The following is a 57,671-nucleotide window of genomic DNA, read 5'->3' as shown; positions in this document are numbered from 1 at the left end:
GGGCCATACGGGGCGGTAACTTCCCAACCGGCCCTGCTCGAAAAGCAAACCCCGTTCAGATGGAGCCGTGATGCCCGAAGCCGTCATCGTCTCGACCGCCCGCTCCCCCATCGGCCGCGCCGTCAAGGGCTCCCTGAAGGACCTGCGCCCCGACGACCTGACCGCCACGATCATCCAGGCCGCGCTCGCCAAGGTCCCCGAGCTGGACCCCAGGGACATCGACGACCTGATGCTCGGCTGCGGTCTGCCCGGCGGCGAGCAGGGCCACAACCTCGGCCGGATCGTCGCCGTACAGATGGGCATGGACCACCTGCCGGGCTGCACGATCACCCGCTACTGCTCCTCGTCCCTGCAGACCTCCCGCATGGCCCTGCACGCCATCAAGGCCGGCGAGGGCGACGTCTTCATCTCGGCCGGTGTCGAGACGGTCTCCCGCTACGCCCACGGCAGCTCCGACATGCCCGGCACGCACAACCCGCTGTTCGCCGAGGCCGAGGCCCGCACCGTGGCCACCGCCCAGTCGACCGGCTCCACCTGGCACGACCCGCGCGAGGACGGCCTGCTGCCCGACCCCTACATCGCGATGGGCCAGACCGCCGAGAACCTGGCCCGCTCCAGGGGCATCACCCGCGAGGAGCTGGACGAGTTCGGCGTCCGCTCGCAGAACCTCGCCGAGCAGGCGATCAAGAACGGCTTCTGGGAGCGCGAGATCACCCCGGTCACGCTGCCCGACGGCACGGTCGTCAGCAAGGACGACGGCCCCCGCGCCGGTGTCACCCTGGAGGGCGTCGCCGGACTGAAGCCGGTCTTCCGCCCGGACGGGCTCGTCACCGCCGGCAACTGCTGCCCGCTCAACGACGGCGCCGCGGCCGTCGTCATCATGTCCGACACCAAGGCCCGCGAGCTGGGCCTGACGCCGCTGGCCCGGATCGTGTCCACCGGCGTCTCCGGCCTCTCCCCGGAGATCATGGGCCTCGGCCCGGTCGAGGCGAGCAAGCAGGCGCTGCGGCGGGCCGGCCTCACCATCGACGACATCGACCTGGTCGAGATCAACGAGGCCTTCGCCGCCCAGGTGATCCCCTCCTACCGGGACCTCGGCATCGACATCGACAAGCTGAACGTCAACGGCGGCGCCATCGCCGTCGGCCACCCCTTCGGCATGACCGGCGCCCGCATCACCGGCACGCTCATCAACTCCCTGCAGTGGCACGACAAGCAGTTCGGGCTGGAGACGATGTGCGTCGGCGGCGGCCAGGGCATGGCGATGGTCATCGAGCGCCTCAGCTGACCCACCGTCCGTAGCGGACCAAGTACGTCACGTCAGGAATCGGCCCGGAACCGAGGAAGCCCCAAGGTTCTGGGCCTTTCCGTGATCCAATCTCACCCAGGATGTGACCTATCTCGCTCGCCGGACACATCGGTGCAGGTCAGCGCAGGTCAGTGCGGTACGCAACCCCGACACGAAGCCAAAGTCCTGTCCGTTTCGTGACGTTACGCACTGACAGCTGCTTAGTCCGCCCTTCAAGCTGATGTAGGAAGTCGGGGGTCGACTTTGAACCGGGAGTACGTCAGTGAGCGCCATGCCCATCGCCCTGCTGCTCACCACGGCCGCCACCGGCGCCGTGGGCGTCGCCGTCCTGCGCACCGTCCTGAAGCTGCGCCGCCAGCTCGGTGAGCTGCAGGCCCAGCTCGCGCAGAACGAGTCAGCCGCCATGCGCGCGCTGCTGCCGCACGCCCGCAGCAACTCCGACGCCGAGGAGATACGCGCCGCCGTGGCCGAGGCGCTCGCCGAGGAGCGGGAGCGGGAGCTGGCCGAGGCGCGTGCCTTCTGGGCCGCCCAGGAGACCCGTGACGCCTCCGAGACGCCCACGCTGCTCGGCCTGCCCGAGGCCGACCTGTTCCTGCCCCGGCAGAGCGACTTCGTCGGACTGGAGCCCGTGTCCGAGCCGACCGTCGACAGCGACGAGTTCGCCGGGGAGTCCCCGGAGCTGGCCGCGGCCCGCCGCCGCCACCCCTCGCACCCCGACTTCGTCCCGGTGCAGTCGCCGGCGGTGAACGACCACGAGCGCACGGTGACCACGCTGGAGCAGCTGGCCGCCGAACACGTCGAGCTCTCCGACGTCCGCCCGGGCCCGCTCGGCACCCTCGACGTCTACGTCTTCGCCGACGGCACCACGCTGTGCATGACCCCGGGCCATCGCGAGACCGCCGAACGCCTGGCGAACGCCGTGGCGGCGGGCGAGGCCCCGTACCTGCTGGGCGGCTCCGGCATCTCCGGCGCCTACACCCTCACCTTCGCCTGCGGCGAGGACATGGTCTACATCCTGGCCGACCGGGTCATCGCGTCCCTGTAACGGCTGCTCAGACCCCCGCCCTCCCCCGCGCCTCCTCGACCACCCGCACCGCTTCGGCGACTTCGTCGTCGCTGCGCAGCACCAGCGCCAAGTCGTGCGCGGCGACGAGGATTTGATCGGCGGCGGCGAACATCCCCGCGTCCGGCATCTCCCGAGGATCGCTCCCCGGCTCCTCGACGGCCTGCGCCCGGCGGGCGAGTTCCCTGGCCAGCGCCAGGGCCTCGGCCGCGGCGCCCCGCTGAAGCCGGCTCTGCGGCGCCGCGCGCAGGCGGTCGGCGAAGTGATCCACTGCTTGGGTCAAGGGCGTCGTATCAACCACGCGCCGAGCGTAACGTGCCGCACTGTTGCCAATACGCGAACGCTCAGGCACGGTGACGTGAAGGACCGGCTTACATCCCCTTTGCGTTCGGAGGCGCCGATGTCCCAGCTCTTCTCGGAGGAGACCCACCGTAATCTGCTCGCCCGCATCCCCCATTGCACCGGCCGTGAAGTCTCCGACTGGCTGCGCACCGTAGAAGAAGGCCCCGCCCTGTTCCGCTTCGAGGAGAAGGTCAGCTGGCTCCGGCACGAGTACGACCTCGCGTACGGCCACGCGAAGGCGATCATCCACGAGTACGACCTGAGGAGGGCGGCGCGCAAGCTGCTCTAGACGGCGAAGGGCCCCGGAGCGGAACTCCGGGGCCCTCTCACGACCGGTACGTGCGCTAGTCGTTGTTGGTGAAGATCGCCACCAGCCGCAGCATCTCCAGGTAGATCCAGACCAGGGTCACCGTGAGACCGAACGCGGCCAGCCAGGACTCGTTGCGCGGAGCGCCGTAGGCGATGCCGTCCTCGATCTGCTTGAAGTCGAGCGTCAGGAAGAACGCGCCGAGCAGGATCGCGACGATGCCGACGAGCGCGCCGAGCGGGCCGAAGCTGCGCAGCCCGCCGTCCTCGGCGACGCCGAACGCGACCAGCAGCAGGTTGACCGCCATGACCACCAGGAACGCCATGGCGATGGCGATACCGATGCGGGCGTAGCGGGCGGTGACGCGGATCCAGCCGGCCTTGTAGACCAGCAGGGTCGCGGCCGAGACCGCCATGGTGCCGAGCACCGCCTGGAACGGGGCGCCGCTCCAGCGGCTGTTGTACATCTCGCTGATGACCCCGAGGAAGACGCCCTCGAAGGCGGCGTACCCGAGGATCAGCGCGGGGGACGGGGTGCGCCTGAAGTTCTGGACCATCGCCAGGACGAACGCGACGATCGCGGACCCGACGGCCAGGCCGTAGCTGGTCGTCGTGACCGGCAGCAGCGCCCAGGCGAGGACGGCGCCGACGACGACGGTGCCGAGCGTGATGGCCGAGCGGACGACGACGTCGTCCATGGTCATCCGGTCGGTGGTGGCCGGGGCCTGCGGCGGGGCGCCGTAGGGGGCACCCGACTGGGTGTACGGGTTCTGCGCGTACGGGTTCTGCGCGTACGGGTTGCCCTGTGCGTACCCGGCCTGCGGTGCGGTGTTGAAGCCGGCGTAGCCGTTGTCGCGGCTGAACCCCCGTCGCGAGAAGACCGGGTTACTGCTCCTCATTTCACTCCTCCATGGCTACCTTGCGCAGCCTTGGCTCAAGAGTAACGGATTGGCAAAGGACCGATCGTGATACCTGAGGAGGATCTTTCCCCTGCCGTGCTGCGCAACACGGTACGTCGGCCGGTGATTCCCGGCCACGGCTGATCGCATTCCCTGACGAAGCTGCGACCTAACCGAGAGGAAACCCGGTGTACGCCTCGGCCAGGTCGGTCTCGGCCGCGCGGGAGGAGGCGATCCGCTCCAGCCGGGCCCGCTGGAGGCGGGCGTCCAAGGGGGTGCCGTCCGGGGCCGGGTGGAGCATCGTCGTCATGTCGCAGGAGAACCGCTCGGCCTGCCAGACGCGGCGCAGACAGGCCGCGGAGTAGGTGTCGAGGAGGTCCGGGGAGCCGGTCCGCCTCTCGTGGACGAGGGCGCGGGCGAGGGTGACGACGTCACCGACGGCGAGGTTCAGCCCCTTGGCGCCGGTCGGCGGGACGATGTGCGCGGCGTCCCCGGCGAGGAAGAGCCGGCCGTGGCGCATCGGCTCGTGGACGAAGGAGCGCATGGGGGTGACCGACTTCTGGGTGATGGGGCCCCGCTCCAGCCGCCAGTCGTCGTCGGTCTCCAGGCGCCGCCGGAGCTCCGTCCAGATCACGTCGTCGGGCCACTCGGCGGCGTCCGTGCCGGCGGGCACCTGGAGGTAGAGGCGGGAGACCGACGGGGAGCGCATGGAGAGCAGGGCGAAGCCGCGCTCGTGGCGGGCGTAGACGAGTTCGCCGTGCGAGGGCGGGACGTCGGCGAGGACGCCGAGCCAGGCGTAGGGGTACGTCCGCTCGAACACGCGGGACAGCGCGGGCGGGAAGGCGCGCCGCGCCACGCCCCAGAAGCCGTCGCAGCCGACGGCGTAGTCGCACTCCAGCACGTCCTCGCGGCCCCGGTGCCGGAACGGGATGCGCGGTCGGTCGCCGGCCGCGCCCTCCACCGCCAACGCCTCCGCCTCGAACAGCAGCGGCCCGCCCTCCTTCAGCTGCAGGGCGATCAGGTCCTTGCAGACCTCCGTCTGGGCGTACACCATCACCGAGCGGCCGCCGGTCAGGGCGGGAAAGTCGACGCGGTGGCGGCGGCGGTCGAAGCGCAGTTCGATGCCGTCGTGCCGCAGGCCCTCCCGGTCCATCCGCTCCCCGGCGCCGGCGGCCCGCAGCACGTCGACCGTGCCCTGCTCCAGGATCCCGGCGCGCTGCCGCCGCTCGACGTGGGCGCGGTCGCGGCTCTCCAGGACCACGGAGTCGATGCCGGCTCGGTGCAGCAGCCGCGCGAGCAGCAGTCCGGCCGGTCCCGCGCCGATGATCCCGACGGTGGTACGCATCCGGTTCGCCCCTTCGGGTCGACTCCACGGTGTCCGAGCATGTCCCACCGCACCGGTGTTCGCCTGGTGAAGTTTCTTTCACCGGCGCCGCCGGGCACCGAGTCTCCGCCGGAGGCATTCCGATGTCAACGGGGCGCGGCGCGACCCCGCAGGAGTGCGCCGCGCCCGTGCGGGGTGCGCGACGGTCAGTGGCCCGGCCAGCCGTCCAGGTGCCGGTGCAGGGTGACGGTGGGCTCCGCGTCCGTCTTCGGCGCATGGGCGACGGCGTCCCGCAGGACCGTGCTCACCTCCCCCGCCAGGCCGTCCACCCGCGCCTTCAGCTCGGCCGCGGGCAGCGTGGAGCGGGTGAGCGCGTCCAGCCGGTGGTGGATGTCGTCGAGCTGCCGCCGGGTGGCGGCGTCGAGGCCGAAGGCGGTGGGCGTGGAGACGACGAACTGGTAGGCGCCGGCCAGGGTCTGGCAGCCGGTGCACTCCTTGTTCGCGGCATCGCTGTAGTTGGAGGCGTTCAGATGCGTGTGCTCGCCCGCGACCGTGACGATCTGGAAGGACAGCGCGACCGACCGGCAGTGGTCGTCGGCCGAGCAGCCGGCGGAGACGGCGTTGGCCTGGTTGCGCACGCCCGTCGCGTCGACGGTGCCGAACTGGCGGACGGTGAAGGAGTCCTGGGTGCGGGTGTGGTGGGCCCGGTCGGCGTGGGTGAAGACGTGGTCGGACGCGTAGGCCGCGTGCGCCGCGCCGGTCGCGGCCTGGGCCGGCACGGCGGTGGCCACACCGGCGAAGCCGACGGCGAGAAGGCCGACGCGCAGGGCCTGCCGGGTCAGGGGGTGGTTGCTGGAGCGTGCCTTGCGGTGGCTGCTCATGGAGTCTCCTGTGAGGTCACGAGTGTCATGGGGCTCCCTCCGGGGAGCGGACGGGCCGTCAGGACGACGCCGGCGCGGGCGAGTCGCCGGACGGCGGGGGCGACGGGCTGGTGGTCGGAGAGGCGGGCACGCTCTCCGACGGGGTCGGCGAGGCGGGCGGGGTCGGGTCCGCGCTGGTGGGCGGCGGGGCCGGGTCCCCGGTGGAGCCACCGGACGAGGAGTCCGGGGACCGGGTGCCGGTCGGCTCGGCCGGCGTCGGGCCCGACACCGTGGACACCGGCGCGGCGGCGGACGCGCTTGCCGGGGACGCCGGTGAGGCGCCGCGCCCCGGTACCGACGCGGAGGCCCCCGGCACCGCCGACGGCGAGGCGGAGCTGCCGCCGCCGGTGCCGTACGTGCCGTGGCCGCCGGGGGACGGGGTCGAGGCCTGCCGGGGCGGGGGCTCCTCGGTCGGCACGCCGGGCTGCAGGATCGGTGCGATCGGGGGCTTCTTCGGCAGCGGCTTCGGCGTCGCACCGGACACCCAGGCGTAGGAGAGCCCGGTCAGCCCGGCGAGGACGAGCACGCACAGCGCGAGGCGCAGCCCGGGGCGCTCGGCGGTGGAGCGTTTCGCGGCCCGGAACAGCCGGCCGCCGATCTTCACGGAGAGGTAGACGACACCGGCCATCGGGCACAGCAGCATCACGCTGCCGATCACTCCGACGAACCCGGCGACGAGCTGACCGTGCGCGAACGCGCCGGCGGTGCCGAGGAGTTGCTCGGTCAGCGAGCGGACCATCGTGGTGAGGATCCGCGGCAGGTTCCACAGCGCGTAGCTCATCTCGCCGACGATCAGCGGCACCATGGTGAGCACCCAGGCGGCCACGATGGTGCGCGCGGACCTCTTCAGCCCGGCGACCTCGGTCCGCGCCGCCCGGCCCTTCGCGCCCGGCACCAGGGACAGCAGGATCGGCTTGATCTTGCCGTAGAGGTCCGGCACTCCGGCGAGGTCGCCGAGGATGTAGTAGCCGTCCAGGCGGACGGCCGGCATCAGCTGCTCCAGGATCTCGAAGTGCCCGAGGTAGACGGCGGCCAGGAAGAACTGCGCCCCGGTGGCGAAGTACGCCCCGGCCATGGCCAGCATGAAGACGACGTTGAAGTAGACGCCGCCGAGGTCGGTGCGGAGCCGGCCGGCACGGGAGATCCGGTAGACGTCGGTGACGTCGGTGTACATCGACGGCCAGATGAGGAACAGCCCGCAGCCGATGCAGCCGGGCCGGGCGCCGCCGTAGCGACAGGCGGAGGCGTGGCCGAACTCGTGGAAGACGAGCGAGGCCACGGTGAGGACGAAGACGACGAGGATCAGCACCGGCTGGTCCAGCACCTCCAGCACCGGCTCGATCGCCCCGAAGAAGCCGAACAGCCAGACGTCCAGGACGACCGCCGAGAACAGCACGGCGGTGACCACGGCCGGCCGGTGCAGCCACCCCAGGGCCCCGGCGATCCGTGCCGTACGGCGCTCGTCGAAGATCACCCGGTGGCCCTTGAGGGCGAGCAGCAGGTCGGAGCGCGGGGCGTCGACCTCGTCGTCCTCCTGGCCCTCGGGCACCGTCACGCCGAGCGGCTGGAGCTTGTTCTCCAGCAGGTAGCGGATGTTCTCGCCGCTGACCTCGCGGCCGTAGCGGGCACTGACCCGGTGGGCGATCGTGTCGGCGTCGCGCAAGCCGTCGACGGACGACGCCACCAGGTACAGCAGCCGTGTCAGCTGGACGACCTGCCCGTCCCCCCGACGGGCGATGTACTTGGGTTCGGTGAAGCCCGAGCCCTGGTACTCGCCGTGCAGCCGCAGCCCCGCGCTGAGCCGCGGGGCCGGTCGTGCCGGTGTGGCGACGGTCGGCAGGCTGCCCGTCGTCACCTGCTCGTACGTCACCGGCCAGCCCCCGGGCCCGGGTACCGGGCCGGTGTCGTAGAGCGCGGGCCCGTCCCCGAGCACCGTCATATGTGGTCTCCCCCCACGTGCTGCCGTTTCCCCCCGGCAATCCCGCGGGGGCGGACCGCCCCGCACGCCCGTAAGCGGTCCGCCCCCGCAGTCGTCGTCGCTACTGCGTGACGCTGATCGTCTGCTGGGCGGCCGACTCGGCGTCCGACCACGAGGAGTGGCTGTTCAGGGCGGCCGACTCGTTGTGGGCGTTGATGTTCGCGACGTGCTTGGTGACGTTGACCGTCTTGCCGAAGCTGAACTTCAGCCGTCCGAGCGCCTCACGGCCCGGCAGCAGCTCCGCGGCCTCCGCGTCCAGCTCGCGCATGTCCATGCTCATGGTGGTGTTCCTTTCGTGGTGTGTCGGTCGGGGTGGTGCGCGGGCGTTACTGGGTGACGCTGATGCTCTGGGAGGCGCCGGAGTCGGCCACGGACCACGAGGAGTGGTCGTTCAGGGCGGCCGACTCGTTGTGGGCGCTGATGTTCGCGACGTGCTTGGTGACGTTGACCGTCTTGCCGAAGCTGAACTTCAGCCGTCCGAGTGCCTCACGGCCGGGCAGCAGTTCCGCGGACTCGGCTTCGAGCTCATGAGCGTTCAACATGGGTCGATTCCCCCTCGGGAAACAGGCGGTTCCGGTCGGAGAGAGTCAGGTTCCCCCCGGACTCTGTCCAACTTGGTCGGACGGACCGTCCAACGAGATTGGACACTAGGCCCTCGCGGTGCCGCTCCGCAACCCGTTCGGTGAATCACCCTTTCGGCGGCCCGGCTACCCGACCGTAGAATCGGCGCCGACAGGGACGGTCCGGTCGAGCGGCGAGCAGGAAGTGGACTTCGGTGGCCAACGCACTGCAGCAGTTGATCCGTGAGCGTCTCGACCGCCAGGGCTGGTCCTACGGCGACGTGGCGCGGCGCGGCGGCGTACCCCGCTCCACCGTCCACCACCTGGCCACCACCGACCGGGTCGTCCGCATGCCCCAGGCGACCACACTGGAAGGCCTGGCGAAGGGGCTCCAGCTGCCGCTCGACACCGTGCGCCGCGCCGCGGCCGAGGCCTGCGGCATCCACGTCTACGGCGCCCCGGCCGGCCAGGAGGGCGACGGCACCGCCGCCCGGGCCGCCGACCCCGAGGTGGACCTGCTCATCGCCAGCGTGCAGCAGTTGTCGGCGGAGGACCGCCGGCACGTCGCCGCCCTCGTCGAGTCCCTGCTGGGCCGCTCCGCCGGGCCGGCACCGGAGAAGTGACCCGGCCGGCCGCGGCAGAGTCCGCGCCGGAAAAATTGCAACTGCGCCCGAATGGACCGAGATCCCCCGCTAGTCTCTCGTCCTGCCCGAGGAGCGACAGCCGCACGATCCCGGGCTCCTTGGGGGGAACGTGTTGTTCGTGCATGGCGGGCCGGCCACCGCGGTGGTACGGGGCCCCGCCGGTGAATCGGTCGTCCTGCTCTCCGGCGAGCTGCCGCAGGTGCTCACCGAGGACGCGGTGAGCGCACTGCTGGACCTCGCCGCCGCGATCCTGGACGCGGACGAGCTGAAGCTGTTCCACACCTGTCTGCGCACCCTGCGCACCGACGGCCTCCGGGCGGGCCGGCGCATCGAGGTGGACGGCGCGGTACTGACCGTGTACGAGGGGTGATCAGCCCGGTACGTACGCGCCGCGAACACCCCCGGCCCACGCGCCGCACGGCGCCGCATGCGTAGCCCTCGATCGCCCCCGGTACGTATCGGAAAGCCGTATCCGCGCACCGGATTTCAGTATGTACCGCCGATTCCCGCGCATGATTCAATGGCCGCATTGCCGTATTTTCCCAATCCTTCGGTATTCGGCGAACAGAAAGAGGAATTCGCGGTGGACACCGGCGCAGCGGACGCAACGGAATACTTCCTCTCCTGCTATCTGACGCCGCCCGGACCCGGCGCGGTGTTCTCCGTACGGCACGACCAGAATGTCGCGCTGTGGGAGCGGCGCGGCGACTCGGTCTCGCTGCGGCGGGTGTGGGAGCTGGAGCGCGTCAGCGGCCAGAAGCACCATTTCTGGCCGCTCTACACGCCGGAGCGCGCCGAGGCGTTCCTCGGCGGGCTGCTCGCCGACGAGGGCATCGGCCTGTCGGACCTCAGCGCCACCTGGGGGACGCCCGGTCTGCCGGGCACCCGGCAGGTGCCCGTGCCCGCGGGGGCCGGGGACTTCCCGCTGCACAGCCTCGCCCACCTGTTCAGCGGGATACTGCGGGACACCCGGGTCTTCCGTGAGGAGCAGATCGTCGGGCTCGCCATGGACGCGCTGCCGGACTACGTCCAGGAGCAGCGGCCCAACCCGTACTGGTACGCGGGCTGCGTCTCCCGTGCCGGAGACCTCCGGTTCGCGCCGGTGGAGTCTCCCGGACCGCTCTACACGGCGGCCGAGACGCTCTTCGGGCTGGAGCCGGGCTCGCTGATGGCGCTGGCCTCCGCCTCCCGTACCACCATCGACTTCGACGCCGAACGCGCCGTCAAGGAGCTCAGCCTCTACGGCGGTTCCGCCACCCAGCCGTGGAAGGGCGCCTTCGCGCTGGTCCGCGAGATCGTCGCCGAGGCGGAGCGTCAGCTGGCGGCCGTGCCGGACAGCGCGCTGGACAGCGCGCTCAGCCGTGAGGACAACCTGCGCAGCGCCGCGATGAAGGTGGTGCAGCGCTGCTCCGAGCTGGTCGCGGTGCGCAACGTCGAGCGGCTGCTGGAGCTCGGCGGGGTGCGTGCGCAGGAGAGCTATCTGGCCACCAGCGGCGGCTACGCGCTCAACTGCCCCACCAACACCCTGCTGATGGACCACTTCGGCTTCCGCGGCCTGCTCACCCCGCCCTGCGCCAACGACTCGGGGCAGGGCATCGGCCTCGGCCTGCTCGGCCTGTACGGAACAGGGGTGCTGGACCGCGCCGAACTGCGGATCGACACCGCGTACCACGGCCGCGACATCACCGACCTCGACGCGGCGCTGGAGGAGTTCGAGCCGTGGATCGCGTCGGTGTCGGAGTTCTCCCCCGAGCAGTTCGCCGTGGACGTCAGCGGCTCCGTGGTCGCCTGGGCGGACGGGCCGGCCGAGCTCGGGCCGCGTGCCCTCGGGCACCGCAGCCTGCTCGGTGACCCGCGTTCCCTGGCCGTCAAGGACCTGCTGAACACGTACAAGCAGCGCCAGTGGTGGCGTCCCGTCGCGCCCGTGGTGCTGGCCGAGGAGGCCGGCGCCTGGTTCGCCTGCGACCGGGAATCGCCGTACATGCTGGAGGCGGTCCAGGTGCGGCCCGAGGTCCGCGACCGGGTGCCCGCCGTGGTCCACCTGGACGGGTCGGCGCGGCACCAGACCCTCACCCGGGACGCCAACCCACTGCTGCACCGGGCGCTGACCGCCTTCCACGCGGCGAGCGGTGTGCCCGTGCTCTGCAACACCTCGCTCAACGACAAGGGCGAGGCCGTCGTGGACACCGCCGCCGAAGCGCTCACCTTCTGTGTCCGCAAGGGCGTGGCGGTGGCCTACATCAGCGGCCGGCGGATCGAGCTGCGGCCCGAACCGGTGCCGCCGACGGCCGCCCCCACCCGGCCGCGGCCCCGGGAGCTGGCCTGGTTCACCGGCCAGGAGGCGGACCGGGACGCGCTGTGGCAGAGCTGGCTGGACGACGGCTACACGGTCGAGGGCATGTTCCTGCTGGCCCGCAGCCACGGGTTGCGGGCCGAGCAGGAGCTGTCGACCGTGGAGCGGGTCAATCTGCTGGCGGCCTACCGCGCGAAGGCCGACCCGTCCTTCGCGGGATTGGTCGACAGCTTCCGCCGCACCCACGGCCCCGGCGCCTCGTTCGACTCGCCGTCCACCCTGACCGGGGCCTTCGGCGTGATCAATCCGCTGCGGGCCGGCCGCTGAGGCGACGGGCACAGCGGGTCGACGGGCACAGCGGGCCAGGGGACAACGGCGGAACAGGGGAACACATCGGTTCGGGCGGCGGCCCGGCGGGGTCATGGACGACCGCCGGGCCGCCGCCGTGTGCGCGGGCGCCGTACGAGCGGCTGCCGTACGGACGGGTGCCGTACACGCGCGTGCGCGGGCGGCCGGCGCTCATGGCCGGCCGCCCGCGCACGGGGTGGGGATCAGTAGCGCGGCTTGCGGGTCAGCGCCAGGCCGCCGAGCAGGAAGGCCACGCCTATCACGCCGGCGATGATCGCGGCCGTGGTCTGCGCGGGCTTGTGGGCGGCGTCCGTCACCGCGGTGACCAGTCCGGCCACCCCGCTGATGTAGCAGAAGATGGTGATGAAGATCTTGAGGTTGGGGTTCAACTCGGGGCTCCTTCTGTGCGGTGGTTCTTGCGGGGACCGCGGCCGGCCGGAGCGGTCGCGGCGACTGTGAAGCCGAGCAGCATCACCCAGGCCAGCGGGTCCGTCCGGAACCGCTTCCAGCGGTCCGCGGCCAGCGCCAGTTCGCGCAGTCCCAGGACCCCGGAGGCGACCAGCGGTTCCAGCCGCTGGGGCCCGAGATGGGGGGCGAACGCCTCGGTGGGGTGGTCGGCGTTGGTGGTGGCGAAGGGCCGCAGCACCGGCCGGTCGAAGCCGGCCGAGGCGAGCAGCGCGGGCAGGCGCCGCACGATCGAGCGGTCCCCGCCGGCCGCCGCCTGGGCCGCGGCCATACGGGCGTGCACCCCGGCCAGTTCGGGATACGAGGGGTGGGCCGTCCCCCAGCACCCGTCGTCGACGTCGGTGACCGCGACGACTCCGCCGGGGCGCAGCACGCGCAGGACCTCCGTGAGCACCTGCTCGGGCCGTGCCACGTGCTGCAGGACGTACCGCAGCAGGACGAAGTCCACGCTGTGGTCGGGCAGCGGCAGGGCGGCCGCGTCGGCGACGATCAGCCGGTCGGCGGCGCCCTCGGCGTGGGCGAGCAGCCCCGGGTCGATGTCCACGGCGATCAGCTCGGCCTCCGGCAGGGCGGACCGGAGCCTGCGGGTGACCGCTCCCGGGCCCGCGCCCAGCTCCAGTACCGTCGCCGCGGTGTCGATGCCGAGGCCGCGCAGGACGTGCAGTTCCTCGGCGAAGGAGAGCTCGGCCTGTGCCTCCAGCCGGGCCAGTTCGCCGGACAGTCCGCCGCCGGTCGTGTGCGCCGGGTCGTAGGAGCCGCCGATCGCGGCGCCCCGGCTGGGGGCCGTCACCGGGGACTCGCGATCATCTGCATGCCGTGCCGGGGGCGCAGGGTCACCAGCGCCTCCGGCTCGACCGGGAAGCCGGGGACCAGGCTCAGCCGCACCGACTGCGTCAGCATCGCCAGCACCAGCACCGCCTCCAGCATCGCCAGGTGCTGCCCGACGCAGATCCGGTCGCCGCCGCCGAAGGGCAGATAGAGGTGGCTGGGCAGGTCGGCGCCGTCGAAGCGGTCGGGCCGGAACGCCTCGGGGGCCTCCCAGTGGTCGGGGTGGCGGTGCAGCACCCACTGGCTGACGCAGACCAGCGTGCCGGGGTCCACGCGGTAGCCGCCTATCTCGTCGGCACCGACCGCGCGCCGGGAGATCAGCCACACCGGCGGGTAGAGCCGCATCGCCTCCATCACCGCGCGCCGGCAGACCGGCAGCCGGTGCAGGTCGGCGGCGGTGGGCGGACGGCCGCCGAGCACCCGGTCGGCCTCCTCGCGGACCCGGGCGGCTTCCTCGGGATGACGGTCCAACAGGTACAGGGTCCAGGTCAGGGCCTTCGCCGTGGTCTCGTGCCCGGCCATGACGATGGTCAGCACCTGGTCCCGCAGATCGGTGTCGGAGACCAGGTGGCTGCTGGACATCATCCGGTCCAGCAGCGTCGCCTCGTTCTCCGGCCCTGCGGGACCGCCCGCGCGGCGCGCCGCGATCAGGGTGCGGGTCACCGAGTCGAGGAAGAACCTGGCCTGCTGGAAGCCGCGTTGCCGCTGCGCGGTGTCCGCCGGGTCGGGATCGGGATCGGGTACGTAGTGCCCGATGCAGCGGTTGACGGCGTCGACCGCGCTGCCGAAGCCCTCGCCGATGCCGTCGATGTCGGAGCCCAGGATGGCCCGGGTGAGGATGGTCAGGGTCAGCGCGGTCAGGTGGTGGTCGACCGCGAGCGGCGTGCCCGAGGCCATGGCGCCCTGCCAGCGCGCCAGCATCCGTTCGGTGGCTTCGGTGACGATGCCGTCGAAGGTCTTCACGGAGCTCGGGCGGAAGGCCGGCGCGGTGAGCCGGCGCTGCCGGGCCCAGTCCTCACCGTTGCTGGTGAGCAGACCGTTGCCGAGCAGCGGACGGAGCATCCGGTCGTCCGGCGTCTCCTCCTTGGTGTAGTTGGCGCCGTTGTCCTTCAGGACGTGCCGGGCCAGCTCGGGCTGGTTGAGCAGGTAGACGGTGTCGCCGTCGGCGTGGTGCCGGGTGACGTCCCCGTACTCGCGGGCCAGCCCCTCGATGAAGGCCAGCGGCGAACGCCGCATCAGTTCCAGGTCCACCTCCCCCGGCCCCGGCGGCAGTACGCCGGGCTGTGCATACGGACTCATGTCGAGGACCGTCCCCCTCTGCGGTCTGGCTCCGGCCGAATACGTACGCCGGATACGCAATCGAAACGGAGAATACGTACTCCGGGCCGCGCTATACGCATTCACCTACGTAATTGAATGCGTATTCACGGCTGCTTTCCGATGAAAATCTATCGCACCAGGCTGACCTGCTCAATACTTACTCCCGGAGGCCGGAACTGAGGTCTTGGCATGCCTTTCCGCAGCATGCGAATCTCTCATTCGTCGGCAGGCGGAAACAACTGCCGGCCTAAGAATCCGGAATCCATCAAGGAGTTCGTATGGCTATGGACCAGAGGAAGCGGGCCGAGTTCGTCAACGGCTACACCCGCGCGCTCATCAGCGCCTGGTCGAGCGAGGAGTACGCGGCCCGGCTGCGTACCGACGCTCGTGCGGCGCTGGCCGAGGCCGGCCTGGAGCTGCCCGCCGAGGCGGAGATCGTCATCGTCACGACGGTCCCCGAGGGCGAGCACGAGGGCAACCTCGAGAAGCAGGTGGACCTCTACGAGGCGGGCCTGGAGAGCGGCCGCTTCGAGTTCCACATCCCGGAGACCCCGCAGATCGACACCGCTGAGCTCAGCGAGGGCGACCTGTCGGACATCGCGGCCGGTGGCACGTCCTGCTGCTGCCCGTGCTCCTGCTGCACCTGATCGACCTGATCCGCCACACCAGTTACTGAGGAGTCGTGGTGACAACCGCCGTCGGGGACAACCCCATCACCGTGCGCGGCCTTCGCAAGAGTTATGGCGACTGGCATGCCGTGCGCGGGCTGGATCTGGATGTCGAGCCGGGAGAGGTCTTCGCACTGCTGGGGCCGAACGGCGCCGGCAAGACGACGACCGTCGAGATCCTGGAGGGCATCCGCCGGCGCACCGACGGCGACGTGCGGGTCCTCGGCTGCGACCCGGCCGAGGACCGGCGCGAGTGGCGCGCCAGGATCGGGGTGGTCCCGCAGACCACCGGCGCCTACACCGATCTGACCGTACGTGAGGTGGTGGCCCACTTCGCGGCGTTCTACCCCCACCCGCTGCCGGTCGGCCAGGTCCTGGACATGGTGGGCCTCGCCAAGCACGCGAAGAAGCAGAGCACCGACCTCTCCGGCGGCCAGGCCCGCCGGCTCGATGTGGCCGTCGGTATCGTCGGCGACCCGGACCTGATCTTCCTCGACGAGCCCACCACCGGTCTCGACCCGGTGGCCCGGCGCGAGGCGTGGGACCTGGTCCGCTACTTCGCCGACCGCGGCCGCACCACGGTGCTCACCACGCACTACCTGGACGAGGCGGAGGCACTGGCACGCCGGGCGGCGGTGATCGTCGCCGGACAGGTGGTGCAGTGCGGGCCGATCGCCGAGCTGGGCGGGAGCACCCGTCCGCCCGCCACCGTCTCCTTCCGCATCCCGCCGGAACTGGCCGGACGGGGGCTGCCCCCGCTGCCGGACGGCGCCGAGGCCGAGGCGCCCACCGCCGACGGGCTGCAGCGCATCCACACCCACACCCCGACCGCCCTGCTCTCGGTGCTGCTGCCGTGGGCCCGCGAGGCGCGCGTCGGCGAGCTGCCGGAGCTGCGGGTGCACCGGCCCACCCTCGAAGAGATCTACCTCAACCTGATCGACTCGTCCGCGGCGACCGAAGCGGAGGCCACCCGATGACTTTGACCGCTTCCTCCGGCACCGCGTCCTCCGGCACCAGGTCCCCCGGCCACGAGACCGGGCACGCCCGGCGCACGGCGCGGATGCCGGGCATGCTCAGGGCCGGTGCCGCACGCTCGTCCGTCGAGCTCAAGGCCTTCTTCCGCAACAAGCAGTCGCTGGTCTTCACCCTGATGTTCCCGGTGCTGCTGCTGCTGGTGTTCGGCTCGATCTTCAGCGGCAAGGTGGCCGGCACCGACACCGACCTCAAGCAGGTCTTCATGGCCGGGATCATCGCGGCCGGCGTCATGAGCACCGCGTTCTCCGGGCTGGCCATCAACGTCGCCATCGAACGCGACACCGGCACGGTCCGGCGGCTGGCGATGACGCCGATGCCCAAGTCCGCCTACTTCATCGGCAAGCTGTCGCGTGTCGTGGTGACCACCGTGCTGGAGACGGCACTGCTGCTGGGCATCGCCTGGGGCCTGTTCGGGCTGCCGATGCCGAGCAGCCCCGAGCGCTGGGCCACCCTGGGCTGGGACCTGGCGCTGGGCACCGTCGCCTGCGCGCTGATCGGCTGCGCGTACGCCGCGGCCATCCCGAACAGCCGCTCAGCGTCGGCGATCGTCACCCCGGTCTTCATGGTGCTGCAATTCATCTCCGGGGTGTTCTTCCCCTTCAACCAGCTGCCGCACTGGATCCAGACGGTGGCCGCGTTCTTCCCGGTGAAGTGGATGGCGCAGGGATTCCGCTCGGTGTTCCTGCCGGACTCCTTCACCGCCGTGGAACCCGCCCATTCCTGGGAGCTTTCCCGGATCGCCCTGGTGCTCGGGCTCTGGGCCCTGGCAGGCCTGGTGCTGACCGCCATGACCTTCCGCTGGCGCGGCCCCAGGGTCCGCTGACCGATCGCAACACCCGCCGGGTCCGGCCGCATCCCCCGAGGCGGCCGGACCCGGCGTTCTCCGAGGGGAGCCCGCTGATGACCACCGCCGTGGACCTGCCCGACCCGCTGGTCCATCCGTTCGCCCCCGCGGGGCGGCGCGACCCCTACCCGGCCTACCGCTGGCTGCAGACCCACGCCCCGGTCCACCACGACCGGTTCTCCGGGATGTGGCTGGTCACCGGGCACGCCGCCTGCGCCGCGCTGCTGCGCGACGCGCGTTTCTCCGCCGCGCTCGGCCAGCGGGAGCGGGCCAGGGACGACCGGCTTCCGGTGTCCATGCTCACCACCGACCCGCCCGACCACCACCGGCTGCGCGCCCCGGGCGGGCTGCTGCTCGGTCCGGCCGCCCTGCGTTCCGTCGCGGGCGGGCTGCGGCAGGACGTGGACACCGTGCTGTCCGGCCTCGCCGCGCGGGGCGGGGAGCCCGACGCGATCGAAGACCTCGGTACGCCCCTGGCCACGGCCGTCTTCGGCCGGCTCTTCGGGCTGCCGCCGGCGGAACACGCCGTGTTCACCGACCTGGCCCGCGCCGCCTCGGTCAACCTGGACCCGATGGCGCCTCCGGCGCAGGCCGCTCGTGGCCGGCTGGCCGCGAGCGCCCTCACCCACTACCTCGACGCCCACGCCCGCGCGCTGAACAAGCGCGGTGACCGCACCTCACCGCTCGCCGCACTCGCCGCCGACGGACGGCTGGAGCGGCACGAGATGCTGGGCATCCTCTCGCTGGCCGTGATCGGGGGCTGGCAGCCGCTCGCCGAGACCGTCGGCAACGGGCTGTTGTGGCTCCTGCCCGAGGGGCGGGCGGTGCGCCGGCGGATCACCGGGGACCCGGAGTTCGCCCGGACCTGTGCCGACGAGCTGCTGCGGCTGGAGGCACCGATCCCGTTCGCCGCCCGCGTCGCCACCGAGTCCGTGGAACTCCCGGGGGGCCGGGTCCCCGCCGGGGCCCGGGTACTGGCGGTGATCGCCGCGGCCAACCGCGACCCCGCGGTCTTCGAGGACCCCGACCGGCTGGTCCCCGACCGCAACCCCAACCCGCACCTGGCGTTCGGCGCCGGCCCGCACTTCTGCCTGGCCGCCGCCCTGGTACGGCAGGTCCTGCCGACGCTGCTGGCCCGGCTGCTGACGCGCTTCCCCGACCTGCGCGGCCCGGACCTGCCGCCCTCCTTCGAACCGACCCTGGTACCGCGGCGCCTGACGGCCTTTCCGCTGCACCTCGGGCCGGGCGACGCACCCGAACCGACCGAAGGCCCCTGATGGAAACCGACATCCTGGTGATCGGCGCCGGCGCGGCCGGCCTCGCCTGCGCCCGGCGACTGCACGACGCGGGGCTGGCCGTGGTCGTCCAGGAGGCGCGGCGGCGGCTCGGCGGCCGTGTCCGCACCCATCACCCCGACGACGGCGGACCGCCGCTGGAACTCGGCGCCCAGGTGGTGCACGGGGACCGCAACCCGGTGCACGCCCTGGCCGGCGCCGGCCGGACCAGGCCGCTGCCCCGCGACACCGCCGCCCAGGTCGTCCTCGACGGCGAGTGCCGGGACATGGCCGTGCTGAGCCGTGGCCGCCGGGCGCCGTGGCTGGTCGAGGCGCAGCTGCACGCCGCCCCGGGACCCGCAGGGCTGTCCGTCGGCGGCTGGCTGCGCGGCCGGGGCCTGACCGGACCCGAACACGCCGCGGCCACCGAGTGGTTCCGGCAGAACTGGGCCGCCGAGCCGGACCGGCTCAGCGCCCCCGGCCTGGCCGCCGCCCAGCGGGGAGACCTCTGCGGCTCCGGTGAGTACACCGTCGACGGTGGGCTCGGCACGGTGCCCGCGCTGCTCGCCCACGGGCTCGACGTGCGGCTCGGCAGCCCGGTGCGCGAGGTGCGCCACCGGCCCGGACGCATCAGCGCGCACACCGGCGAGGGCACGCTGACGGCGGTCGCCGCGGTGGTGACGGTACCGCCGGCGGTGGTCACCGCGGGCGGCCTGGGGCTGCCCGACCTGCCCGCGGCCAAGCACGCCGCTGCCGCCCGGCTGCCGCTCGGCGACGCCTGCTGCGCGATCGTCACCCTGGACCGTCCCGCGCCCGCGAGCGCCGTCACGCTCGACGTGGACGGCCGCATGGGCTTCCTCCGGGTCACCGAGGGGCGGCCCGAGGTCGTGGTCGTCGCCAAGGCCGCGGCGGCGGGCACGGTCCGCGCCGCGCTCGCCGACCAAGGCACGCTGCTGCGGATGCTGCGCACCGCGCTGCCGTGGGCCGTGGACGCCCGGATCGCCCGGGTGGTCCCGGCCGACTGGGGCGCCGATCCGCTCAGCGGCGGCGGCTTCTGCGCGCCGCTGGTCGGCGCCGAATCGGCCGCCTCGGCCTGGGCGGAACCCGTCGCCGGTACCGTCTTCTTCGCCGGCGAGGCCACCCGCTGCGGCAGCGGACTGCCCTGGCTGGGCAGTGCCCTGCTGAGCGGTGAACTCGCCGCCGCCCAGGTCCTGGAGGCGGTGCGCCGATGACGTCGTACGCCGCCACCCCGCGTCCGGCCGTGCACAGCGGCTGGTACCTGCTGGCCTTCCGCTCCGAACTGCCGGCCGAACCGACCCCGCTGGCGATCGGCGACCGCGCGCTGGTCGCGCTGCGCGAGGACGACCGGGTCCGTGTCTTCGACGCGGCCTGCCCGCACCGCGGTGCCCATCTCGGCCACGGCGGCCGGCGGGAGAAGGACTGCCTCGTCTGCCCGTTCCACGGCCGCCGCATCGCGCTGGGCGATCCGGCGCGGCCCTGGTCGGTGGCCGAGTATCCGGTGCTGCTGTGGGGGGACGCCGTCTTCGCGCGGCTCACCGGCGATCCGGCGGGCGACCGGGGATTCGAACAGGCGGTCAAGAGGTACGCGGCCGACTACCCGCTGGTGCCCGCGGTCACCCTGCCCGTCGCGGTGGACAGCACCTACGTGGTGGAGAACGCCTTCGACGCGGACCACTTCAAGGCGGTGCACATGGTGCCCGGCGTCCGCGGCTGGACGGCGGCTCCGGGACCGAGCGGGGAGCTGGTCGTCGAGGGCGAGTTCCTCATGCAGACCTCGCCCTGGCGGGACGAGCGGCACAAGGAGGAGGTGCGCTGGCAGGCCATCCGCACCAACACGGTCCGCTGGGAGTACCGTCCGCGCTTCCTGGCCCGCGCCTACAGTCCCGGTGTGGTGGTCACCGAGTTCGGCCCCGAGGGCGAGGTGCACATCATCGTCACCGGCGCCGTGCCCACACCCCAGGGCTGCACCGCCCGCGTCGCCATCGGCGTCCGGGACGACCAGCGCGGCACCCTGCCCGCACTGATCGCGGGCAGCCGCAAGGCGCTGGCCGAGGACCAGGTGATCTGGGAGCATCTGGTCCCCGGTGCGCCTGAGCGCCTGGACGGCCGGGACGCTCCGGTGGTCGCCTTCCGCGGGTTCTGCGCGGACTTCCCCGCCGCACCGTCCGCCTTCGGAGGGACACGATGACCGGGCACGGACTGCACCTGACCGAGTCGGGCAGCGGCCCCGCGGTGCTGTGGCTGCACGGCTACACCATGGACTCCACGCTGTGGCGGCCGCTGTGGGAGCTGCTGCCCGGCTGGCGGCACATCGGGGTGGACCTGCCCGGCCACGGGCGGTCCGGCCCCTGCCCGCCCGGCCTGACGCTGCCCCGGCTGGCGGACCGGCTGGCCCAGGTCGCCGAGACGACCGGCGCCCGCCGGGTGGCCGGCCTGTCCTTCGGCTCGACCAGCGCCCTGCAACTGGCCATGCAGTACCCCGAGTTGGTGCACCGTCTGGTCGTCGCCGCGCCCACGCTCGCCGGGACCGCCAACGAGCCCGCCGCCGAGCAGCGCTACAAGCAGCTGATGCTGCTGTACCGGATGACCGGTCCGGGCGAGCAGCTGACCGATCTGTGGATGGCCTCGCCCCCGGACATCTTCCGCGGCACCGAGTCCCACCCCGAGCTGCGCGCGTCGGTGCGGCGTACGGTGCTCCGGCACCGCTGGGCCGAGCTCGCGGACGGCTCCATGGACACGCTCACCGCACACCGGCACACCCGCGCCGACCTGCGTACGATCACCGCCGCGACGCTGGCCGTGGTGGGCACCGAGGACATGCCGGCGTTCACGGCCAACGCGGAGCTGCTGCGCGGCGAGGTGCCCGGGTGCCGGGTGCTGACGGTTCCGGACAGCGGTCATCTCCCCTTGCTGGAGAGGCCGGAGGCGGTGGCGGAGGCTCTTGCCGCGCACCTTCGCTGAAGGGCGGCACGAGGCTCAGCCACTCCCGTCCGCGCGCGGGCGGTCGCAGCGGCGTATCTCGACACGGTTCCCGCCGAACAGCGGCACCCGTTCGGCCCAGGCACGGGCCTCGTCGTCGGAGCCGACGTCGATCAGCCACATCCCGCCGACCTCCGGCAGGCCCTCGCCGGCCCGCTCGCCCGCTCCCGCGAAGTCCGGCCGGGCCAGGCGGGCGCCGAAGACGACCCGCACCCCGGCCTCGTACAGGGACCGGCCGAAGGCGCGGTTGGCGGCGAACCGCTCCTCGCGTTCCTCCTCGGCCATCCGGTCCCAGGCCACTTCGGGACCGTAGATGAGCAGCGCGTATTCCATGGGCCCTCCCTGTCTCACATCTGACGGCTGGCCAGCCGGGCGAACAACCCCTCCGTGTCGGCCAGCAGTTCCTCGTACGTGCCCTGCTGCACGACCCGCCCCTGGTCCAGTACGACGATCCGGTCCGCCTCCGCGACGGTGGACAGCCGGTGGGCGATGACGATCCGGGTCGCCTTGAGCCGGCGGGTGCTCTCCGTCACCAGTCGCTGGGTCGGGTTGTCCAGGGCGCTGGTGGCCTCGTCGAAGAAGACGATGCGAGGGCGGGAGACCAGCGCCCGGGCGATCATCAGGCGCTGCCGCTGACCGCCGGAGAGGGTGCTGGTGCCCTCGGAGAGCACGGTGTTCATGCCCATCGGCATGGCCGCGATGTCCTCGGAGATCCCGGCCATCTCGGCCGCCGCCCACGCGTCGTCCACGGTGTGCTGGGTGCTTCCGACGATGTTGGCCTTGATGTCGCCGGCCAGCAGCGCACCGTGCTGCAGCACCACCCCGCACTGCCGGCGCACCGCGGACAGCTCCAGTTCGGCCAGGTCCTGGCCGTCGTACAGCACGGTTCCCGACTCGGGGCGCTCGAAGCCGAGCAGCAGCCGCAGCACCGTCGACTTGCCGCTGCCCGACGGCCCGACCAGCGCCACGAACTCGCCCGGTTCCACCTGGAGGGTGACGTCCTGCAGCACCAGCGGCCCGTCGTGGCCGTAGCGGAACGAGACGTGGCTGAGCGCCACCCGGCCCGACAGGTCGCCCGGTTCGGCCTTGGTCTCGTCGGTCTCCGGTGCCTCCTGGAGGATCGGCCGCAGCCGCTCCAGCATGGGTACCACTCCCATCGCGGTGACGGCGGCGGAGGTGAACTGCAGGCTGGAGGCGATCAGCAGGTTGAAGGCGGTGAAGAAGGACAGGAAGACCGGGATCGACACCTGCCCGCGCAGCGGTCCGCCGACCACGGCGAAGACGATGGTCGAACAGACCAGCGGGAAGCCGGCGTTGAAGGTGGTGACCAGGTTCTGCACGCGCCGCGAGGACGCGGCCAGGCTGCGGCCCCGGGCGACGTGTCCGGCCCAGGACCCGAAGACCCGGTCCTCGACCGCGGTCACCCGCAGCTTGGGTACCGCCGTGAGCAGCTGGAAGACCCGGGAGGACATGGCCTGTTCGTGTGCGTACAGACGCCGCTGCCAGCGGACCTCGAACCGTCCGGCGACGGCCGCGAAGATCCCGCCGAACAGCACCAGCGCGGTGGCCAGGAGGGCGAGCCGCAGGTCGTAGAAGTAGACCAGGACCAGGTTGGCCAGGCCCGTGAGCAGACCCAGGGTGGCCGTGGTCATCATGCCGGAGAGCGTCTCCTGGGCGGCGCTGACGCCGAGCACCGTGGTGCCGAGCTCACCGGTTGACCAGCCGGAGAAGAAGGAGGCGGGCAGCGACAGCAGCCTGGTCCAGACACCGACCTGCATGGCCGCCGACGAGCGGCTCTCGATCCTGAGCACGGCGATGTTCTGCACCACCGAGAGCGCGGCCACCGCGAGCGCGGAGCCGATCACCACCAGCGAGCCCTCGACGATCAGGTTCCGCTGGGCGTGCTCCACGAAGGTGCCGAGGATCTTTCCGGTCATCACCGGGACCAGCAGGCCGATCAGCGCGACCAGCGCGCCCATGCCGGCGAACATGGACAGATCGCGCCGGTTGTTGCGCGCTCCGAAGCGGAGCAGCCCGGCGACGCTGCGGACGGTGCTCGGCAGCGGCCGGTACAGGACCGTGGCCCGGTTCTCCAGCCCGTCCGCCACCTTCGCGTCGAGCGGGGTCACCGTCCCGGCCTCGGCCAGCACATAGCGCCCGCCGACCGGCAGCAGCGCCACCGCGTCGCCGCCCTTGCGGTAGCCGACCATCGGGCCTAGGTCGCCCCGCCACCAGCGGCCCTCCAGCCGGATCGTCCTGGTGCGCACCCCGGAGACCAGCGCGATCGCCTGGAGCTGGTCCAGGTGCCGGTCGTGGCCGGATCCGGCGACCGGGGCCTTGACGGTGAAGCCGAGCTGGGAGGCGACCAGCCGGGCGGCGGCCAGGGCCGGCGGGTCGGCCGCGGCGTCGGCGATCCGGACCCGGGAGGCGGTGTCGCGCAGCACGGTGTCGAAGCCGCGTGCGGACTCCTCCAGGGTGCCCGCGTCGCGTTCGCTGCGCGCCGTGAACAGCCGCTGCTCCTGGGCACGCTGGCGTTCCACGCGGCGGTCCACGGTGAACAGCAGCCGCCCGCTGTGCCGGGCGAGCTGCTCCCAGAGCCGGCCCTGGGCCAGCAGCTCGCGCGGCGAACAGGCGCTGACCCGGGCCGGGCCACGGGCCACCAGCCAGTCGTGGTCGGTCAGGAAGAGCTGCTCGCCCGCGGTCAGCTCGCCGGCGATCCCGTCCGGCATCTCGACGGCGCCCGACTCGATCCGCACCCAGCGCACCCCGTCGACCGAGCGCAGCGCCTGGTTCTTGGCCAGTTCGGTGGTGTCGTCGGGGTTCAGCGGGAGGAACTCGCGCGGCGGCAGACCGTCGCGCAGTGATCCGGCCAGGGCGCGGATGCCGCGCTCCAGGCCCACGACGCACTGCTCGACCACTTCCTGCCGGGTCCGGGGGCCGAGGCCGCGGTCCGCCTCGCCGCCGCTGCCGCTGTCGCCGTCGCCGTCGCCGGAGAGGCTCTCCAGGTGCCCGGTGGGCAGCAGGGCGACCCGGGCGCCCTGGACCGGACGCGCCACGATGCCGTGCCGGGGGCCGGTGGGGGAGCCCGGCAGCAGGGTGCCCGCGTCGATCCGGCAGAGGAAGGTCCACCTGCCGACCGGCGTGCCCGCCTCCAGCCGGACCGCGAAGAGGTCCACGGCGCCCTGCGCCACGAGCAGCACCCGACGGGGGTCGTCCAGGACCAGGTGCCGGTCGGTGCGGGGCGTGGCGGCGTCGGTGAAGAAGGGGTGCAGCGCCGAGGCGGTCTCGGTCACGGGAGTGCTCACAGTTCGTCCTCCTCCTCGCGCCGGGCCGATTCGATCAGCGCGGCGTAGCGGCCTCCCATGGCCAGCAGTTCGTCGTGGGTGCCGCGTTCGGCGATCTCGCCCTGGTGCAGCACGATGATCTCGTCGGCGTCACGGACGGTGGAGAGCCGGTGCGCGATGATCAGGCAGGCGCAGCCGCGGCGGCGCAGGTTGTCCATGATCACGCGCTCGGTCTCCGGGTCCAGTGCGCTGGTCGCCTCGTCCAGCACCAGCAGGGTGGGCTGGGCGGCCAGCGCGCGGGCCAGCTCCAGCCGTTGCCGCTGGCCGCCGCTGAAGTTGCGCCCGCCCTCCTGCACCAGGCTGTGGATACCGCCCGGCCGGGTCATCACGGTCTCGAAGACCGCGGCGTCGTTCAGCGCCGCGGAGACCTCCTCGTCCGTCACGTCGTCGTTCCAGAGCGTCAGGTTGTCCCTGACGGTGCCCTCGAACAGGGAGACCTCCTGGTCGACATAGGCGAGTGAGGAGGCCAGTACGGTCCGGGAGATCTCCTCGCGCGGCTTGCCGTCCAGCAGGATCCGGCCCGACCAGGGGGTGTACAGGCCGGTCAGCAGCCGCCCCAGGGTGGACTTGCCGCTGCCGGAGCCGCCGACCACGGCCACCCGGCTGCCGGGTGCCACGGTCAGGGTCAGGTCCTTGATGACGGGTTCGCCCAGCGGGCTGTAGCCGAACCGGACCTGCTCGAAGTCGAGCCGCCCGTCGAGCCGGGGCTGGGCCGGCGGGTCGGGGCGGGAGAAGCAGTCGGCGACCGGGTAGCGCTCCACGTCGTAGAGGCGCTTGACGTCCGCGGTGATGTCCTGGAGCCGGCCGCCCAGGTTGGTGAGCTGGGTGACCGGGCGGCTGAGCGCCACCAGCAGGGTCTGGAAGGAGACCAGCAGGCCCACGCTCATCGCGCCGTCCACCACGCGTCCGCCGCCGACGAGCAGGATCAGCCCGCTGTTGAGGCCGGCCAGCATCGGCGGGATGACGGTGAGCACCGCCGTCGGCACGCCCAGCTTCTGCTTGACGGTGACGACCTTGGCCATGAACCCGGCCCAGCGGCTGAAGGCATCCGGTTCGGCACCGGTCGCCTTGACCGTCTCGATCAGGCTCAGCGTGGTGAAGGTGGTGGCGGTGAGGTTGCCGCGGTCGGTGCGCAGCGCCGCGACCGCGTCGGTGCGGGAGCGGGAGACCGCGTGCAGCACGACGACGTTGAGGAACGCCATGCCGACCCCGATGATCCCGAGCAGCACGTCGTCGCGGATCAGCAGCACCGCGTAGAACAGCACCAGGACCAGGTTCACCACGGTCAGCACGAAGTCCCGGGAGAGGATCTCGGCGACCGTGTCGTTGCCGGAGACGCGTTTGGCGACCTCCGCCGGGCGGCGCTGCAGATAGAAGTCGACCGGCAGGCGCAGCAGATGGCGGAAGAAGCGGGCGGAGCTGACCAGCCCCATCCGGATCTCCAGCCGCAGCAGGTAGTGCCGCTGGACCGAGGTGAGGACGAACACCGCCAGCGCGGTGAAGGCCATCGCCACCAGCAGGGGCACCAGGTAGCCGGGGCTGTTCCCGGAGAGCACCTGGTCGATGTAGACGCGGGTGAACGCGGGCGCGGCGATGCCGGGAAGCACCAGCAGCACGCTGGCCATGAGCACCAGGGGCATGGCACGGCCGCTGGGCAGCCGCCGCTCCAGCAGGGCCCGGCCGATGCCCGGCCTGCTGCCCCCGGGTTGGAAGTCGGGGCCGGGTTCGAAGGACAGGACGATGCCGGTGAACCCGGAGTCGAACTCCTCCCAGTCCATCAGCCGGGGGCCGCTGGCGGGGTCGTTGACGGCGACGACGGTACGGCCGTACCGGCTGCGTATGCCCTCGACGACCATGAAGTGCTGGAACGCCCAGAAGATGATGACCGGTCCGGTCAGGTCCTTGAGCTGGTCCGCCTCGGTCTGGTAGCCGCGGGCCACCAGGCCGTAGCTGCGGGCGGCCTGCAGCACGCTGGAGGCGCGGGCTCCGTCGCGGGAGACCCCGCAGGCGCTGCGCAGGTCCTCCAGCGGCACATGGCGGCCGTAGTGGCCGAGGATCATGGCGAGGCTCGCGGCGCCGCACTCCACCGACTCCATCTGCAGCACCGTCGGCACGGAGTGGCGCCAGCCGCGCTGTGCCGGTGCGCGCCGCCGGCGCCGGCGGCGACCGGGCGGCGCGGCGGCCGGCCCGTTCTTCTCCGGGGTGGGCTGCGCCGTACCGTTCCGGGCAAGGGTGTCCGTCATGCTGGTGCCCCCTTCAGCGGCCGAGGAAGAGGTCGAAGGGTGTCTGGTGGCCCAGGTTGATGGTCGCGGTGACCGACACCTGGGTGCTCAGCCGGCCGGGCGGTCCGCTCGCCGAGGTCCAGGCGAAGCCCGTCGGTGTGCCCTCGGCGCGCAGCAGGCGCACCACCACCAGGTGCGGTGGGGAACTGCCCGCGTAGGCGTGGGCCGCGAGGTCGCCGCCGACCAGTCCGGCGACCGCCTCGCGGGTCAGCGCGTAGGGGCTGACCGACTCGATCCGGCCGCGCAGCAGACCGAACGTCCCGGCCGGGGCGGTGGACACGGACAGGTCGACCGACTCGCCGGGCGCCAGCCCCGCCGCGCGGGAGGAGGGCACGAAGACCATCGCCACCATGGCGTCGGGGTCGGATCCGCCGCCGGTGGCCGTGTCACCGTCGGTGCGTTCGACGGACGCCACCGTCGTGCCGGGCCGGACCACCTGCCCCTTGTCCACCGGGAGGCCGACCACCTGCCCGGCGAACGGGCTGCTGACCACCCTGGCCCTGCCCGCGGCGTCCTTGACCCGGGCCAGCGGCTGGCCCTGGGCGACCGTGTCCGCGGGCCTGGCCAGCACCTCCTGGACCACACCCGCGTAGGGGCTCTGGACCAGCCCGGTCCCGCCGGGTCTGGTGAGCAGCCCGGGTGCGTCGACGCTGATCGGGAGCCGCCCCGCGAAGACCCAGAGCAGGGCCCCGGTCATGGTGATCATGACCACGAAGAGCGCGATCCAGCCGCGCGGCGCGGCCAGCAGCGTCGGCGTGTCCAGCTCGTCCGGCTCCCGCATGCGCTGCAGCGCCTTGAAGCGGAACTTCACCGCTGTTCTCCCCCCTCGCGCCTCATCGGCGTCTCATCTCCGGTTCTCTCCTCGGGGCACCCCGATGTCCTGACGTGGTGTCAGGGGCCGGCTGCCCACCACGAACTCGCCGACCGTCCCCTCGGTCAGCCAGTCCAGTCCGCTGGCCGCGGCGAAGTCCTGGGCGTCCCCGCCGCCCAGCCCGCAGGTGGCGAGCCCCATCGCGGTGCCGACCAGGTAGAGGCTCTGGTAGAGCACGCCGACGTGCTTGAGGATCAGCGGGTAGGCGACCGCCTCGTACTTCCACATCACCCGGCCGAAGCGGGCCGTGATCAGCAGCAGCACCTGCGGGTCCTCGGTCATCAGCGAGGTCTCCCTGGCCGCGGTCAGCAGCGCCGCCGTGGCCGGCCCGGGCTCGGCGACCAGCTCCAGCTCGTGCCGGTCGGACGCGTAGTGCCACAGGCCCGGCGCCAGCCCGGCGCAGGAGCTGACCAGCGGGTAGACCTCCAGTTCGTGCACCGCGCCGCCGCTGGGCAACGGCCGGTCGGCCAGTTCCTGGCCGTCGCTTCCGACGAAGGTCCCGCGCTGCCGCATCGTGCGGTAGAGCAGCTCGGCGAGCTGCTCCAGGGTCAGCGGCCGCTCGTCGTGGTCGCGGATCGAGCAGCGGTCCTCCAGGATCTCGGCGAAGGGCCGCTCGCGCTTCGCCACCTGCTCCAGGTCCGGTACCGGCAGCGCGATCCGCTCGCCGGTGAACGGCGGGGGCGAGGCGGGCTCGGGAGCGAACCTGGCCGCGCCCGGATAGGTGCCGCCGGACGCCGCCTGCGTGCCCGGCAGCCGGGTGTAGGCGTGGAAGGCCAGGTCGGCGGCGGACCACTGGGCCGTACGGCGCTCCTCCGGGTGCTCGCGGTCCGGGCCGTCCTGGTCCAGCAGCCGGGCCGCGGTGAACAGGCGCAGCGCCTGCCGCATCGTGTCGAGCGGCAGTCCGCCGTCCCGGTGGGCGAGCTGGGCCGGGGTGGTCCAGTCCGTCAGTGCCGCGAGCAGTACCGCTGCGGCCGGCCCGAGCTCGACCGCGAGCGGACTGCCGGGCGCCCGCAGCACCAGCACGCCGTCCTGCGGCGTGGCGGTGACGAAGCGGGACAGCCGCAGCCGCGCCGCGGGGTCGGGCGCCGGTCCCGGCGCGCCCGCGCCGCGGCCGACCACGCGCAGCCGCGCCAGCGGCCGGCCCGGCTGGTGCCCGGCGCCGTCCTGGTGTTCCCGGTGCTCCTCGTGCAGCGCGTGCTCCAGCAGGCCGTGACCGTCCAGCTTGCGGACCGTCAGATGCCAGCGCAGCAGTCCGGCCTCGCCGTCGCGCTCGGCGACGGCTGCGGCCAGTTCCTCCTCGGGCCGCTCGCCGCCGGCCAGCGCGGTCAGCGCCGCGCGGATCCCCGAGGGCGGCTCCCCCAGGTCGAGCGTGCCGAACGGCGCCGCGATCCGCAGCGCACCGCCGGGACGGGCCGGTGCGAAATCCGCGTCCCTGCGCAGCCTCAGCCACCACCGTGCCGCGCCGGGTGCGGTGTCCGTGCGGTCCGGCGCGGGGCGCTGTGAGGTCGTCGTCATCGGTTCCCCTCCAGCGGGCTCTAGAAGAAGACGTTCTTGGGGTTGAGCTCCGCCTCGGTCCGCGGCGCGTCCAGCCAGCGCTGGCGGACCGGTACGTCGTAGAGCCGGCCGGGTCCGGTACGGCGCCAGAAGTGCCGCATGCCGGGGGCGATCACCTTGACCACGCTGAGGTCGAGGTCGGGGCGGCTCTGGTCCAGCACGATGACCTCGATCCCGCAGGCACGGGCACGCGCCACGCAGTCCGCGACGTGCCCCGCGAGGTCGTGGCCGACCATCGGGGCGAAGTCGCTGACGGTCGACGCCCGGACCGAGGGGTCGGGCAGCAGCCAGGGCTCCTCGGCCACCTTCGTCTCGCGGCACCAGGCCAGCGTCTCCAGGTCGTCGGTCCGGTAGACCGTCGCTCCGTGCTCGTCCCTGCGGTCGACGAACGGCAGGAACTGGTTGACCTCGGTCAAGGCCCGGATCGCGGCGATCCTCGGGTCGGGGTGGGCCCCGAAGCCGACCATCACGTCCTCGACCTCGTGGTCCCGCCGCGAGATCGCCGCGAAGGTGGGCACGCCCAGGTCGGACGTGATGTCCAGGACCCACAGCTCGCGGTCCATGGAGGCGTAGAAGGCACGCATCTGGGCGACGTACGGGTCGTTCAGCGAGTCCAGGTCGAAGGCCGGCCGGGGCAGCCGGTTGTACCACCACAGGGCCACCGCGTCGCGTTCCACGACCTCGCAGAAGCCCTGCAGCACCGCCTCCTCGACGGTGTTGCCGCTGGCGCAGCCGTTGGAGTCGCTGACGCAGTAGAAGTGCCGGGCCATGTCCGGGTGCCCGTACCAGGCGTAGCCGGCCGGGACCAGGCGCTCCGTCTCGTGGGTGAGCGACCAGGCGGTGGACCAGTCCAGGTCGAGCTCGGTGCGGAACGGGTCGGGCACCAGGTGCAGCCGGTGCAGGGGGTTGGCGTTCCACTCCTGCCGGTGCTCGAACTGCTCGGCGGAGAAGAGCAGCAGCTCGTCCATGTGCAGCGCGACGGCCGGGTCCAGGTCCTGGTAGGCGGCGTGGACCACGCGTTCCTCGCCCCGCCAGACCGCCGAGTAGCGCTCGATGGCCTCGCAGACGGCGCTGACCTTGGCCTGGATCTCGGAGCGGCCCTTGCCGCCGCTCTGGCCGCGCATGTTGCGGCGCAGCAGGTCCATGTTGTCGTTGACCATCGCGAAGTTGTGCCCGGCGGTGAAGCTGAAGGTGATGCCGTTGCCGGTCTCCTCGTGCGCGCCGAGCTTCGTGATGGCACCGAGGTGGGGGCTGATGTGCTTCTTCAGCCGGTCGTAGGTGGCCTGCGGGGCCTGCACCCGGTAGCCGCCGTCGGTGGTGTGCCGGGCGGGGCTCGCGGTGAGCGTCACCTTGGGGCTGCGCTCGCTGATCAGCGTCGGGTCGCCGCAGCTCGGGCACTGCGGCTGGCGGATCAGCAGGTGCTCGTCGGTGCCGAGCGCCGGCAGGTCGAGGCTGATCATGCGCCCGTCGAGCCGCTCGGATGCGCCGGTGGCCAGCAGCTTCGCCAGCTCCACGGCCAGCAGCTGGGCCAGTGCCGCGGGGCCGGCCGGGACGGCGGCGGTGGCCGGCTGGTACGGGACGCTCTCCCCGCGCTTTCCGCTGAGATAGCGCTCCACCTGGCGGTTGCCGCTGATCCGCTGGCGGATGCAGTCCCAGCAGCCGGTGCTGTCCGGCCGCAGCAGCGGGCCGAGCCAGGGGGCGGTGCCGGTCGGGCGGGCGAGCAGCCACGGGCGTCCGTCGGCGAGGCGGGCCCGGTTGAGCCGCTCCAGCAGCGGGTCGAGGTAGTCGTCCACCAGGGCCACGGTCAGCGTGTCCGGCCCCGCGGCGAGGGCCTCGGCGTGGGACACCTCCCGGGCGCGCAGCCCCATTCCCTCCAGAGCCTGCACCACCGGCGCGGCCTCGGCCGCGCCCGCGACGGTGACCAGCACCTCGGTACGGCTCGCCGCGTCGGCGACCCGGGCCGGGTCGACGCCCTGGGCGTCCCAGTAGGCGAGCACCGCGTCCGGCAGGTCGGGGCGGCCCTCGGCGAGGTGGCCGGCCACCTCGTAGCGGCGCAGCGCGGTCAGCGCGGGACCGAGCGACAGCGTCCCGCTCAGCTTCTGCAGGATCTCCGCCACGGTGTGCCGGCCGTCCAGATACGGCAGCACATGGACCGCGGCGGCCCCTTGGACCAGGAATTCCTGGCCCTCGCCGAGCAGGAAGACCTTGGATCCGTCCACCACCTCGGTCCGGAAATGCGCTTTCAGGCGCGGTCGCTCCATATGGGATCCCCCCGGAAGTTCATGGGCGCGTCGCCGATTCGACGATCGGCGGCCCATTCGAACACGAGGTCAAAACAGCTGTACATACCGCACATTCGGTATCGGTATCCGCGTATCCCGGTGTACGTATCCGGCGCACTGAAGTATTGCCAGGCAGGGATATACGTACGCCGATACGTATTCGCGGAATCAACTATTCCGCGTTGACACATAGTCGTGATCCGGCCAACACTGTGGACGCCAAGGCTGAATGTTGGGGGACCAGATGGCGACAGCCGCGACGGCGGGCGCGGGGACCAACCGCCTGCCGCACCGCGAACGGGAATTGGGTGCACTGGAAACGGCTCTGGCGGACCTGGCCGCGGGCCGCCCTTCGGTTCTGCTCGTCAGCGGACCACGAGGTACCGGCAAGACCGCGCTGCTGCGCGCCATGACGCTCCGCGCCGCCGAAGTCGCCGTGCCGCTGCGCGCCCGGTGCCACGCGCATGAGCAGGATTTCTCCTATGGCGTGGTACGGCAGCTCTTCGACCCCTTCACCCACCGATCGGCGCAGCAGGGAACGCCGCTCGTGGATTTCTCCGAGCAATTAGCAGAGGCGATTCCCGGGAGCGCCGAGGGCGCGCTCGGGGCGTCCGGCGGCAGGCACGCGGTACTGGACGAGCTGTTCCACGCCGCCCGTGATCTCAGCAGCCGCCGCCCGGTGCTGCTCGCCATCGACGACCTTCATCTCGCCGACCCGCAGTCGCTGCACTGGTGCACGTATCTGGCCCGGCGGCTGGACGGGCTGCCGGTGCTGCTGATCGCCACCGTCGACCCGGACGCGGGGCACCGGGCCACCGCCGAACTCGGCGCCCTGGCGCACACCACCGTCCTCGTCCCGGAGCCGCTGTGTGACAGCTGCACCACCGAGCGGCTCGCCGAAGGCCTCGGCGCGCCGGTCGACACGGAGCTGGCCGCACTGTGCCACGCGGTCTCCCAGGGCAATCCGCTGATCCTGGCCGAACTGACGGCACGGCTCGCCGCGGGCCGGATCTCCCCGGGTGCACCTGATCCGGAGACGGTCCGGCAGATCGCGGCGGGCACCCTCGCCGACACCGCGCTGACCTGGCTGCGCGAACGCCACCCCACCGCCTTCGACCTGCTCACCGCCCTGGCGGTGCTGGGTCCCGAGGTCCCGCCCGCCCATGCCGCCATGCTGGCCGGCCAGGGCGATCTGGTCGCGGACGAGGCACGGGCGGCCCTGGCCCGCAGCGGTCTGGTCGAGCCGGAAGCACCGGGCGCGCTGCGCCACGACCTGGTGCGCACCGCGGTGCTGTCCGGCACCGAGGCCGGCACCCTGGTCACCCTGCACGAGCGGGCCGGCGAGCTGATGGTCAGGCTCGGCGCGCCGGCCGACCGGGCGGCGGAACACCTGCTGAGCTCCGGTTCCACCGGGCTGGACTGGGCGCTGCCGGTGCTGCGGGCCGCGGCCAGGAACGCCGCGCAGAGCGGTGGCTGGGACATGGCCGCGCGCTATCTGCGGCGTGGTCTGGCCGAACCGGCCCCGCAGGACGTACTGCGGCAGATGACCGTCCAACTGGGCGCGGTGGAGCTGCATCGCGACCTGCCGGCCGCGGCCCGCTGCCTGGTGGCCACGGCGGCGGCCGCGCCCGACCCGCTGGAACGGGCGCGCAACCTCCTGCCCTTCGGCGGACCGGTGCTGGCGCTCGCCTCCACGGCGGCGTCGGAGCCGTTCGCCGAGACGGCGGGGGCGCTCGCCGCGCTTCCTGAGCCGCCCAGGGAACTGCTGCTCGCCGTCAGCGCGCAGGCGGCCCTGGCCGGCCATCGCGCGGGGCTGCGCCGCGCGGTCCAGGCGCTCGCCTGCGGCCCGGCCGATCCGGCGGCCCAGGCGTTCCTCGGCACCCTCGCGGTCATGACGGCCGCCGGCGGCCGGTCCCACCGGCGGGCCGTACGGCTGGCGGTGCGCTGTGTCCGCTCGGCGCCCGCCGCGGACGCGGGTCCCGGCGTCCTGGGCGCGGCGATGGCGCTGGCCTGGTGCGGCCGGCTCGACGAGGCCGCGGTGTGGGCCGCCCGCGCGGTCCGCTCGGCACAGCGCTGGAACCGTCCCGCCGAGCTGACGCTGGCCCTGCTGGCCCGCGCCGACATCGCCGTGCGGCGGGGGCATCTGACCGCCGCCGAGGAGGACGCGCGCGCCGCACGGGAACTGACCGAGCAGCGTGTGCACGCGCCCGCGCTGCATTCCGCCGCCACGGCGATGCTGCTGCGGCTCGCGGTGCGCCGGGGGGACACCTGCGCACGGCCCGACCTGCCGGAGCCGCCCGCCGACGCCCACCCGCTGCTGCGCGGCCTGGTACTGGAGGCGTCCGGTCTGGCGGCCATGGCACGGGGCGACCACAGCGAGGCGCTGCGGCTCTTCCTGGAGTGCGGCCACCAGCTGGCGGCGCGCGGCATCGCCAATCCGGCCTGCATCCCGTGGCGGAGCCATGCCGCACAGGTCTACCAGGCCATGGGCGAGCCCGGCGCCGCCCGGACCATCGTCGCGGAGCCGGCCGCGGGCACCGCGTCGCACCCCGCGGCGAGTGACCACCTCCCGCCGATCGGCCGCACCGCGGCGGCACCGGTCCGCCTGACACCGAGCGAACGCCGGGTCACGGAGCTGGTGTTGCAGGGCCTCAGCAACCTGGAGACGGCCGAGCGCCTGTGCCTGAGCAAGCGCACGGTCGACACGCACCTGGGCCGCATCTACCGCAAACTGGCCATCAAGGGCCGCCCGGAACTGGCAGCGGCGGTCAAGGCGTTGTGACGCCGCCTGCCGACGGCCCGTGGTCACGGCATCCAAAACCCTGCCGGCCGGCGGGCCGGCGGGCCGGCGGGCCGGCGGGCCGGCACCGCGGTCAGAGGGACGGGGTGAGGGCGAAGTGGGCGCCCCAGGGGTCGCGGAGGCGGACCGGGGCGGGGAGGTCGTCGTTCGGGGCCGGGGCGGTGGCTCCCAGAGCGTGGGCCCGGGCGACCGCGTCGGGCGTGGCTCCGAAGTGGGGCAGCCAGTACGGCTGTTCTCCGGGCGGGGTGCGGGTGATCCGGGCCAGGCGTGTCCCGTCCAGCTCCAGGCTGAGGCCGGTGCCCTCGCCGCGGACGGAGCAGCCGAACAGCCCGCCGTAGAACCGCTCGGCCCGTTCCGGCCGGGGTGTGCGCAGCTCGAAGTCGCAGACCGCGCCCGCTTCGTCGGCGAGCACCACACCGACGTCGTGGTGCCCCTCCCAGAAGCCGACCGGTGCTCCGTCCGGATCCACGGCGAGGCACAGCCGCCCGTCGGCCCCGGTCGCGACCGGGCCCATGACGATCCGTCCGCCGAGCCGGCGGACCTCGGCCGAGGTCGCGTCGATGTCCTTGGTGGCCAGGTAGACGGTCCAGCTGGCGACGGGCGGCAGGCCGGGCGGCGCCGCACCGGTCCCGCCGATGATCTCTCCGCCGAGCCGGGCCAGGTGGTAGCCGGGCCCCTCCGCCGTGTACTGCCAGCCGAAGAGCTCCGTGTAGAACCGCTGGGTCCCGTCCAGGTCAGGGGTGACGCAGTCGACCCAGCAGGGGCTGCCGGGCCGGTAGCCGGTGCGTCGGGGCATCCGTCGTCCTACTTTCGCGTGAGTTCTGCGTCGATGAGCCCGGCCGCTTCCTCGGCCCCGTTCCCCGAGGAGAGCTCCAGCCGGTAATGGGGTGCGGCCGAGAACGCGGCGCCCGCCTCCACCGGCCACACCTGGGGGACGAACTCACCGGGGGCCATCCGCACGCCGTCGTCGGCGGTGCCGCACAGCCGCACCAGGGACGGCAGGGCGATCCGCGCGTCGACCGGCACCACATCGCCCAGGCACTCGGGCCGCACGAGCAGCATCTCCCCGCCCAGGGCCGAGGGGACCGACCGCAGGCTCTCCTCGGGCAGCCCGGCGGTACGCATCCGGACGGCCGCGCGGCCCCGGGCCTCCAACGGCAGCAGGCAGGGCACCACCTGCTCCTCGACCAGGTCGAACACGAGGAGCTGTCCCGAGACGAAGCGCCAGGAGCGCTGCGCCAGGGCGGCGGCCACGCTCAGCGTCTCCGCGTAGGGGCCGCCCACCAGGGCGACAGCGGCCGAGTGCTTCGCGAGGACGACCGCCCGCATCAGCGCGTACCGCTCCCCCAGCACGGCGAACGGCGGCAGCGGCGGCGGCATGGTGCCCCAGCCCCGGAAGGTGCGGCGCAGCAAAGGTGTGCCGTCGCCGTGGCGGACCAGGAACTCCTTCTCGCCCGCGGTGTCCCCGTCCGGCTGTCTTCGCGTCGCAGCGGTGAATTCCACACGCACGGACGCCAAGGATGCGGAACCGGGGTCACGTATCACGTGCGGTCCGAAAAGAAAGGCGAGCTCCGAAGGATCGGAAGAGGCCACCTCGACCTCGATCCCGGAAAAGCGCAGGATGATGTCCCCCCTGCCGTGCATACCCAAATCCCAGTTCCGGACCGCGCGAAGGCAAAGGGTCCTGATGACCTAGTGAAGAAAACCTGACAGTTGCGCGCCGGGCGTGATCGGCTGTCCGGAAGGGCAGGGCATGGCAAGAGGACCCCGCGCCGGGACGCGATGCCGCAGGCGAGGCCGGAAGGAAAGAAGGGTGCTGCAGAACAGGATCACGCTGCGCTGGAGAGGATTCTCCGCCTCACCGCTCGGGCGGCACCGCGGCGGGTAAGCCGGTCACGCAGGCCGAGCGGTCCTGCCCGATACCCGAAAGCGCGTGTGCAGACATTGAGTAGCCCCGTTTTGTTTCAGGCAGGGATCCGGTTCGACCGAATACACCCACAAGAGTGAAGATCATCTTCATTGACCTTCACCCGGGCTGTCAATTCGCTTGACTAGATTTTTGAACTGTCGGCACGTCCGGGTCGGCCCCGGCGCCCGCTCCCGCGGGGCCCGGCACGCCGCCGCCACCCTCGAAGCCGCGACCGGCGGGCCGGGCGAGGCACCCCGAGGGTGGCCCGCCGCCCGCGTCGCAGGCGAAGTGGTGCCCGGAGCCGGACTTGAACCGGCACGCCCGCGAAGGGGCAGCGAGGTTTAAGCTCGCCGTGTCTGCATTCCACCATCCGGGCAGGCCGTGGGCTCCGCTACGAGCTTCGAGCCTATCGGGACCCATCCCCCGAACAGCGGAAGGGCGGACCGATGTTGTCTTATTTTATTGACGTCTGAGGGTGCATCAGCCCACGGTACGAGCCATCCGCACTTGCCAACAGCGTGCCGTGACGCGGGTACGCGCGTGCGCGAAATGACGGAATTTCACCGTCCGAACGAGGGTGTCCCACCCGTTCTCGACACCGTTCGACACCGGTTCGACCGTGCCCCCCTCTCAGGGTCGGCCGTCCTCCCCAGGTATGACACCGGGTCGTCCCGTCCGACCCGAGTCGCCCCCCGGAACCGGAACAGCGGCTGACTACACGCGCCCCTGGCGCCGAGACGATGGAGTGGTCCCCATGGAACACCCGTCCTGACAGGAGCACCTTCCCGTGACCACCACACCCACCGCCGGCCGGACCACCGCCGTGGCCGCACGCGCCACGGAGCTGTCGAAGATCTACGGGCAGGGTGAGACCCGGGTGGTCGCCCTGGACCAGGTCTCCGTCGACTTCCGGCAGGCCGAGTTCACCGCGATCATGGGCCCGTCCGGCTCGGGCAAGTCGACGCTGATGCACTGCGTGGCCGGCCTCGACACCTTCTCCTCCGGCTCCGTGCGCATCGGTGACACCGAACTGGGCTCCCTGAAGGACAAGCAGCTCACCAAGCTCCGCCGGGACAAGATCGGCTTCATCTTCCAGGCCTTCAACCTCCTGCCGACGCTGACCGCCCTGGAGAACATCACCCTGCCGATGGACATCGCGGGCCGGAAGGCCGACAAGGCGTGGCTCGACCAGGTCATCCAGATGGTCGGCCTGTCGGGGCGGCTCAGCCACCGGCCCTCGCAGCTCTCCGGCGGCCAGCAGCAGCGCGTGGCCGTCGCCCGCGCCCTCGCCTCCAAGCCCGAGATCATCTTCGGTGACGAGCCGACCGGAAACCTCGACTCGCGCTCCGGCGCCGAGGTGCTGGGCTTCCTGCGCAACTCCGTGCGCGAACTGGGCCAGACCGTCGTGATGGTGACCCACGACCCGGTCGCCGCCGCCTACGCCGACCGCGTCGTCTTCCTCGCGGACGGCCGGGTCGTCGACGAGATGTACGCGCCCACGGCCGACTCCGTCCTCGACCTCATGAAGCAGTTCGACGCGAAGGGCCGTACCAGCTGATGTTCCGCACCGCCCTGCGCAACGTCCTCGCGCACAAGGCCCGGCTGCTGATGACGGTGCTCGCCGTCATGCTCGGCGTGGCCTTCGTCTCCGGGACGCTCGTCTTCACCAACACCATCTCCGACGCCTACCAGAAGAGCTCCGCCAAGGGCTTCGACCAGGTCGACGTCGCCGTACGGCCCACGTACCAGGACTCCAAGGGCGACAAGGTCGGCCGGACGGCCGAACTGACCCGGGCCATGCTGGACAAGGCCGGCAAGGTTCCGGGCGCCGCCTCCGCGACCGGTGTCGTCAGCGGCTTCACCGCCGTCGCCGACCAGGACGGCAAGCTGGTCGGCGGCGACTGGCAGTCCACGGGCGGCAACTACTGGGGTGCGAAGGACGCCCGCTACCCGCTGGTCAGCGGCCACGCCCCGCACGGCCGGGGCGAGGTGCTGCTCGACTCCAGGACCGCCGAGCGCGCCGGCTACAAGGTCGGCGACACCGTGCGCCTCTCCGTGGACGGCCCGGTCCTGACCCCGGCCGTCAGCGGCATCTTCACCACCGACGACGGCAACGTCGCCGCGGGCGGGAGCCTCGCCCTGTTCGACACGCCGACCGCTCAGGCGCTGTTCGGCAAGAAGGGCACGTACGACGAGATCGACGTCAAGGCCGCGCCCGGCACCAGCCAGTCCGCGCTGAAGGCCGCACTGGACGAGGCCCTGCCGTCCCACCTGGTGGAGACCACCACCGGCAAGCAGCTCGCCGACGACCAGGCGAAGCAGATCGCCGACTCGATGAGCGGCCTGAAGCAGGCCCTGCTGGTGTTCGCCGGTATCGCCCTGTTCGTCGGCACGTTCATCATCGCCAACACCTTCACCATGCTGGTCGCCCAGCGCACCCGGGAGCTGGCCCTGCTGCGCGCGGTCGGCGCCTCCCGCCGCCAGGTGACCCGTTCGGTGCTCGCCGAGGCGTTCGCGGTCGGCGCGGTCGCCGGTGTGACCGGTCTGGCCGCCGGTATCGGCATCGGCGCGGGCCTGCGCGCCCTGCTGGGCTCCTTCGGCGCGAGCGTGCCCGACGGGCCGCTGGTGATCAGCCCCGGCACCGTGGTGGCCGCCCTCGCGGTCGGCATCCTCATCACCATGCTGGCCGCCTGGCTGCCCGGCCGCCGGGCCGCGAAGATCCCGCCGGTGGCGGCGATGAGCAGCGTGCACGCCAAGGCCACCGCCAAGTCGCTGGTGCTGCGCAACACGCTCGGCGCGCTGTGCGCGGCGGCCGGTGTCGCGGTGGTCCTCGTGGCCACGTCGATGGACGCCACGGCCGCGCAGGGCCCGATGGGCATCGGTGCCGTCCTGCTGATCACCGGCGTGTTCATCCTGACCCCGCTGCTGTCCCGGCCGCTGATCGCGGCCGCCGCCCCGGTCATGCGCGCCTTCGGCGTCTCGGGCAAGCTGGCCCGCCAGAACTCCGTGCGCAACCCGCGCCGTACGGCCGCCACCGCCTCCGCGCTGATGATCGGCCTGACCCTGATCACCGGCATGACGGTGATGGCGGGCAGTCTGCAGACGGCCATCGACAAGATGGCGTCCTCCGCGATCCGCGCGGACTACGTCGTCTCGATGGCCGACCACGGCCCGCTCTCCCCGGAGGTGGCGAAGAAGGCCGCCGCCGCCGACGGTGTCACCGCGAGCAGCCCGCTGCGCAACGGCGAGTCCCGCATCGACGGCGAGACCGAGTTCCTGACCGGCGTCAACGGCGCGTCCATCGGGAAGCTGACGGACCTCAAGGTGGACGAGGGCTCGTTCACGGTCGGCGGTTCGCAGGTCGTCGTCGACAAGGACCGGGCCAAGGAGTACGGCTGGACGTCCGGTTCGCACTTCACCGCGCACTTCGAGGACGGCAAGGCGCGGCGGCTGACCGTCGCCGGGATCTACGAGGGCAACGACATGATCAACGGGATCATGATCGACAACAAGGTCCTCACCCCGCATCTGAAGGCTCCCGCCGACATGCAGGTCATGGTCAAGACGGCGGACGGCGCCTCCGACGCGGCCAAGGACAAGCTGGCCAAGGCCCTCGGTCTGAACCCGGCGATCAAGATCCAGGACAAGCAGGACATCTCCGACGGCATCGCGAAGATGTTCACGACGATGCTGAACATGCTCTACGGCCTGCTCGGCATGGCGGTGATCGTCGCGGTCCTCGGGGTCATCAACACGCTGGCCATGTCGGTCTTCGAGCGCTCCCAGGAGATCGGCATGCTCCGCGCGATCGGCCTGGACCGCAAGGCGGTCAAGCGGATGGTCCGTCTGGAGTCCCTGGTGATCTCCCTGTTCGGCGGGGTGCTCGGCATCGGCCTCGGCGTGTTCTTCGGCTGGGCGGCCGGTCAGCTGCTCGGCACGAAGATGCCGACGTACGAACTGGTCCTGCCCTGGGGCCGGATGGCGGTCTTCCTGCTGCTGGCGGGCCTGGTCGGCGTCCTGGCCGCGCTGTGGCCGGCCCGGCGCGCGGCCCGGCTGAACATGCTCGCGGCGATCAAGTCCGAGTAGCCGTACGACGGTGAGGGCCCCCGCTCCGGTCGCGGAGCGGGGGCCCTCGCCGTTTCCGTCGTGCGGTTGCAGCGGCCCGAGCCGAGCCGTGCGGCCGGGTCAGCCGTGCCAGGTGCGCGGGCGCAGCGGCAGGCCGGAGGCACCGGACTGCGGAGTGCGGATCGCCAGGACCTGGTTGACGCCGATCCGGTTGCGCTCGAAGGCGAGTGCGCAGGCGGCCATGTACAGCAGCCAGACGCGGGCGCGGCCGGGGCTGGTGAGCCGGACGGCGCGGTCCCAGTCCGCCTCCAGGTTGGCGACCCAGCGGCGCAGGGTGCGGGCGTAGTGCTCGCGGAGGGACTCCACGTCCCGCACCTCGAACCCGGCGCGCTCCAGCTGGGTGACGGTGGTGCCGAGGGGGGCGAGTTCCCCGTCGGGGAAGACGTACGCGTCGATGAACTCGTCCACCTCGTACGCCGATTCGTCGTACTGCGGGCGGCGGCCGATCTGGTGGTTGAGCAGCCGCCCGCCGGGCTTCAGCAGGCCGTACAGCTGCTGCGTGTACTCCAGATAGCGTTCGGCGCCGACGTGCTCGGCCATCCCGATGGAGGAGATCGCGTCGAAGGGGCCGTCCGTGACGTCCCGGTAGTCCTGGACCCGGATCTCGACCCGGTCGGTCAGCCCCTCGTCGGCGACGCGCTTGCGGGCGTACGCCGCCTGCTCCTGCGACAGGGTGACCCCGACGACGCTCGCACCGTGCTCGCGGGCCGCGTGGATGGCCATCGAGCCCCAGCCGCAGCCGACGTCCAGCAGCCGCCGGCCCGGCGACAGACCGAGTTTGGCGCTGACGAGTTCGAGCTTGTCGCGCTGGGCGGTCTCCAGGGCGGCGTCGCCCTCCACGGCCCCCCAGTAGGCGCACGAGTAGACCATCGACGGCCCGAGGACGATCTCGTAGAAGTCGTTGCCGACGTCGTAGTGGTGGCTGATGGCCCGCCTGTCGGTGCGCCGGGTGTGCAGTTTCCGGCGGGGTCTGCGGACCTCCTCGCGCGGCGGGGACGGCGGGATCGGCGGCCCCGCCAGCCTGAGCAGCTCACGGACGGCGGCCCGTACGGCGGGGTCGCGCAGGGCCTCGGCGGGACCGCGGGCGTCCTCCCCGCGCTCCCACACCAGACCCGCCATCGCGTCCAGCGCGGTGTACAGGTCCCCCTCGATCCCCAGGTCGCCGGAGACCCAGGCGCGGGCGAGGCCCAGTTCGCCCGGCTTGAACAGCATGCGGCGCAGGGCGCGGCGGTTACGCACGACGAGCACCGGCGCGTCCGGCGGCCCGGCCTGCGATCCATCCCAGGCGCGCAGCCGGACCGGGAGCGGGACTCCCAGTACCTGCTCGGCAAGACTCCTCAGCCGCGACGCGGCGTCGGCCATGGCGCAACACCTCCAAGACGACGATCCCGGATGCCGGTAACCACGTAAACACCGTCGGCAGTTCCGCACAGTCCCGCAAAGGAGTTACAACTGAGCAAAACGGTGCAGGGGCCTCACGGATGGTGATCCGGGAACGCCGAAGGACCTCCCGCACCACGGATGGCGGGAGGTCCTTCGGTCGGTTCACCGGCCCTGGGCCGGAAGGTGCTGACCGGTGAGGGTCAGGAGGCCTTGGCCTTCTCCTCGGTCTTGGCGGCGGCCACCGGGGCCGGCTTCGCGGCCTCGTAGAACTCCTCGCGGGGGTTCTCCATGGCGCCCAGGGAGACGACCTCGCGCTTGAGGAACATGCCGAGCGTCCAGTCGGCGAAGACGCGGATCTTGCGGTTGAAGGTCGGCATCGCCATGCCGTGGTAGCCACGGTGCATGTACCAGGCGAGACGGCCCTTGAGCTTGATCTTCATCTTGCCCATGACGATCATCGCCACGCCCTTGTGCAGGCCGAGACCGGCGACCGCACCCTTGTTGGCGTGCTCGTACTCCTTCTGCGGGAAGCCCCGCATACCGGAGACCACGTTGTCGCCGAGGACCTTGGCCTGGCGCAGCGCGTGCTGGGCGTTCGGCGGGCACCAGGCGTTCTCGTTGCCCGCCTTGCGGCCGACGAGGTCCGGGACCTGGGCGTTGTCGCCGGCGGCCCAGATGTAGTCCGTGCCCTTGACCTGGAGCGTGGGCTCGCAGTCGACGTGGCCACGGGGGCCGAGCGGCAGACCGAAGCGGGCCAGGGCCGGGTTCGGCTTGACGCCGGCGGTCCACACGATCGTGTTGGAGTCGACCTCGAGGCCGTTCTTCAGCACGACGTGGCCGTCGACGCAGGAGTCCATGGAGGTGGAGAGGTAGATCTCCACACCGCGGCCCTCAAGGTGCTCCTTGCCGTACTGGCCGAGCTTCGGGCCGACCTCCGGCAGGATCTTGTCGGCGGCGTCCACGAGGACGAAGCGCATGTCCTCGCGGGACACGTTCTTGTAGTACTTGGCCGCGTCGCGGGCCATGTCCTCGACCTCACCGATGGTCTCCGCGCCCGCGAAGCCGCCGCCGATGAAGACGAAGGTGAGCGCCTTGCGGCGGATCTCCTCGTCGTTGGTCGAGTCGGCCTTGTCCAGCTGCTCGAGGACGTGGTTGCGCAGGCCGATGGACTCCTCGATGCCCTTCATGCCGATGCCCTGCTCGGCGAGGCCGGGGATCGGGAAGGTGCGGGAGACCGCGCCCATCGCGATGACCAGGTAGTCGAAGGGCAGCTCGTACGCCTCGCCCACCAGCGGGGCGATCGTGGCGACCTTGCGGTCCTGGTCGATGGTGGTGACCCGGCCGGTGAGGACCTCCGCCTTCGGCAGCACGCGTCGCAGCGGGACGACGACATGGCGAGGGGAGATGTTGCCGGCGGCGGCTTCGGGCAGGAAGGGCTGGTAGGTCATGTACGACCGGGGGTCGACGACCGTGACGGTCGCCTCTCCGTAGCGCATCTTCTTGAGGATGCGCCGAGCTGCGTACAGGCCTACGTACCCACCGCCTACTACGAGGATCCTGGGACGCTCCGTGGTGCTCATGCCATCGAGTATCCACCCGCCTCGGAGGGGTCGCTCGTGCGCCCCTTCACAAGCTCCGACAGGCCCTGTGCTACACTCCGCGACTCGCGTGACGCAGATCATGACAGCCAAGGGGAACCGCAGCACCCTCCGAGCCGTTGTCAATGCCGCGTGAGCTGCCTCTCTCGACGGCGAGCGAGCGTGTGAGCCGCCCGGAACGCCGCCGCGGGCACGCGATCCGAAGGCGTCGCACGACCCCCATCTGAACATGTTCAAGGGCGCATTGGGCACCCGAAAGGACCAACGGACGCCCTTACGCACCCCGACCGGGCCGAATTCCTTGTGAAGAACTTCACGAACTTTTCCGGCGCCACACCCCCGACAGGCCCGCGAGGACCCTTCCGGCGACGCTCAAACGTTATCCGACCTGCTCAGCCGACGGCTACCCGCAAGTAACAAAAGAGAGCCGGGCAACAGGAAACGCCGGGCGGCAGGGACCGTCACGGCGGCCGCCCCGTCGGTTCCGGCCGGTGGCCACGGCGACGGGGGGTGCAGCGGCCTCATCGTCCTCCTGTGCAACTGACGGCCCGTCCGATGACGGTCGGTCCGCGTCGCCGAAGCGACGGCCCTGGTTCCTCCGGAAGGAACCAGGGCCGCTCCGTGTCATCGCGGGTCGGCCGCCGCCCGATCCGATCCCGCCGCTTCCGCCTCTTCCGCCACCTTGAAGGCGATCCCGTCGAGGATGTCGTGCTCGCTGACGACGACATCCTCGGCGCCGATCCGCTCCATGATCGCCAGCAGGACCAGGGCGCCCGCGCCGATGACGTCGACCCGGCCGGGGTGCATGGACGGGATCGCGGCGCGCTCGGCGTGCGTGGAGCGCAGCAGCCACTCGGTGATCTCGCGGACGCGGTCGCGGGAGATCCGGGAGTGGTGGATGCGCGCGGAGTCGTACTCGGGCAGTTCCTGGGCGATCGCGGAGACGGTGGTGACCGAGCCGGCCAGGCCGACCAGGGTGTGCGCGTCGCGCAGCGGGACCGTCTGCTCCGCGAGGTCCAGGGCGGCCTCGATGTCGGCCCTCATGGCGGCGATCCGCTCCTCGGTGGGCGGGTCGGAGACCTTGCCGCCGTGCACCAGGTGACGTTCCGTCATCCGCACACAGCCGACGTCCACCGACCGCGCCGCCCGCACGTGCTCCTCGCCCACGACGAACTCGGTGGAGCCGCCGCCGATGTCCACGACGAGGTAGGGCCGGGCGAGGTCGTCCCGCCCGGTCAGCTCCCTGGTGGCGCCGGTGAAGGAGAACTCGGCCTCCTGGTCGCCGGTGATGACCTCCGGCTCGACTCCGAGGATGTCCAGCACGCCGCGTACGAAGTCGTCCCGGTTCTCGGCGTCGCGGGAGGCGGAGGTGGCCACGAAGCGCAGGCGTTCGGCGCCGTGCTCCTTGATCACGGCCGCGTACTCACGGCAGGCCGCGAACGTGCGCTCCAGCGCCTCCGGGGCGAGCCGGCCGGTGCGGTCGACGCCCTGGCCGAGCCGCACGATCGTCATCCGGCGGTCCAGCTCGATGAGTTCACCGGTTTCGGGATGCACATCGGCGACCAGCAGCCGGATGGAGTTCGTACCGCAGTCGACGGCGGCGACCCGGGTCACTTCTCGTTCCCCTCGGTGTCCTGGAGCGTCACACAGGCGCCCTTGCTCCACCACTGCGGCAGCATGGCGATCGCCTCGTCGCCCAGCGGGTTCACGCCGGGGCCGGCGGCCAGCGAGTGGGCGACCAGGACGTGCAGGCACTTGACCCGGTCCGGCATGCCGCCGGCGCTCGGGAAGCCCGTCAGCTCCTCGATCTCGTCCCGGCGCCGGATGTAGTCCTCGTGCGCGGCCCGGTAGGCGGCGGCCAGCTCGGGGTCGGTCTGCAGCCGCTCGGTCATCTCCTTCATCACGCCGTTCGCCTCCAGCGTGCCGATGGCCGAGGACGCCTTCGGGCACGTGAGGTAGTACAGCGTCGGGAAGGGCGTGCCGTCGGGCAGTCGCGGGGCGGTCTCCACGACATCCGGATGGCCGCACGGGCAGCGGTGCGCGATGGCCCGCAGGCCCCGCGGCGGGCGGCCGAGCTGCTGCTTGAAGGCCTCGACATCCGCGTCGGTGGGCTCGGTGCGCGGAGTGGGCGGCGGGGGCGTTTCCATGACTGCTTTCAGGATGGCTTTCTGTGGGTTGCTGACCGGCGTCCGCCTCGGGCGGCCGGCCGGTCCTGGTCGGGGCCGGTCGCTGGCCGGCCGGTCACTGGTCGGAGGCGTCGGACTTGTCGACCCCGTCCCAGACGTTCGCGTACCAGGGCCGGTGGGCGGCCCCCAGGTCGGCACGGGACTGCTTGGCCGCGCCCGGGTCGACGACCACGTACCCGGTCTCGCCGGGCTTCACGTAGTGCAGCCGGTGCCGGATCTGCTGTTCGGCGTAGGAGTCGTCCTGCCAGCGCGCCTTGAGGTCGCGCAGCTGCTCGACCCGTTTGCGGTCCTGCTCCTGCTGCCGCTGGAGGTCGGCGATCTCGGCGCGCTGGGAGACGTACTGCCGCATCGGGTAGGCGAGCGCGACGATCATCGAGCACAGCACCAGCGCGAGCAGCGCGGCGCGGCCGGTGAGCCGGGAGCGGCGGGCCTGCCGTTTGCTCTGGGAGCGGTAGACCCGGGCCGCCGTCTGCTCACCGAGCAGCCGCAGCCGGGTCGCGGTGGAGAAACGGTCCCGGTCCTTGACGGCCATCTGGCTCTCCGCCTCTCCTTGCCTCGCGGTTCACACGTGCGTACGTCCCCGGACACGGTACGGGACCGGGTCCGGGGACGTACGTATGACTGGCTAAGACTTAGCCCGGTGGAGGTCAGCCCTTGGAGACCTCGATGTGGCCGCGGAAGCGCGGGAAGGCGCTGCGGCCGGCGTACACCGCGGCGTCGTCGAGGATCTCCTCGATGCGCAGCAGCTGGTTGTACTTGGCGACGCGCTCGGAGCGGGCCGGGGCGCCGGTCTTGATCTGGCCGCAGTTGGTGGCGACGGCCAGGTCGGCGATGGTGACGTCCTCGGTCTCGCCGGAGCGGTGGGACATCATGCACTTGAAGCCGTTGCGCTGGGCCAGCTCGACGGCGTCCAGGGTCTCGGTCAGCGAGCCGATCTGGTTGACCTTGACCAGCAGGGCGTTGGCGGTGCCCTCCTCGATGCCGCGGGCGAGGCGCTCGGGGTTGGTGACGAACAGGTCGTCGCCGACCAGCTGCACCTTGTCGCCGAGGCGGTCGGTGATGACCTTCCAGCCGGCCCAGTCGTCCTCGAACAGCGGGTCCTCGATGGAGACGAGCGGGTAGGCCGCCACGAGCTCCTCGTAGTACTCCGTCATCTCGGCGGCGGAGCGCTCCTTGCCCTCGAAGAGGTACTTGCCGTCCTTGTAGAACTCGGAGGCGGCGACGTCGAGCGCGAGGGCGATCTGCTGGCCGGGGACGTAGCCGGCCTCCTTGACGGCCTCCAGGATGAGGTCGAGGGCCTCACGGTTGGAGCCGAGGTTCGGGGCGAAGCCGCCCTCGTCGCCGAGGCCGGTGGACAGGCCCTTGCTCTTCAGGACCTTCTTCAGGGTGTGGTAGACCTCGGTGCCCCAGCGCAGGGCCTCGGAGAAGGACTCCGCGCCGATCGGGGCGATCATGAACTCCTGGATGTCCACGTTGGAGTCCGCGTGCGAGCCGCCGTTGAGGATGTTCATCATCGGCACCGGCAGCAGGTGCGCGTTCGGGCCGCCCAGGTAGCGGAAGAGGGGGAGGTCGGACGCCTCGGAGGCGGCGTGGGCGACGGCGAGGGAGACACCGAGGATGGCGTTGGCGCCGAGGGAGCCCTTGTTGTCGGTGGCGTCCAGGTCGAACATGGCCTGGTCGATCAGGCGCTGCTCGGTGGCGTCGTAGCCGACCAGCTCCGGGCCGATCTGCTCGATGACGGCCAGGACGGCCTTCTCGACGCCCTTGCCCTGGTAGCGGTTGGGGTCACCGTCGCGCAGCTCGATGGCCTCGAAGGCGCCGGTCGAGGCGCCGGACGGGACGGCGGCACGACCCGTGCTGCCGTCGTCGAGGCCGACCTCGACCTCGACCGTGGGGTTGCCTCGGGAGTCCAGGATTTCCCGGGCTACGACGACGTCGATGGACGGCACGAGCATCTCCTTCTTGGATGTGACGCTGGAAGTGCGGGGCTTGCCGCCTTGCGGCTGCGCCTTGCGACTAGAGCCTAACCGTCTCCAGGGGATCGGCCACCGACCGACCGCCCCGTGGACGGGGTGGGACACGCAGACGGTACCCATTGTTCATGAGCGGAACAAAGGGTGGGTGCACGGGGCACACACAAAAGACCCCGCCCCGGCGCGTACGGGGGAACACGCGCCGGGGCGGGGAGCCCGTGGGGACGGGGGCGGCCCCGGGGGGAACGGGGTGAGGCCCGCGGGGACCGAGGTGGGGCCCGAGGGCCGCCGCGCCTACTTCAGGTGCAGCTGCTGGCCCGGGTAGATGAGGTTGGCGTCCGAGACGATGTCCTTGTTCAGCTGGAAGAGCTTCTGCCAGCCGCCCTGGACGTGGTGCTTGTCGGCGATGGAGCTGAGGGTGTCGCCCGTGACCACCTTGTACTCGCCGTCGCCCTTCTTGACCTTCTTGCCGGTCGGGGTGGTGACGGTCTTGCTCGCGGAGGGGGCCGTGCGCTCGGCGGAGCGGGAGGCGGCCTGCTGGTCCGTGGAGCGGGTGGTGCTGCTCGGCGCGGTGGTCTTCGACGAGGTGGTCTTCGAGGGGGTGCTGGGCGCGGAGCCGTTGTACGGGGTGCTCGACAGGCCCGTGCCGCAGACCGGCCAGGCGCCCTTGCCCTGCGCGGCGAGGACCTTCTCCGCGACGGCTATCTGCTGCGCCTTGGTGGCCTGGTTGGCCTGCGCGGCGTAGGCGGTGCCGCCGTACGCGGCCCAGGTGGAGGCGGAGAACTGCAGGCCGCCGTAGAAGCCGTTGCCGGTGTTGATGGACCAGTTGCCACCGGACTCGCACTGGGCGACGGCGTCCCACTGGGAGGCGGTGGCGGCGGAGGCGTTGCCGGCCGCCATCAGCGGGGCGGCGACGGCGGCGCCGGTGACGCCGGCGAGCGCGAGGGCGCGGGTGGCCTTGGACGGACGACGGTGCTTGCCCTTGCCGGTAAACAGCATGGATCGATCCCCTCACCGACGCCTGCGAGGTGAGCTGTCGGGTTCGGGCCGGTTGAGTTGCCCGGCCGCACGCTCGCTCTCGCGAGGCGCGGCTCCACCCCTAGCCGGTACCGGCGTGAACCGCCGGGCCCGGCACTTACCTTGGGTCCCCCGCTCCTGCCTACGGCGCTTGACGCGACGACTGTTCCCGGGCAACCGCTGGCAGGATTCGGCGTTGCGAGTGCCGGGGCTCGTGGTGACGAGCGGCCTTGACCGTAGACAGGTGATCGAGGGAATTTCAAAGACGATCAGGGCTTCTGAGACTCATCCCACACTTTCACCGAAACGGACATCAGCGGCGAAACAGGGCGTCAACTACCGCTGCTTTCCGCCCGTTTCGGCACCGACTTCCAGGGTCTGACCGGCGGTGATGTGATTCGGGTCGGTACCGATGACGGTCTTGTTCCCGTCGTAGAGCGCATGCCATCCGCCGTCGACGCGCAGAGAGTCGGCGATGGAGGCGAGGGTGTCCCCTTCACGCACGGTGTAGGTGCCCGCCGCGGGGCCGGCATGACGGCCGGAAGAGGGGGCGTTCTGACCGTTTGTCACGCTTTCGTCCGCACTCCCACCGCGGTGGCGTCCACCGCTGCTGAGCGTGCCGGTGTCGACCAGGCTCCAAGAACCGGCGGACTGCTGGTAATTGTCCGATTCGTCGGTGCCAGGGGTCGGCGCGGGAGAGCTGTCACTTCCCTGCGAGTCGTCCTTACCGGACGAGCCAGACGATCCGGACTTGTCACCCTTGTCGGACTTGGGCGTGCTGCTTCCGGTGGAGCCCCCCGTCTGGTCCGGGGTCTTGGTGGCGTGGCGGCCGTGACCCGGAGTGGGTGTGGCGCCCTTGCCGGAGGGGGAACCGGAGGCATCCGAACCCGGTGCGTCCGGGGCCGGGGAACCGGAATCCGAGGAGTCCGAACCCGAGGAGCCGGAACCGGAGTCGGACCCCGCGTGCGAGCCGGAGCCGGAGTCCGAACCGGAGTCGGAGGCGGACGAATCCGGCAGACCGGACGAGTCGGAGCTGTCGGCCGAGCCGGACGCGTCCCCCGATCCGCTGCCGTCCGCGGAGCCGCCGACGCCGGTGTCCACGTCCACCGAAGCGGAGTTGGAGGTCAGCCCGGCGGTCAGCGCGCACATGGCCCACGGCTTGGTGCCCTGGTCGGCCAGGATCTTCTCGGCGACGGCGATCTGCTGCGAGCGGCTGGCCTGGTCGGCGCTGTCGGCGTACTGCGTGCCGCCGTACCTGCCCCAGTCGTCCTGCGAGATCTGCAGGCCTCCGAAGTAGCCGTTCCCGGTGTCCGCGCTCCAGGAGCCGCCGCTCTCGCACTCGGCGACCTTGTCCCACGTGGTGCCGTCGGCGGCGTTGGCGCTCGCGGCGCCGAGCAGCGGGATGGCGATGGCGGAGCCGGTCACTCCGGCCGCGACGAGGAGAGCCGGAGCCTGACGGGGGCGACGGTGACGACCGTTCCCGGAGAGCATGCGGAAGCCTTTCGTGCGACAGCAGGGCCGGCGCGGCGCGCTGAAGCCCGGCGCCACACTGATGGGTGAACGTATCGGCAGACGATCACTTGTCACAAGTTAATGCCGCGCAGATCACGTGAAGATCACAAAGTTGAACGCCCTTCATGTTCACCGTTCCACGGCTTCGCCGGCCTCCGGGGTGAACTCCACGGGCAGTGTGCGCAGGCCCCGCATGATGAGCCCGCCGCGCCAGCGCAGGTCGGCCGGATCGGCCGCGAGCCGCAGGTCGGGCAGCCTGGTGAGGAGCGTGGCGAGCGCGGCCTGACCCTCCAGCCGGGCGAGCGGGGCGCCGAGGCAGTAGTGGATGCCGTGGCCGTAGCCGAGGTGCTGGTTGTCGCGGCGGGCGAGGTCCAGCACGTCCGGGTCGGCGAACCGCTCCGGGTCCCGGTCGGCCGCCGCGAGCACCACGAGCACCGGGTCCCCGGGCGCGATGTCCTGTCCGCCGAGGGTGAGCGGCTCGGTGGCGAACCGCCAGGTGGCCAGCTCCACCGGGCCGTCGTAGCGCAGCAGTTCCTCCACCCCGGTCTCCAGCAGCTCCCTCTCCCCCTCGGCCAGGGCGTCCTGGAGCCGCGCCCGCTGCTCGGGGTGGGTCAGCAGCGCGTAGGTGCCGTTGCCGATGAGGTTGACGGTCGTCTCGAAGCCGGCGAACAGCAGGATGAACGCCATCGCCGCGGCCTCGTTCTCGGTGAGGTGCTCACCGTGGTCGGAGGCGCGGATGAGGCCGGAGATGAGGTCCTCGCCGGGCGCGGGCTCGGCGGGCAGTGCCTCGCGCTTCTTGTGGATCAGCTCGGCGAGGTAGCCGCGCATCTTCTTGACGGACCGGGCGACCCCGCCGCGCGGCCCGCCGCCGTGCCGGATCATCATGCCCGCCCAGTCCCGGAAGTCGTCCTGGTCCTCGCGCGGGACGCCGAGCAGGTCGCAGATGGCGTAGATGGGCAGCGGGAACGCGAACTCGTGGATGAGGTCGGCGGAGCCCTTCGCGGCGAACCGGTCGATGAGGTGGTCGGTCAGCTCCTGCACCCGGGGCGCGAACTCGGCGACCCGGCGGGGCGTGAACGCCTTGCTGACCAGCCGGCGCAGCCGGGTGTGGTCCGGCGGGTCGATGTTCAGCAGATGGGTCATCAGCTCGGCCTTGCGCTCGCCGGGGATGCCGGTCTTGCCCTTGGCGTGCGCGGGCTCGTCGTGATGCGCCGGGTTCTTGCTCAGCCGCTGGTCGGCCAGGGCCTGTCTGGCATCGGCGTACCGGGTGACCAGCCAGGCCTCCACCCCGCTGGGCAGCCGCGTCCGGTGCACCGGCGCGTGCTCGCGCAGCCAGGCGTAGGCCGGGTAGGGGTCGGTGGCGAACTCCCAGGTGAACAGGGCGGGAGCGGAGTCCGGGGCGGGGTCGGGGGCCGCCTGGGGGTGGTGCTGGTCGGTCACTCCCCGACCGTATCCGGCCTCGGGTGGGCCTCCGCGTCCCGGTGGTCGCCGCGCCCCGCGCGTATCTCCTCGGGGCCGACGCCCTCCGCCGCCCGGATCGCGTCGCGGTAGGCCCGGGCCGCCGCCCGCAGGGCCGCCTCCGGGTCCACACCGTCCGTTTCGGCACGGGCCGCCAGGGCGAGCAGCTCGTAGCCGACCCCCTCCCCCTGGGGCAGGGGGACGTCCAGGTCCGCCGTGCGGGCGCGGGAGACGAGCTTGGCGGCGAGGGCCAGTCCGGGCTGGCCGAGCGGGACGCCCTCGGTGACGGAGGTGCGCCGCTTCTCCTCGGCCTTGGTGCGCAGCCAGTGCTGCTTGACGTCCTCCGGCGTCTCGGCCTTCTCGTCGCCGAAGACATGCGGGTGGCGGTGGACGAGCTTGGCGACGATGCCGCCGGCGACGTCGTCGACGGAGAACGGCGCGTCCGGGTGCTCCTCGGCGATCCGGGAGTGGAAGACGACCTGCAGCAGGACGTCGCCCAGTTCCTCGCGCAGCTCCTCCCGGTCACCGGCCTCGATCGCCTCGACCAGCTCGTACGCCTCCTCGATGCCGTACTTGGCGAGGCCCTGGTGGGTCTGCCGGGAGGACCAGGGGCATTCGGCGCGGATGCGGTCCATCACCTGCACCAGGTCCAGCAGGCGGGCGCCGGGCAGGTCGTAGGAGGCCGGCAGCAGCTCCAGATCCGGCATGGACACGCGGCCGGAGCCCGCCAGCCGGGCCAGGCCGTCGGTGAGCGCGGGCTCTCCCTCACCGGTGGCCACGACCACCACCGTCCGCCCGCCGGCGCAGGCGTCGACCAGCTCCTGCGCTGTGGGGGAGGTCTCCTCCACCACGGTCCCGGCCTCGCGCAGATACGGCAGCTGCGGATGCGCTCCGTCCGCGCACAGCACGGCGTCTGCGGAGCGCAGCGCCTGCCAGGCGGGCCAGGACAGCAGGCCGGGGGCGACGCGGTGGCTGGTGGTGAGCAGGACGATGCGACCGGGGTCGGTCGTGGCGGCGGGGTCGGAGCTGGATGCGTTCACGGTCCGAACGTAACCCACGGCGGGAGGGAGCGGATTCGGTTGTCCACAGGGCTGGGACGATCGTGTGATCGTATGACCGACGCGTGCTCGATCGGCGGCGCCCGGCCCGGCCGGGCTAGGCCGTCACCGGCTGTCCGCCGTCCGCCGCGGTGACCTCCCGCACCCAGGGCGTCCTGGCGTCCACGCGGCTGCTCTTCTGCACGTCCCAGGAGCCGTAGCGCGGATTGAGGTCGATGCGGAGCTCCTGGGAGGCCTTGGCCAGGGCCTTCCAGAAGTCGGGCCGGCTGGTGTCGGTGCCGAGCTTCTTGGCCAGCTTCTGCGCCTCCAGCTGCAGGCGCAGGTTCTCGTCGAGGTGCGCGGGGGCGATGCCGTACTTCTGCAGCCAGGCGGCCTGCAGCCCCTTGGCACCGCCGGCCTGCTGCTCCAGGCCGCCGCGCATCCGCTGGACCTCCTTGCGGGTCACCGTGATGCCCTCGTCCTGCGCGGCGCGGTGCAGCACCCGGTCGAGCACCATGTTGTGCAGGGTGTCCCGGGTGAGGCTGCTGGTGGAGGCGAGGACCTGCTGGTACTGGGTCTCGTCCGGCACCGCGGCCCGCTGGGCCCTGCGGACCTCGTCGACCCGGCCCTCCAGCTGGGCGACGGTGATCCGCTGCCCGCCGACGACGGCCGCGGCGCCCGGATGCGCGTCGTCTCCGCAGGCGGTCAACAAGGGTGCCGCGGCGGCGATCGCGGCGGTGAGGACGAGCGCGGTGCGGCGGCGGTGCAAGGGAACCTCCAAGGGGAGATTGTGCGACGGTGCACAAAGTCTTGCGGTGATCGATGGTAGGCAGTGGGCGGGCCCGGGCCAACCCATTCGACCAACGATTCGCACGCGCTTCGGGCACCGTCGCGCCACCGGGTCGGCTCAGCCGGCCGCACCGCGGCCGCGGTGCGCTAACCGCGCACCTGTCCCAGCCACTGCAGGGTGCGCCGGATCTCCATGGCCATCGGGTGACCGGGGCCGTGCAGCCGCTCCACGTCCATCAGCAGCCGGGCGAGGGTGTCGTGGGCGGACGGCCGGTCGCCGAGGGCGAGCAGCAGATGGCCGATGCGCCGGCGCACCTCGTGGGCGACGTGCGGGTCGCCGGAGACGTACTGGTTCTCGTAGTACGGCAGCAGCGCGCGGTACTCGGTGAGCGCCGCCGCCGGTTCGCCCAGCTGCTCCAGGCACTGCGCGGCCTCGTAGCGGTAGCGCAGGGACTGCGGGTCGGCCTGGCCGGCCTCGGTGGCCCGTTCGTCGGCGAGCCGGCGCAGTTCGGGCAGCGCGCGCCGGTACTGGCCGTCGTCCATGAGGGTCGCCGCGTACTGCTTGCGCAGCGTGCGCACCACCGGGGAGTGTTCCCCGTGCTGCTCCGCGGCGGCGGGCAGGATCGCGCCCAGGATGTCCACGGCCTGGGTGATGCGCCCCTCCCCCAGCAGGCGCTTGACCTCGTCGACGGCGGCGGCGACATCGGGCTTCTCGGCCGTCGGCGGCGCCGCGACCGGGGCGGGCCGGGGCGCGGGCGTCCGCGCGCGGTCCGGCCAGGGGGCGTGCGGACGCAGGAAGGGGCGCGTCGGGTCCAAAGGCGCACCGGTGGGCGTCCCGCGCGCGGGCAGGAGCAGCGCCAGGTCCTCGTACACCTCCTGAGCGGAGCCCGGCCGGTGCTGCGGGTCCTTGGCGAGCAGCCGCAGGACGAGCGCCTCCAGCGCCTCGGGGACCTCGGGGCGGATCCGGCGTACCGGCAGTGGCGGCTCGTACAGGTGCCGGTGCAGCACGCCGAGCGCCGTGGAACCCGAGAACGGCACGTCCCCGCTGAGCAGTTCGTGCATCAGCACACCGAGCGCGTACAGGTCGGTGTACGGGCCGACCGCGCCGCCCATCGCCTGCTCCGGCGCCATGTAGGCGGGCGAGCCGATCGGGGACCCGGTGTGGGTGAGACGGGTCGTGTCGGTGTCCATCACGGAGGCCACGCCCAGGTCGAGCACGGTGACCGTGCCGTCCTGCTTCACCATCACGTTGCGCGGCTTGAGGTCGCGGTGCACGATCGGCACGGCGTGCACGGCGCTCAGCACGGCGCACAGTTGCGCGGCCACCGCCACCGCCCACGGCCACGGGTAGGGGTCGTGCTCGGCGAGATGGTCGGACAGGTCGGCGCCGTCGACGTACTGCATGACGAGGAACAGCTCCTCGCCCTCGCTGCCCGCGTCGTGCACGGTCACCAGACCCGGGTGGTCCACCTGCGCCGTCACCCGGCACTCCCGCAGGAACCGGCGGCGCAGCTCGTCCGCCTCCTGGCCCGCCACCTTGTCGGGGCGCAGCAGCTTCACCGCCACACGCCGGTCGAGCCGCCGGTCGTACGCCGTCCACACCTGGCCCATGCCGCCCTGTCCGATGAGCGTGGACAGTTCGTACCGGCCGGCGACGACCCGTCCTGTCGCCACGCTCACCTTCCGCCCTCGTGGCTGTCGCTCCGGCCGTCATGCCGGCGCAGGTAGTCGCTCAGCTCGTCCAGTTCGGCACGCACCTGCTCGATGTGGCTGGGCGCCGGGCGCTGCGGCGGCTGGGGCACGGGCGTGTGCGGCACCGGGGGCGGCGTGTGCCGCGGGGCGGGCGGGGCCGCGGGAAAGGGCGTGTCGTGGCCCGCCCGGCCGATCGGCATGGCCGGGGCGGTCGCCGGCCGGTACGGGTGCGCGGGACCCGGGTAGCCGTACCCGGCCTGCGCCGGACGCTGCGCCGCGTAGGCCTGCCCGCGCCGCACGAAGTGGCGGATGTCCGCGGCGAGGTAGTACGCGATCCCGGCCACCAGCGTGAAGAGCAGCAGGAACAGGCCGAAGTAGCCGGCCGGGGTGTGGATCTCGTCGCCGGATTCGGTGCCCACGAGCACCAGGCTGAGGATGTCGGCGACCAGCGCGGCGGCGAACAGGACCCAGTCCAGCGACCGCCGCGTGACGATCGCCAGCCGCAGCAGCATCGCCCAGGCCAGCAGGCCGATGCTGAGAAACCCGATCGCCACGAACAGCACACGCAACAGGACCAGCCACGCGGTGTGCGGCGGCTTCACCGGCTGTCCGTAGCCGAGGCCTTGCATGACTGCTCCTGATGCCTGATGTGGGCGCACGTGTCCGCCCGGCGCACCCCGTCAGGCGGAGGACGCCGGTCGTGCGATTGTCGCTTCGAGCATATGACCCGACACGGACAAGCGTCCCGGTTGTACCGAACCGTTGTCCTTCCCCACGGGCGGCCGCCCGCCGGTCAGCCGGGCGCCACCGTACCGTCGGTGAGGCCGTCGTACATCCCGCGCACGAGCTGCTCCCCGAGCCGGCTCGCATGACGCAGCGCCCGCTCGAACTCGTCGAGTGCGCGGAACCGAGCGCCGTAGCGCCGTTGTTCGTCCAGGGGGAGCCGGGGCAGCTGCAGGCGGCGCACGTCGAGCCGGGTCGCGGTGGACGCGTAGCTGCTGGCCTGCCGGTTGTTCGCGGTACCGCGCAGGAAACCGGCGAGGAACCACGGGTCGAGCGCCGTGTGATCGGGGCGCAGGAGCACCAGGTTGCGCCCCAGGGCGGCGCCCGCCGTGCCGTCCTCGATCACGCGGGCCACCGAGCCGCCGCCCAGCACCGGTACGACGACGTCGCCCGGCTCGGTGAGCACGGCCTCCTCCTGGCTCTCGGGCAGCGACCCGGAGGGTGCGGCGCCGGCGAGGACGTCGTGGTCGGTGAGCACGGGCACGCGTGCGTGGCCGCCGTTTCCGCCGGTGCGCATCACCAGCGCGCCCCCGCGCGCGAGTTCACCGACGGTGGTGAGCGGCCAGCGCGCGCCCGGCGCGGGCGCGGCGGGCGGCGGGGTGAGGTCGGCGGTCAGGCGCAGGGTCGCGCCGAGGCGCTCGCGCACCGCCGTGAGCTGCTCCGCGCCGTCGGCCACGGCGGCCGGCGGCAGATGCCGGGCGGGCGCGAGGTCGACGTCGTCGTCGAGGAGTTCGATGACGGGCACGGACCGGGCGAGCCCCGGCCGCTCCGCCAGCCGCCCCGCGCGCTCGAAGGCACGCCAGGCGTCCAGGACGGCTTCCCGCACCGCGGCCCAGTCCGGTCCGCCGCGCCCCTCCCCGGCGAACCTCCCCGTGTCCGCCAGCAGCACCTCCGGCGCCGCGGGTGTCCGGTCCGGCCGGCGCAGCACCCATACGTGCAGCGGGATGTTGTACGGCGGTGCCGCCCCGACCGGCAGCGCGATCACCGCCCTGAGCGCGCCCCGGCGCAGCAGGTCGGCACGGATCCGGCGCCCGGAACGGCGGGAGGCGACGGCCGGCGGCATGAGCAGCACGGCGAGACCGCCGTCGGCCAGCCGGGCCAGCGCGTGCTGAACCCAGGCCAGTTCGGACTCGGTGCGGGCCGGGAAGCCGTACTCCCAGCGGGCGTCGTAGGCGAGTTCGTCGTGGCCCCAGTTGCGCTCGTTGAACGGCGGATGGCACAGCACCGCGTCGGCGCGCAGCTCCGGATGGGCGTCGGCGCGCAGGGTGTCGCCGGCGGCGCCGCGCACGGCGGCCCGGGAGTGCAGCGCGAGCCGCAGCGCGGTGAGCGCGGCCAGGTCGGGCGCGCTGTCCTGGGCGTACAGCTCCTGGTCGGGGCGGATGTCGACGGCCCGCAGCAGGGCGCCGGTGCCGCAGGCCGGGTCCAGGACGGTACGGGCGGGGCCGGCGAGGTCGGCCATGAGGCCGGCGAGGTCGGCGGGGGTGAGCGTGTACTGGCGGGGGTTGGCGTCCAGGTGCCGGCCCAGCAGGAACTCGAAGGCCTGCCGTGCCCCCAGCTCGGCGGCCAGCTCGGCCGCGCCGCGCAGGAGCGGGGCGGAGGCGAGGAGTTGCGGGCCGGTGGGGAGGCGCAGGGCGGGGGTGCGGGGGGCGGCGGGGC

The 57,671-nt window shown here is 72.4% G+C and carries 48 protein-coding genes, 1 tRNA gene and 1 riboswitch; of the genes, 16 read left to right on the top strand and 33 right to left on the bottom strand.

Translation table 11 applies throughout. The annotated features are described in order from the left end of the window. Positions 1-70 precede the first annotated feature (70 nt). Positions 71-1,288 carry an acetyl-CoA C-acetyltransferase gene (locus IO33_RS0136100; RefSeq protein ID WP_031173027.1) on the top strand — a complete coding sequence of 406 codons (1,218 nt, stop codon included), beginning with the start codon at positions 71-73 and terminating at the stop codon, positions 1,286-1,288. Positions 1,289-1,571: 283 nt separating this feature from the next. Further along, positions 1,572-2,354 (top strand): hypothetical protein, encoded by a 783-nt coding sequence (locus IO33_RS0136095; RefSeq protein ID WP_037686836.1) that lies wholly within the window; start codon positions 1,572-1,574, stop codon positions 2,352-2,354. A gap of 7 nt (positions 2,355-2,361) precedes the next feature. Here the strand turns inward: IO33_RS0136095 and IO33_RS0136090 are convergent, their stop codons facing one another. Continuing rightward, complete coding sequence (locus IO33_RS0136090) at positions 2,362-2,673, bottom strand: hypothetical protein (protein WP_209438977.1); 312 nt, start codon at positions 2,671-2,673, stop codon at positions 2,362-2,364. A gap of 99 nt (positions 2,674-2,772) precedes the next feature. On the opposite strand from IO33_RS0136090, the gene IO33_RS0136085 reads away from it, so the two are divergent. Beyond that, the gene (locus IO33_RS0136085; RefSeq protein ID WP_031173022.1) at positions 2,773-3,003 is read left to right on the top strand and encodes a DUF4287 domain-containing protein; all 231 of its coding nucleotides are present in this window, start codon (positions 2,773-2,775) and stop codon (positions 3,001-3,003) included. Positions 3,004-3,058: 55 nt separating this feature from the next. On the opposite strand, the gene IO33_RS0136080 is transcribed toward IO33_RS0136085, so the two are convergent. The 6 genes from IO33_RS0136080 to IO33_RS0136055 all read right to left on the bottom strand — a co-directional run bounded on the left by IO33_RS0136080 (position 3,059) and on the right by IO33_RS0136055 (position 8,683). After that, the gene (locus IO33_RS0136080; RefSeq protein WP_031173020.1) at positions 3,059-3,919 is read right to left on the bottom strand and encodes a Bax inhibitor-1/YccA family protein; all 861 of its coding nucleotides are present in this window, start codon (positions 3,917-3,919) and stop codon (positions 3,059-3,061) included. 169 nt (positions 3,920-4,088) lie between these two features. Further along, on the bottom strand, positions 4,089-5,264 hold the full coding sequence (locus tag IO33_RS0136075) for a 4-hydroxybenzoate 3-monooxygenase (RefSeq protein WP_031173018.1): 1,176 nt from the start codon (positions 5,262-5,264) through the stop codon (positions 4,089-4,091). Between the two features lie 185 nt (positions 5,265-5,449). Further along, positions 5,450-6,124 (bottom strand): hypothetical protein, encoded by a 675-nt coding sequence (locus IO33_RS0136070; RefSeq protein ID WP_031173016.1) that lies wholly within the window; start codon positions 6,122-6,124, stop codon positions 5,450-5,452. A 58-nt stretch (positions 6,125-6,182) separates the two neighbouring features. Beyond that, complete coding sequence (locus IO33_RS0136065; protein WP_031173014.1) at positions 6,183-8,102, bottom strand: zinc metalloprotease; 1,920 nt, start codon at positions 8,100-8,102, stop codon at positions 6,183-6,185. Between the two features lie 100 nt (positions 8,103-8,202). Beyond that, positions 8,203-8,421, bottom strand: coding sequence for a hypothetical protein (locus IO33_RS0136060; protein ID WP_031173012.1), 219 nt, complete (start codon positions 8,419-8,421; stop codon positions 8,203-8,205). 46 nt (positions 8,422-8,467) lie between these two features. Then, positions 8,468-8,683 carry a hypothetical protein gene (locus tag IO33_RS0136055; protein ID WP_031173011.1) on the bottom strand — a complete coding sequence of 72 codons (216 nt, stop codon included), beginning with the start codon at positions 8,681-8,683 and terminating at the stop codon, positions 8,468-8,470. Positions 8,684-8,916: 233 nt separating this feature from the next. On the opposite strand from IO33_RS0136055, the gene IO33_RS0136050 reads away from it, so the two are divergent. The 3 genes from IO33_RS0136050 (at position 8,917) to IO33_RS44760 (ending at position 11,965) form a co-directional block, all read left to right on the top strand. After that, positions 8,917-9,324, top strand: coding sequence for a helix-turn-helix domain-containing protein (locus IO33_RS0136050; protein WP_031173008.1), 408 nt, complete (start codon positions 8,917-8,919; stop codon positions 9,322-9,324). Positions 9,325-9,463: 139 nt separating this feature from the next. After that, positions 9,464-9,715 carry a hypothetical protein gene (locus tag IO33_RS0136045; RefSeq protein WP_245235960.1) on the top strand — a complete coding sequence of 84 codons (252 nt, stop codon included), beginning with the start codon at positions 9,464-9,466 and terminating at the stop codon, positions 9,713-9,715. Between the two features lie 213 nt (positions 9,716-9,928). Further along, positions 9,929-11,965 carry a carbamoyltransferase C-terminal domain-containing protein gene (locus tag IO33_RS44760; protein ID WP_051927158.1) on the top strand — a complete coding sequence of 679 codons (2,037 nt, stop codon included), beginning with the start codon at positions 9,929-9,931 and terminating at the stop codon, positions 11,963-11,965. 224 nt (positions 11,966-12,189) lie between these two features. Here IO33_RS44760 and IO33_RS0136035 read toward each other — a convergent pair whose 3' ends face one another. The 3 genes from IO33_RS0136035 to IO33_RS0136025 are packed head-to-tail and all read right to left on the bottom strand — an operon-like array spanning position 12,190 to position 14,578. Further along, entirely contained in the window at positions 12,190-12,375 is a 186-nt protein-coding gene (locus tag IO33_RS0136035) for a hypothetical protein (protein WP_031173002.1), read from the bottom strand. Next, positions 12,372-13,241, bottom strand: a complete 870-nt coding sequence (locus IO33_RS46175) for a class I SAM-dependent methyltransferase (RefSeq protein WP_051927157.1) — start codon at positions 13,239-13,241, stop codon at positions 12,372-12,374. Before IO33_RS46175 ends, IO33_RS0136035 begins: the two co-directional genes overlap by 4 nt. After that, positions 13,238-14,578 carry a cytochrome P450 gene (locus tag IO33_RS0136025; RefSeq protein ID WP_031172998.1) on the bottom strand — a complete coding sequence of 447 codons (1,341 nt, stop codon included), beginning with the start codon at positions 14,576-14,578 and terminating at the stop codon, positions 13,238-13,240. The genes IO33_RS46175 and IO33_RS0136025 overlap by 4 nt, the downstream gene beginning before the upstream one ends. A 299-nt stretch (positions 14,579-14,877) precedes the next feature. On the opposite strand from IO33_RS0136025, the gene IO33_RS0136020 reads away from it, so the two are divergent. From IO33_RS0136020 to IO33_RS0135990, 7 genes are all read left to right on the top strand, one after another. Then, complete coding sequence (locus IO33_RS0136020) at positions 14,878-15,246, top strand: hypothetical protein (protein ID WP_245235959.1); 369 nt, start codon at positions 14,878-14,880, stop codon at positions 15,244-15,246. A 38-nt stretch (positions 15,247-15,284) separates the two neighbouring features. Beyond that, positions 15,285-16,244 (top strand): ABC transporter ATP-binding protein, encoded by a 960-nt coding sequence (locus tag IO33_RS0136015; RefSeq protein WP_031172995.1) that lies wholly within the window; start codon positions 15,285-15,287, stop codon positions 16,242-16,244. Next, complete coding sequence (locus tag IO33_RS0136010) at positions 16,241-17,125, top strand: ABC transporter permease (protein WP_078964026.1); 885 nt, start codon at positions 16,241-16,243, stop codon at positions 17,123-17,125. Before IO33_RS0136015 ends, IO33_RS0136010 begins: the two co-directional genes overlap by 4 nt. Positions 17,126-17,202: 77 nt before the next feature. Continuing rightward, positions 17,203-18,423, top strand: a complete 1,221-nt coding sequence (locus IO33_RS53620; RefSeq protein WP_031172991.1) for a cytochrome P450 — start codon at positions 17,203-17,205, stop codon at positions 18,421-18,423. Next, positions 18,423-19,652, top strand: coding sequence for a flavin monoamine oxidase family protein (locus IO33_RS0136000; RefSeq protein WP_031172990.1), 1,230 nt, complete (start codon positions 18,423-18,425; stop codon positions 19,650-19,652). The genes IO33_RS53620 and IO33_RS0136000 overlap by 1 nt, the downstream gene beginning before the upstream one ends. Continuing rightward, on the top strand, positions 19,649-20,629 hold the full coding sequence (locus IO33_RS0135995; protein WP_031172988.1) for a Rieske 2Fe-2S domain-containing protein: 981 nt from the start codon (positions 19,649-19,651) through the stop codon (positions 20,627-20,629). Before IO33_RS0136000 ends, IO33_RS0135995 begins: the two co-directional genes overlap by 4 nt. Next, the gene (locus IO33_RS0135990; protein WP_031172987.1) at positions 20,626-21,402 is read left to right on the top strand and encodes an alpha/beta fold hydrolase; all 777 of its coding nucleotides are present in this window, start codon (positions 20,626-20,628) and stop codon (positions 21,400-21,402) included. The genes IO33_RS0135995 and IO33_RS0135990 overlap by 4 nt, the downstream gene beginning before the upstream one ends. A 15-nt stretch (positions 21,403-21,417) precedes the next feature. Here the strand turns inward: IO33_RS0135990 and IO33_RS0135985 are convergent, their stop codons facing one another. The 6 genes from IO33_RS0135985 to IO33_RS0135960 are packed head-to-tail and all read right to left on the bottom strand — an operon-like array spanning position 21,418 to position 31,732. Next, on the bottom strand, positions 21,418-21,753 hold the full coding sequence (locus IO33_RS0135985; protein WP_031172985.1) for a YciI family protein: 336 nt from the start codon (positions 21,751-21,753) through the stop codon (positions 21,418-21,420). Between the two features lie 14 nt (positions 21,754-21,767). After that, positions 21,768-24,725, bottom strand: a complete 2,958-nt coding sequence (locus IO33_RS0135980) for an NHLP bacteriocin export ABC transporter permease/ATPase subunit (RefSeq protein ID WP_051927155.1) — start codon at positions 24,723-24,725, stop codon at positions 21,768-21,770. Continuing rightward, entirely contained in the window at positions 24,722-27,007 is a 2,286-nt protein-coding gene (locus tag IO33_RS0135975; RefSeq protein WP_031172981.1) for an NHLP family bacteriocin export ABC transporter peptidase/permease/ATPase subunit, read from the bottom strand. The genes IO33_RS0135980 and IO33_RS0135975 overlap by 4 nt, the downstream gene beginning before the upstream one ends. A 13-nt stretch (positions 27,008-27,020) precedes the next feature. Then, positions 27,021-27,857, bottom strand: a complete 837-nt coding sequence (locus tag IO33_RS0135970; RefSeq protein ID WP_031172979.1) for an HlyD family efflux transporter periplasmic adaptor subunit — start codon at positions 27,855-27,857, stop codon at positions 27,021-27,023. Positions 27,858-27,890: 33 nt separating this feature from the next. After that, entirely contained in the window at positions 27,891-29,432 is a 1,542-nt protein-coding gene (locus IO33_RS0135965) for a SagB family peptide dehydrogenase (RefSeq protein ID WP_051927154.1), read from the bottom strand. 20 nt (positions 29,433-29,452) lie between these two features. After that, positions 29,453-31,732, bottom strand: coding sequence for a TOMM precursor leader peptide-binding protein (locus tag IO33_RS0135960; RefSeq protein WP_031172975.1), 2,280 nt, complete (start codon positions 31,730-31,732; stop codon positions 29,453-29,455). A 265-nt stretch (positions 31,733-31,997) separates the two neighbouring features. Here IO33_RS0135960 and IO33_RS0135955 point away from each other — a divergent pair, with 265 nt between their 5' ends. After that, on the top strand, positions 31,998-34,535 hold the full coding sequence (locus IO33_RS0135955; protein ID WP_031172973.1) for an ATP-binding protein: 2,538 nt from the start codon (positions 31,998-32,000) through the stop codon (positions 34,533-34,535). A 91-nt stretch (positions 34,536-34,626) separates the two neighbouring features. On the opposite strand, the gene IO33_RS46165 is transcribed toward IO33_RS0135955, so the two are convergent. From IO33_RS46165 to IO33_RS0135940, 3 genes are all read right to left on the bottom strand, one after another. Next, the gene (locus IO33_RS46165) at positions 34,627-35,349 is read right to left on the bottom strand and encodes a VOC family protein (protein WP_051927153.1); all 723 of its coding nucleotides are present in this window, start codon (positions 35,347-35,349) and stop codon (positions 34,627-34,629) included. A gap of 8 nt (positions 35,350-35,357) precedes the next feature. Then, positions 35,358-36,062 carry a hypothetical protein gene (locus IO33_RS0135945; protein ID WP_157857961.1) on the bottom strand — a complete coding sequence of 235 codons (705 nt, stop codon included), beginning with the start codon at positions 36,060-36,062 and terminating at the stop codon, positions 35,358-35,360. Between the two features lie 689 nt (positions 36,063-36,751). After that, positions 36,752-36,838: transfer RNA gene (locus IO33_RS0135940), tRNA-Leu, on the bottom strand. Between the two features lie 411 nt (positions 36,839-37,249). On the opposite strand from IO33_RS0135940, the gene IO33_RS0135935 reads away from it, so the two are divergent. Together IO33_RS0135935 and IO33_RS0135930 are read left to right on the top strand one after the other, a co-directional pair. Beyond that, positions 37,250-38,020 carry an ABC transporter ATP-binding protein gene (locus tag IO33_RS0135935; RefSeq protein ID WP_031172968.1) on the top strand — a complete coding sequence of 257 codons (771 nt, stop codon included), beginning with the start codon at positions 37,250-37,252 and terminating at the stop codon, positions 38,018-38,020. After that, positions 38,020-40,548: an ABC transporter permease gene (locus tag IO33_RS0135930; protein ID WP_031172967.1), complete on the top strand. Its 2,529-nt coding sequence runs from the start codon at positions 38,020-38,022 to the stop codon at positions 40,546-40,548. Before IO33_RS0135935 ends, IO33_RS0135930 begins: the two co-directional genes overlap by 1 nt. A 99-nt stretch (positions 40,549-40,647) precedes the next feature. Here the strand turns inward: IO33_RS0135930 and IO33_RS0135925 are convergent, their stop codons facing one another. The 14 genes from IO33_RS0135925 to IO33_RS0135860 all read right to left on the bottom strand — a co-directional run. Beyond that, positions 40,648-41,949 (bottom strand): class I SAM-dependent methyltransferase, encoded by a 1,302-nt coding sequence (locus IO33_RS0135925; protein WP_031172966.1) that lies wholly within the window; start codon positions 41,947-41,949, stop codon positions 40,648-40,650. Between the two features lie 221 nt (positions 41,950-42,170). Beyond that, a complete protein-coding gene (locus tag IO33_RS0135920) occupies positions 42,171-43,550 on the bottom strand; it encodes an NAD(P)/FAD-dependent oxidoreductase (RefSeq protein ID WP_078964024.1) in 1,380 nt (459 codons plus the stop codon). 642 nt (positions 43,551-44,192) lie between these two features. Continuing rightward, positions 44,193-45,182: a Ppx/GppA phosphatase family protein gene (locus tag IO33_RS0135915; RefSeq protein WP_031172964.1), complete on the bottom strand. Its 990-nt coding sequence runs from the start codon at positions 45,180-45,182 to the stop codon at positions 44,193-44,195. Then, positions 45,179-45,715: a DUF501 domain-containing protein gene (locus IO33_RS0135910; protein WP_031172962.1), complete on the bottom strand. Its 537-nt coding sequence runs from the start codon at positions 45,713-45,715 to the stop codon at positions 45,179-45,181. The genes IO33_RS0135915 and IO33_RS0135910 overlap by 4 nt, the downstream gene beginning before the upstream one ends. A gap of 94 nt (positions 45,716-45,809) precedes the next feature. Next, positions 45,810-46,286, bottom strand: a complete 477-nt coding sequence (locus IO33_RS0135905) for an FtsB family cell division protein (protein WP_031172960.1) — start codon at positions 46,284-46,286, stop codon at positions 45,810-45,812. A 115-nt stretch (positions 46,287-46,401) separates the two neighbouring features. Continuing rightward, a complete protein-coding gene (eno, locus tag IO33_RS0135900) occupies positions 46,402-47,709 on the bottom strand; it encodes a phosphopyruvate hydratase (RefSeq protein WP_031172957.1) in 1,308 nt (435 codons plus the stop codon). A gap of 312 nt (positions 47,710-48,021) precedes the next feature. Beyond that, positions 48,022-48,726, bottom strand: coding sequence for a transglycosylase family protein (locus IO33_RS0135895; RefSeq protein WP_031172955.1), 705 nt, complete (start codon positions 48,724-48,726; stop codon positions 48,022-48,024). Positions 48,727-48,730: 4 nt separating this feature from the next. Then, a riboswitch (cyclic di-AMP (ydaO/yuaA leader) is annotated at positions 48,731-48,904 on the bottom strand. A 176-nt stretch (positions 48,905-49,080) separates the two neighbouring features. Continuing rightward, entirely contained in the window at positions 49,081-50,235 is a 1,155-nt protein-coding gene (locus IO33_RS0135890) for a LysM peptidoglycan-binding domain-containing protein (RefSeq protein WP_031172953.1), read from the bottom strand. A 150-nt stretch (positions 50,236-50,385) separates the two neighbouring features. After that, on the bottom strand, positions 50,386-51,696 hold the full coding sequence (locus tag IO33_RS0135885) for a cytochrome P450 family protein (protein ID WP_031172951.1): 1,311 nt from the start codon (positions 51,694-51,696) through the stop codon (positions 50,386-50,388). After that, entirely contained in the window at positions 51,693-52,754 is a 1,062-nt protein-coding gene (locus tag IO33_RS0135880; protein WP_245235958.1) for a nucleoside triphosphate pyrophosphohydrolase, read from the bottom strand. Before IO33_RS0135880 ends, IO33_RS0135885 begins: the two co-directional genes overlap by 4 nt. A gap of 115 nt (positions 52,755-52,869) precedes the next feature. Then, positions 52,870-53,520 (bottom strand): SurA N-terminal domain-containing protein, encoded by a 651-nt coding sequence (locus tag IO33_RS0135875; RefSeq protein ID WP_031172947.1) that lies wholly within the window; start codon positions 53,518-53,520, stop codon positions 52,870-52,872. A 167-nt stretch (positions 53,521-53,687) separates the two neighbouring features. Then, positions 53,688-55,178 (bottom strand): serine/threonine-protein kinase, encoded by a 1,491-nt coding sequence (locus IO33_RS0135870; RefSeq protein WP_280921949.1) that lies wholly within the window; start codon positions 55,176-55,178, stop codon positions 53,688-53,690. Between the two features lie 38 nt (positions 55,179-55,216). After that, positions 55,217-55,861 carry an integral membrane protein gene (locus tag IO33_RS0135865; RefSeq protein ID WP_031172943.1) on the bottom strand — a complete coding sequence of 215 codons (645 nt, stop codon included), beginning with the start codon at positions 55,859-55,861 and terminating at the stop codon, positions 55,217-55,219. 164 nt (positions 55,862-56,025) lie between these two features. Continuing rightward, the coding region (locus tag IO33_RS0135860; RefSeq protein ID WP_031172939.1) for an N-6 DNA methylase at positions 56,026-57,671 on the bottom strand (1,646 nt) is incomplete at its 5' end.

This window comes from Streptomyces durhamensis, assembly GCF_000725475.1.
GTDB classification, from domain to species: domain Bacteria; phylum Actinomycetota; class Actinomycetes; order Streptomycetales; family Streptomycetaceae; genus Streptomyces; species Streptomyces filipinensis.
This window is presented reverse-complemented; position numbering and strand designations above follow the sequence as displayed.

Coding starts and splice junctions, on each gene's coding strand:
- IO33_RS0136100 (WP_031173027.1), top strand. CDS start 71: ATGCCCGAAGCCGTCATCGTCTCGACCGCCCGCTCCCCCATCGGCCGC.
- IO33_RS0136085 (WP_031173022.1), top strand. CDS start 2,773: ATGTCCCAGCTCTTCTCGGAGGAGACCCACCGTAATCTGCTCGCCCGC.
- IO33_RS0136080 (WP_031173020.1), bottom strand. CDS start 3,919: ATGAGGAGCAGTAACCCGGTCTTCTCGCGACGGGGGTTCAGCCGCGAC.
- IO33_RS0136075 (WP_031173018.1), bottom strand. CDS start 5,264: ATGCGTACCACCGTCGGGATCATCGGCGCGGGACCGGCCGGACTGCTG.
- IO33_RS0136070 (WP_031173016.1), bottom strand. CDS start 6,124: ATGAGCAGCCACCGCAAGGCACGCTCCAGCAACCACCCCCTGACCCGG.
- IO33_RS0136065 (WP_031173014.1), bottom strand. CDS start 8,102: ATGACGGTGCTCGGGGACGGGCCCGCGCTCTACGACACCGGCCCGGTA.
- IO33_RS0136060 (WP_031173012.1), bottom strand. CDS start 8,421: ATGAGCATGGACATGCGCGAGCTGGACGCGGAGGCCGCGGAGCTGCTG.
- IO33_RS0136055 (WP_031173011.1), bottom strand. CDS start 8,683: ATGTTGAACGCTCATGAGCTCGAAGCCGAGTCCGCGGAACTGCTGCCC.
- IO33_RS0136025 (WP_031172998.1), bottom strand. CDS start 14,578: ATGAGTCCGTATGCACAGCCCGGCGTACTGCCGCCGGGGCCGGGGGAG.
- IO33_RS0136020 (WP_245235959.1), top strand. CDS start 14,878: ATGGCTATGGACCAGAGGAAGCGGGCCGAGTTCGTCAACGGCTACACC.
- IO33_RS0136010 (WP_078964026.1), top strand. CDS start 16,241: ATGACTTTGACCGCTTCCTCCGGCACCGCGTCCTCCGGCACCAGGTCC.
- IO33_RS53620 (WP_031172991.1), top strand. CDS start 17,203: ATGACCACCGCCGTGGACCTGCCCGACCCGCTGGTCCATCCGTTCGCC.
- IO33_RS0136000 (WP_031172990.1), top strand. CDS start 18,423: ATGGAAACCGACATCCTGGTGATCGGCGCCGGCGCGGCCGGCCTCGCC.
- IO33_RS0135995 (WP_031172988.1), top strand. CDS start 19,649: ATGACGTCGTACGCCGCCACCCCGCGTCCGGCCGTGCACAGCGGCTGG.
- IO33_RS0135990 (WP_031172987.1), top strand. CDS start 20,626: ATGACCGGGCACGGACTGCACCTGACCGAGTCGGGCAGCGGCCCCGCG.
- IO33_RS0135985 (WP_031172985.1), bottom strand. CDS start 21,753: ATGGAATACGCGCTGCTCATCTACGGTCCCGAAGTGGCCTGGGACCGG.
- IO33_RS0135975 (WP_031172981.1), bottom strand. CDS start 27,007: ATGACGGACACCCTTGCCCGGAACGGTACGGCGCAGCCCACCCCGGAG.
- IO33_RS0135965 (WP_051927154.1), bottom strand. CDS start 29,432: ATGACGACGACCTCACAGCGCCCCGCGCCGGACCGCACGGACACCGCA.
- IO33_RS0135960 (WP_031172975.1), bottom strand. CDS start 31,732: ATGGAGCGACCGCGCCTGAAAGCGCATTTCCGGACCGAGGTGGTGGAC.
- IO33_RS0135955 (WP_031172973.1), top strand. CDS start 31,998: ATGGCGACAGCCGCGACGGCGGGCGCGGGGACCAACCGCCTGCCGCAC.
- IO33_RS46165 (WP_051927153.1), bottom strand. CDS start 35,349: ATGCCCCGACGCACCGGCTACCGGCCCGGCAGCCCCTGCTGGGTCGAC.
- IO33_RS0135930 (WP_031172967.1), top strand. CDS start 38,020: ATGTTCCGCACCGCCCTGCGCAACGTCCTCGCGCACAAGGCCCGGCTG.
- IO33_RS0135925 (WP_031172966.1), bottom strand. CDS start 41,949: ATGGCCGACGCCGCGTCGCGGCTGAGGAGTCTTGCCGAGCAGGTACTG.
- IO33_RS0135920 (WP_078964024.1), bottom strand. CDS start 43,550: ATGAGCACCACGGAGCGTCCCAGGATCCTCGTAGTAGGCGGTGGGTAC.
- IO33_RS0135910 (WP_031172962.1), bottom strand. CDS start 45,715: ATGGAAACGCCCCCGCCGCCCACTCCGCGCACCGAGCCCACCGACGCG.
- IO33_RS0135905 (WP_031172960.1), bottom strand. CDS start 46,286: ATGGCCGTCAAGGACCGGGACCGTTTCTCCACCGCGACCCGGCTGCGG.
- eno (WP_031172957.1), bottom strand. CDS start 47,709: ATGCTCGTGCCGTCCATCGACGTCGTCGTAGCCCGGGAAATCCTGGAC.
- IO33_RS0135895 (WP_031172955.1), bottom strand. CDS start 48,726: ATGCTGTTTACCGGCAAGGGCAAGCACCGTCGTCCGTCCAAGGCCACC.
- IO33_RS0135890 (WP_031172953.1), bottom strand. CDS start 50,235: ATGCTCTCCGGGAACGGTCGTCACCGTCGCCCCCGTCAGGCTCCGGCT.
- IO33_RS0135865 (WP_031172943.1), bottom strand. CDS start 55,861: ATGCAAGGCCTCGGCTACGGACAGCCGGTGAAGCCGCCGCACACCGCG.